General features: G+C 69.6%; 55 protein-coding genes, 1 tRNA gene and 1 pseudogene (2 of these 57 only partly in view). 26 read left to right on the top strand and 31 right to left on the bottom strand.

Features of this window, described 5'->3' with window-relative positions:
* Together LY12_RS16710 and LY12_RS16705 are read right to left on the bottom strand one after the other, a co-directional pair.
* Positions 1 to 919, bottom strand: partial view of a hypothetical protein gene (locus tag LY12_RS16710; RefSeq protein ID WP_253857792.1) — the 5' portion only. Its footprint begins 98 nt before the window's first position; only the first 919 of its 1,017 coding nucleotides appear in the window; the start codon lies at positions 917 to 919; its stop codon lies beyond the left edge, outside the window.
* 31 nt (positions 920 to 950) lie between these two features.
* Positions 951 to 3,101, bottom strand: a complete 2,151-nt coding sequence (locus LY12_RS16705; RefSeq protein WP_253857790.1) for a coiled-coil domain-containing protein — start codon at positions 3,099 to 3,101, stop codon at positions 951 to 953.
* A 278-nt stretch (positions 3,102 to 3,379) separates the two neighbouring features.
* Between LY12_RS16705 and LY12_RS16700 the strand changes: the two genes are divergently transcribed.
* The 5 genes from LY12_RS16700 to LY12_RS16680 all read left to right on the top strand — a co-directional run bounded on the left by LY12_RS16700 (position 3,380) and on the right by LY12_RS16680 (position 6,255).
* The gene (locus LY12_RS16700; protein WP_253857788.1) at positions 3,380 to 3,715 is read left to right on the top strand and encodes a hypothetical protein; all 336 of its coding nucleotides are present in this window, start codon (positions 3,380 to 3,382) and stop codon (positions 3,713 to 3,715) included.
* Between the two features lie 82 nt (positions 3,716 to 3,797).
* Entirely contained in the window at positions 3,798 to 4,589 is a 792-nt protein-coding gene (locus LY12_RS16695) for a hypothetical protein (RefSeq protein ID WP_253857786.1), read from the top strand.
* 24 nt (positions 4,590 to 4,613) lie between these two features.
* Positions 4,614 to 5,069, top strand: a complete 456-nt coding sequence (locus LY12_RS16690) for a hypothetical protein (RefSeq protein WP_253857784.1) — start codon at positions 4,614 to 4,616, stop codon at positions 5,067 to 5,069.
* A gap of 13 nt (positions 5,070 to 5,082) precedes the next feature.
* Complete coding sequence (locus LY12_RS16685; protein ID WP_253857782.1) at positions 5,083 to 5,583, top strand: DUF3558 domain-containing protein; 501 nt, start codon at positions 5,083 to 5,085, stop codon at positions 5,581 to 5,583.
* Positions 5,584 to 5,586: 3 nt separating this feature from the next.
* Complete coding sequence (locus tag LY12_RS16680) at positions 5,587 to 6,255, top strand: hypothetical protein (RefSeq protein ID WP_253857781.1); 669 nt, start codon at positions 5,587 to 5,589, stop codon at positions 6,253 to 6,255.
* Positions 6,256 to 6,269: 14 nt separating this feature from the next.
* On the opposite strand, the gene LY12_RS16675 is transcribed toward LY12_RS16680, so the two are convergent.
* Positions 6,270 to 6,992 carry a DUF427 domain-containing protein gene (locus LY12_RS16675; protein ID WP_253857780.1) on the bottom strand — a complete coding sequence of 241 codons (723 nt, stop codon included), beginning with the start codon at positions 6,990 to 6,992 and terminating at the stop codon, positions 6,270 to 6,272.
* Between the two features lie 168 nt (positions 6,993 to 7,160).
* On the opposite strand from LY12_RS16675, the gene LY12_RS16670 reads away from it, so the two are divergent.
* Positions 7,161 to 7,814, top strand: coding sequence for a response regulator (locus LY12_RS16670; protein WP_253857779.1), 654 nt, complete (start codon positions 7,161 to 7,163; stop codon positions 7,812 to 7,814).
* Between the two features lie 155 nt (positions 7,815 to 7,969).
* Here the strand turns inward: LY12_RS16670 and LY12_RS16665 are convergent, their stop codons facing one another.
* From LY12_RS16665 to LY12_RS16645, 5 genes are all read right to left on the bottom strand, one after another.
* Complete coding sequence (locus LY12_RS16665; protein ID WP_253858872.1) at positions 7,970 to 8,428, bottom strand: DUF222 domain-containing protein; 459 nt, start codon at positions 8,426 to 8,428, stop codon at positions 7,970 to 7,972.
* Between the two features lie 235 nt (positions 8,429 to 8,663).
* The gene (locus tag LY12_RS16660; protein WP_253857777.1) at positions 8,664 to 9,797 is read right to left on the bottom strand and encodes a GAF domain-containing sensor histidine kinase; all 1,134 of its coding nucleotides are present in this window, start codon (positions 9,795 to 9,797) and stop codon (positions 8,664 to 8,666) included.
* Positions 9,798 to 9,820: 23 nt separating this feature from the next.
* Entirely contained in the window at positions 9,821 to 13,252 is a 3,432-nt protein-coding gene (gene cydD / locus LY12_RS16655) for a thiol reductant ABC exporter subunit CydD (RefSeq protein WP_253857775.1), read from the bottom strand.
* Positions 13,249 to 14,271, bottom strand: coding sequence for a cytochrome d ubiquinol oxidase subunit II (cydB, locus tag LY12_RS16650; protein WP_253857773.1), 1,023 nt, complete (start codon positions 14,269 to 14,271; stop codon positions 13,249 to 13,251). The genes cydD and cydB overlap by 4 nt, the downstream gene beginning before the upstream one ends.
* Positions 14,272 to 14,587: 316 nt before the next feature.
* Positions 14,588 to 16,156 carry a cytochrome ubiquinol oxidase subunit I gene (locus LY12_RS16645; RefSeq protein WP_253858871.1) on the bottom strand — a complete coding sequence of 523 codons (1,569 nt, stop codon included), beginning with the start codon at positions 16,154 to 16,156 and terminating at the stop codon, positions 14,588 to 14,590.
* A 271-nt stretch (positions 16,157 to 16,427) separates the two neighbouring features.
* Between LY12_RS16645 and LY12_RS16640 the strand changes: the two genes are divergently transcribed.
* Positions 16,428 to 17,030, top strand: a complete 603-nt coding sequence (locus LY12_RS16640) for a TMEM165/GDT1 family protein (protein WP_253857772.1) — start codon at positions 16,428 to 16,430, stop codon at positions 17,028 to 17,030.
* Between the two features lie 75 nt (positions 17,031 to 17,105).
* Here LY12_RS16640 and LY12_RS16635 read toward each other — a convergent pair whose 3' ends face one another.
* A complete protein-coding gene (locus LY12_RS16635; protein ID WP_308292150.1) occupies positions 17,106 to 17,966 on the bottom strand; it encodes a hypothetical protein in 861 nt (286 codons plus the stop codon).
* Between the two features lie 163 nt (positions 17,967 to 18,129).
* On the opposite strand from LY12_RS16635, the gene LY12_RS16630 reads away from it, so the two are divergent.
* Positions 18,130 to 18,987: a DUF2470 domain-containing protein gene (locus LY12_RS16630; RefSeq protein WP_253857770.1), complete on the top strand. Its 858-nt coding sequence runs from the start codon at positions 18,130 to 18,132 to the stop codon at positions 18,985 to 18,987.
* A 91-nt stretch (positions 18,988 to 19,078) separates the two neighbouring features.
* On the opposite strand, the gene LY12_RS16625 is transcribed toward LY12_RS16630, so the two are convergent.
* Positions 19,079 to 20,788: a BCCT family transporter gene (locus tag LY12_RS16625; protein ID WP_372493544.1), complete on the bottom strand. Its 1,710-nt coding sequence runs from the start codon at positions 20,786 to 20,788 to the stop codon at positions 19,079 to 19,081.
* A 191-nt stretch (positions 20,789 to 20,979) separates the two neighbouring features.
* Here LY12_RS16625 and LY12_RS16620 point away from each other — a divergent pair, with 191 nt between their 5' ends.
* The 5 genes from LY12_RS16620 (at position 20,980) to LY12_RS16600 (ending at position 27,011) form a co-directional block, all read left to right on the top strand.
* Positions 20,980 to 21,789, top strand: coding sequence for a CPBP family intramembrane glutamic endopeptidase (locus LY12_RS16620; protein WP_372493543.1), 810 nt, complete (start codon positions 20,980 to 20,982; stop codon positions 21,787 to 21,789).
* A gap of 308 nt (positions 21,790 to 22,097) precedes the next feature.
* Positions 22,098 to 22,304, top strand: a complete 207-nt coding sequence (locus LY12_RS16615) for a hypothetical protein (protein ID WP_253858868.1) — start codon at positions 22,098 to 22,100, stop codon at positions 22,302 to 22,304.
* 35 nt (positions 22,305 to 22,339) lie between these two features.
* Positions 22,340 to 23,599 carry an arginine deiminase gene (locus tag LY12_RS16610; protein ID WP_253858867.1) on the top strand — a complete coding sequence of 420 codons (1,260 nt, stop codon included), beginning with the start codon at positions 22,340 to 22,342 and terminating at the stop codon, positions 23,597 to 23,599.
* A 502-nt stretch (positions 23,600 to 24,101) separates the two neighbouring features.
* Entirely contained in the window at positions 24,102 to 24,665 is a 564-nt protein-coding gene (locus tag LY12_RS16605) for a ferritin (RefSeq protein ID WP_253857766.1), read from the top strand.
* 411 nt (positions 24,666 to 25,076) lie between these two features.
* Positions 25,077 to 27,011, top strand: coding sequence for a BCCT family transporter (locus LY12_RS16600; protein ID WP_253857765.1), 1,935 nt, complete (start codon positions 25,077 to 25,079; stop codon positions 27,009 to 27,011).
* Between the two features lie 66 nt (positions 27,012 to 27,077).
* Here the strand turns inward: LY12_RS16600 and LY12_RS16595 are convergent, their stop codons facing one another.
* The 4 genes from LY12_RS16595 to LY12_RS16580 all read right to left on the bottom strand — a co-directional run bounded on the left by LY12_RS16595 (position 27,078) and on the right by LY12_RS16580 (position 29,846).
* Entirely contained in the window at positions 27,078 to 27,953 is an 876-nt protein-coding gene (locus LY12_RS16595; RefSeq protein ID WP_253857764.1) for a hypothetical protein, read from the bottom strand.
* The gene (locus LY12_RS16590; protein WP_253857763.1) at positions 27,937 to 28,461 is read right to left on the bottom strand and encodes a SigE family RNA polymerase sigma factor; all 525 of its coding nucleotides are present in this window, start codon (positions 28,459 to 28,461) and stop codon (positions 27,937 to 27,939) included. Before LY12_RS16590 ends, LY12_RS16595 begins: the two co-directional genes overlap by 17 nt.
* Positions 28,462 to 28,606: 145 nt before the next feature.
* Positions 28,607 to 28,966, bottom strand: a complete 360-nt coding sequence (locus LY12_RS16585; protein WP_253857762.1) for a DUF952 domain-containing protein — start codon at positions 28,964 to 28,966, stop codon at positions 28,607 to 28,609.
* Positions 28,967 to 28,979: 13 nt separating this feature from the next.
* Positions 28,980 to 29,846, bottom strand: coding sequence for a DUF5926 family protein (locus LY12_RS16580; RefSeq protein WP_253857761.1), 867 nt, complete (start codon positions 29,844 to 29,846; stop codon positions 28,980 to 28,982).
* Positions 29,847 to 29,919: 73 nt separating this feature from the next.
* Between LY12_RS16580 and LY12_RS16575 the strand changes: the two genes are divergently transcribed.
* Both LY12_RS16575 and LY12_RS16570 read left to right on the top strand, forming a co-directional pair.
* Positions 29,920 to 31,089, top strand: coding sequence for a cytochrome P450 (locus LY12_RS16575; RefSeq protein ID WP_253857760.1), 1,170 nt, complete (start codon positions 29,920 to 29,922; stop codon positions 31,087 to 31,089).
* 76 nt (positions 31,090 to 31,165) lie between these two features.
* Entirely contained in the window at positions 31,166 to 31,459 is a 294-nt protein-coding gene (locus LY12_RS16570) for a Scr1 family TA system antitoxin-like transcriptional regulator (protein WP_253857753.1), read from the top strand.
* A 20-nt stretch (positions 31,460 to 31,479) separates the two neighbouring features.
* Here LY12_RS16570 and LY12_RS16565 read toward each other — a convergent pair whose 3' ends face one another.
* From LY12_RS16565 to LY12_RS16520, 10 genes and pseudogenes are all read right to left on the bottom strand, one after another.
* Positions 31,480 to 32,412, bottom strand: coding sequence for a DUF4328 domain-containing protein (locus LY12_RS16565; protein ID WP_253857751.1), 933 nt, complete (start codon positions 32,410 to 32,412; stop codon positions 31,480 to 31,482).
* Positions 32,413 to 32,417: 5 nt separating this feature from the next.
* The gene (locus tag LY12_RS16560; RefSeq protein ID WP_253858866.1) at positions 32,418 to 32,768 is read right to left on the bottom strand and encodes a rhodanese-like domain-containing protein; all 351 of its coding nucleotides are present in this window, start codon (positions 32,766 to 32,768) and stop codon (positions 32,418 to 32,420) included.
* 131 nt (positions 32,769 to 32,899) lie between these two features.
* Positions 32,900 to 34,681, bottom strand: a complete 1,782-nt coding sequence (locus tag LY12_RS16555; RefSeq protein WP_253857749.1) for a sodium/solute symporter — start codon at positions 34,679 to 34,681, stop codon at positions 32,900 to 32,902.
* A gap of 37 nt (positions 34,682 to 34,718) precedes the next feature.
* On the bottom strand, positions 34,719 to 35,297 hold the full coding sequence (locus tag LY12_RS26135) for a hypothetical protein (RefSeq protein ID WP_253857747.1): 579 nt from the start codon (positions 35,295 to 35,297) through the stop codon (positions 34,719 to 34,721).
* Between the two features lie 6 nt (positions 35,298 to 35,303).
* Positions 35,304 to 36,155, bottom strand: a complete 852-nt coding sequence (locus tag LY12_RS16545; RefSeq protein ID WP_253858865.1) for a LytR/AlgR family response regulator transcription factor — start codon at positions 36,153 to 36,155, stop codon at positions 35,304 to 35,306.
* Positions 36,156 to 36,207: 52 nt separating this feature from the next.
* Positions 36,208 to 37,050 (bottom strand): S49 family peptidase, encoded by an 843-nt coding sequence (locus LY12_RS16540; protein WP_253857745.1) that lies wholly within the window; start codon positions 37,048 to 37,050, stop codon positions 36,208 to 36,210.
* Positions 37,051 to 37,910: 860 nt separating this feature from the next.
* Positions 37,911 to 39,119, bottom strand: a pseudogene (locus LY12_RS16535) (sensor histidine kinase); the annotation flags it as partial.
* 93 nt (positions 39,120 to 39,212) lie between these two features.
* Complete coding sequence (locus LY12_RS16530) at positions 39,213 to 40,106, bottom strand: Fpg/Nei family DNA glycosylase (protein WP_253857743.1); 894 nt, start codon at positions 40,104 to 40,106, stop codon at positions 39,213 to 39,215.
* A 5-nt stretch (positions 40,107 to 40,111) separates the two neighbouring features.
* Positions 40,112 to 40,552 (bottom strand): DUF983 domain-containing protein, encoded by a 441-nt coding sequence (locus LY12_RS16525; RefSeq protein ID WP_253857742.1) that lies wholly within the window; start codon positions 40,550 to 40,552, stop codon positions 40,112 to 40,114.
* Between the two features lie 126 nt (positions 40,553 to 40,678).
* Positions 40,679 to 42,505, bottom strand: coding sequence for a sigma-70 family RNA polymerase sigma factor (locus LY12_RS16520; RefSeq protein WP_253857740.1), 1,827 nt, complete (start codon positions 42,503 to 42,505; stop codon positions 40,679 to 40,681).
* 254 nt (positions 42,506 to 42,759) lie between these two features.
* On the opposite strand from LY12_RS16520, the gene LY12_RS16515 reads away from it, so the two are divergent.
* Positions 42,760 to 42,835, top strand: a tRNA-Gly gene (locus tag LY12_RS16515).
* A 266-nt stretch (positions 42,836 to 43,101) separates the two neighbouring features.
* Here LY12_RS16515 and LY12_RS16510 read toward each other — a convergent pair.
* The gene (locus LY12_RS16510) at positions 43,102 to 43,656 is read right to left on the bottom strand and encodes an HD domain-containing protein (protein WP_253857738.1); all 555 of its coding nucleotides are present in this window, start codon (positions 43,654 to 43,656) and stop codon (positions 43,102 to 43,104) included.
* 119 nt (positions 43,657 to 43,775) lie between these two features.
* On the opposite strand from LY12_RS16510, the gene LY12_RS16505 reads away from it, so the two are divergent.
* Together LY12_RS16505 and LY12_RS16500 are read left to right on the top strand one after the other, a co-directional pair.
* The gene (locus LY12_RS16505; RefSeq protein ID WP_253857736.1) at positions 43,776 to 44,027 is read left to right on the top strand and encodes a type II toxin-antitoxin system Phd/YefM family antitoxin; all 252 of its coding nucleotides are present in this window, start codon (positions 43,776 to 43,778) and stop codon (positions 44,025 to 44,027) included.
* Positions 44,024 to 44,284: a Txe/YoeB family addiction module toxin gene (locus LY12_RS16500; protein WP_253857734.1), complete on the top strand. Its 261-nt coding sequence runs from the start codon at positions 44,024 to 44,026 to the stop codon at positions 44,282 to 44,284. Before LY12_RS16505 ends, LY12_RS16500 begins: the two co-directional genes overlap by 4 nt.
* A 135-nt stretch (positions 44,285 to 44,419) precedes the next feature.
* Here the strand turns inward: LY12_RS16500 and LY12_RS16495 are convergent, their stop codons facing one another.
* Positions 44,420 to 44,995: a dihydrofolate reductase family protein gene (locus LY12_RS16495; protein WP_253857732.1), complete on the bottom strand. Its 576-nt coding sequence runs from the start codon at positions 44,993 to 44,995 to the stop codon at positions 44,420 to 44,422.
* A 223-nt stretch (positions 44,996 to 45,218) separates the two neighbouring features.
* On the opposite strand from LY12_RS16495, the gene LY12_RS16490 reads away from it, so the two are divergent.
* The 3 genes from LY12_RS16490 to LY12_RS16480 all read left to right on the top strand — a co-directional run bounded on the left by LY12_RS16490 (position 45,219) and on the right by LY12_RS16480 (position 47,766).
* Positions 45,219 to 45,791 (top strand): hypothetical protein, encoded by a 573-nt coding sequence (locus LY12_RS16490; protein WP_253857730.1) that lies wholly within the window; start codon positions 45,219 to 45,221, stop codon positions 45,789 to 45,791.
* A 243-nt stretch (positions 45,792 to 46,034) separates the two neighbouring features.
* Entirely contained in the window at positions 46,035 to 46,583 is a 549-nt protein-coding gene (locus LY12_RS16485) for an AAA family ATPase (RefSeq protein WP_253857728.1), read from the top strand.
* Positions 46,584 to 46,965: 382 nt separating this feature from the next.
* Positions 46,966 to 47,766, top strand: coding sequence for a hypothetical protein (locus tag LY12_RS16480; protein WP_253857726.1), 801 nt, complete (start codon positions 46,966 to 46,968; stop codon positions 47,764 to 47,766).
* A 110-nt stretch (positions 47,767 to 47,876) separates the two neighbouring features.
* Here LY12_RS16480 and LY12_RS16475 read toward each other — a convergent pair whose 3' ends face one another.
* A complete protein-coding gene (locus LY12_RS16475) occupies positions 47,877 to 48,350 on the bottom strand; it encodes a MarR family winged helix-turn-helix transcriptional regulator (RefSeq protein WP_253857725.1) in 474 nt (157 codons plus the stop codon).
* Positions 48,351 to 48,506: 156 nt separating this feature from the next.
* Between LY12_RS16475 and LY12_RS16470 the strand changes: the two genes are divergently transcribed.
* Genes LY12_RS16470 through LY12_RS16460 form a run of 3 tightly spaced genes read left to right on the top strand, consistent with a single transcriptional unit; the run spans position 48,507 to position 51,828 of the window.
* On the top strand, positions 48,507 to 49,490 hold the full coding sequence (locus LY12_RS16470) for an SDR family NAD(P)-dependent oxidoreductase (RefSeq protein WP_253857724.1): 984 nt from the start codon (positions 48,507 to 48,509) through the stop codon (positions 49,488 to 49,490).
* Positions 49,491 to 49,492: 2 nt separating this feature from the next.
* A complete protein-coding gene (locus tag LY12_RS16465; protein ID WP_253857723.1) occupies positions 49,493 to 50,374 on the top strand; it encodes an NAD-dependent epimerase/dehydratase family protein in 882 nt (293 codons plus the stop codon).
* Entirely contained in the window at positions 50,374 to 51,828 is a 1,455-nt protein-coding gene (locus LY12_RS16460; RefSeq protein WP_253858864.1) for an SDR family oxidoreductase, read from the top strand. The genes LY12_RS16465 and LY12_RS16460 overlap by 1 nt, the downstream gene beginning before the upstream one ends.
* Positions 51,829 to 51,880: 52 nt before the next feature.
* Here LY12_RS16460 and LY12_RS16455 read toward each other — a convergent pair whose 3' ends face one another.
* Genes LY12_RS16455 through LY12_RS16445 form a run of 3 tightly spaced genes read right to left on the bottom strand, consistent with a single transcriptional unit; the run spans position 51,881 to position 53,829 of the window.
* Complete coding sequence (locus LY12_RS16455; protein WP_253857722.1) at positions 51,881 to 52,339, bottom strand: GreA/GreB family elongation factor; 459 nt, start codon at positions 52,337 to 52,339, stop codon at positions 51,881 to 51,883.
* A complete protein-coding gene (locus LY12_RS16450; protein WP_253857718.1) occupies positions 52,336 to 52,548 on the bottom strand; it encodes a hypothetical protein in 213 nt (70 codons plus the stop codon). The genes LY12_RS16455 and LY12_RS16450 overlap by 4 nt, the downstream gene beginning before the upstream one ends.
* 21 nt (positions 52,549 to 52,569) lie before the next feature.
* On the bottom strand, positions 52,570 to 53,829 hold the full coding sequence (locus LY12_RS16445; protein ID WP_253857716.1) for an NAD(P)/FAD-dependent oxidoreductase: 1,260 nt from the start codon (positions 53,827 to 53,829) through the stop codon (positions 52,570 to 52,572).
* A 167-nt stretch (positions 53,830 to 53,996) separates the two neighbouring features.
* On the opposite strand from LY12_RS16445, the gene LY12_RS16440 reads away from it, so the two are divergent.
* A complete protein-coding gene (locus LY12_RS16440; protein ID WP_253858863.1) occupies positions 53,997 to 55,535 on the top strand; it encodes a PucR family transcriptional regulator in 1,539 nt (512 codons plus the stop codon).
* An 89-nt stretch (positions 55,536 to 55,624) separates the two neighbouring features.
* Here LY12_RS16440 and LY12_RS16435 read toward each other — a convergent pair whose 3' ends face one another.
* A complete protein-coding gene (locus LY12_RS16435) occupies positions 55,625 to 56,242 on the bottom strand; it encodes an NUDIX hydrolase (protein ID WP_253857714.1) in 618 nt (205 codons plus the stop codon).
* Between LY12_RS16435 and LY12_RS16430 the strand changes: the two genes are divergently transcribed.
* Positions 56,151 to 56,268, top strand: partial view of a GntR family transcriptional regulator gene (locus LY12_RS16430; RefSeq protein ID WP_253857712.1) — the start only. 662 nt of this gene lie beyond the right edge of the window; 118 of the gene's 780 nt are visible here — the first part of the coding sequence; it begins with the start codon at positions 56,151 to 56,153; its stop codon lies off the right edge, out of view. The two genes, LY12_RS16435 and LY12_RS16430, sit on opposite strands and share 92 nt — an antisense overlap.

Raw genomic sequence — 56,268 nt, 5'->3', positions numbered from 1 at the left:
CGAGGCCGGCGAGATACTCGGCGAACTCGGCGGAGGTTCCCGCGTCGCGGTGAAGGGTCCGCAGCCGGCGCAGCGCCACCGCGGCACGCGCGTAGTTCGTGGCCGGGCTGCGGGCGTCCCTGCCGTCGATGAGCGAGTCGATGTGCCTGCGGTAGAGCTCGATGACGCCGGCGCGAGCCGCAGCCGGCGCGGTCCCGTTGGTCGGGCACGACTCGGCGTGCGGACCCGACTCGGCGGGCGGCGCGAGCAGGTTCCGGGTGAGCGTCCAGGCGTCCTCGTCGCGGCCCGCGGCGAGGAGTTCACCGATCCGTGAAGGGTCGCTGCCGCGGGCTCGGGCGGCGTGCGCGAGCGCTTCGGAGTGCCGGCCCGCGGCCCGCAGCACGCGCACGATCTTCAGGCTGACCTCCGTGTTCGGGAGCCGCCTCTGCCATGCGGCCACCAGCCCGTCGACCTCCCCGGTCAGTGCGGCGAGCTCCTGCGCGAGCCGCTCCGCAACCGGATCAGACTCCTCCACTGTGGACTCCGCGAGGCGGGCATCCACAGTGGATCGGATCCGTGCCAGGCCGTGTTCACCGAGCGGGCCCGCGAAGTCGTGCAGGGATACGACACGTGCCGGCTCGCCGAACGACAAGCCCATGATCCAGTCGGCGAGGTCCGTCGCCTCGGGCGGATGCGCAGCACACGCGCGGGCGTACAGCGCGAGCGCACGGTCGAGCATGGCTCCGGGCACGCGCGCCTCGGGAGCGGTTGCCCCGTCCGGGCAGGACTCGTCCGGGGTGGGTTCCACCGGCGCCGTCCCGTCGGAGGTGGGCTCGCCCGATGCGGTGATCCGGTCGACGGCCAGGCGCGCGAGCCGGGCGACGTCCACCCTGGTGCCCGCGTCCAGCATCCGTTCGAGGGTATCGAGTACCGCGGTCACCTGCGCAGGTTCACCGGGTCGACGCACCTGATCATGGTGTCACGACCGCCGGGTCGGTGGTAGCTCTCGGTGCCGGCACGCCGGCGTCGCCGACGGGACGCACCTCGGCATCGGCCTCACCGGCCCTGCCGAGTGGTGTCCCCGGCGCGGCCGACGCGAGCGCTGCGGCGTCGGCCAGCAGGTACAACGTGCCGCCGGCACGACTGGTCGCCGAGGCGAAGGCGCGGGTGCGCGCGTGCCAGTCGTCGGAGACGAGATCGACGAGCACGGCATCGAACTCCTCGCCGTGCAACGTCCGGGCCGTGCCGATGGCCAGGTCATACCGCCGTCCCGCGGCCTCGAGCCAGTGCGCCGCGGCGGTCCGATGTGGAGCGATGACCGCCGATCCGCGGGGCAGCGAGGCGATGACGCCCGCGTGCCGCACCGGTTCACCCGCCGTGTCGAGAACGACGACGTGCCCGCGGCGCAGCGTCGTCTCGGCCGGATCGGCGCCCTCGGTGGTGGCAGCGTCGGCAGCGCGGCGGTCGAGCGACACCCGGCGTGAGGCGGTCAGCACATAGCAGCCGCCGTGCATGCGGGCGTCCTCGGCCGTGCGGATTCCGCAGTGGGTGAACACGGTCGCGCCGCACCAACGGCGCACGGCGGCCTCGTCCCGTAGTTCCGGTCCCAGCCACGGTTGCGGCGAGTCGGGGTCGCCCGCGACGACGGCGGTGTGCCGCGCCAGGCCCACGGCGGCGAGGACCTCGGACAACGGTCTACTGCCGGCGTCGTCGACCAGTACGACGTCGAATCGGGTGTTCGCGTCACCGTGCGGCAGCGTGTCGCACCGGTGCACCGGGCCGTCGGTCGCCACGCAGGCACCCTCGCCGAGCCACCAGAGCCGCTCCTCGAGCTGACCGCGCCGGGCCGCCTGTTCCGCGGAGGCACGCGCCAGGTCGTCGTACTCGGTCTGCCGATCCGGCAGGCCGCGTCGAACGCATTCGGCGTGGAAGCGCATGTCCTGCTCCGACGGTTTCGTGGACCGGAGCTGTGCGATCTTCGCGTGCAGCTTCTGGACGCGGGTGTAGGCCTCCGACTCGTCACGCGCGGCTTCGTCGAGCCGGTGGTGCGCATCCGAGAGCGCGGTGTCGAGGGCCGACGCCCGCTCCGCCGTGATCGCTTCGTCGCCGCACGCGGCGATGCGCTGGCGCAGCGAATCACGTTCCCGTTCCGTGCGGTACAGCGCCTTGCGGTCGCGGTTCTTGCCTCGGTACGGGCGCCGTTCGACCCGCAGATGCAGCCGGGCCAGTTCCGCGTCGACGTCGGCCAGCCTGGCCGTGAGCGCCCGCAGCTCGGTCAGTTTGCGCCTGCCGTCGGAGGCGCCCGCCCAGTCGGTGCGAGCTCGGCGCAGTTCCTGCCTGGCCTGCGCAAGATCCGCCGCCGCGACGTCGTAGTCCCGTTGCGCTGCGGTGAGCTGCTGTTCGAGTTCGTCGGCGCGGAGCTGGTCGTCGATGCGGCGCCGCACCGCGTCGTAGGCGCCCCGGTCGAATCCGCGCAGCAACTCGCGCAGCTCCGGCAGCCGCGATTCGGCCGCGGAGAGGTCGGCGAGCTGCTGCTGCACGGTCAGCCGCGCCTGGTCGGGGACGCACGTGAGGACCTGTTCGGTGCGGGTCAGCAGGAGGACACGGAAACCGTCGCGGGCGAGTTCGTCGGCCGCCTCGTTCAGCAGGGTCGTCTTGCCGCTGCCCGGCCCGCCCCGGATGAGCCGGACGCCGGGCAGGAAACACGCCCGCTTGGGGTCGCCGTGCGCGCGGTCGGGCCTGCCGGTGGCGAGCCGGTCCGCGAGCGGCGCGAACCCGAGCTCGCGCAGGATGCTCGCGCGGTGATCGGTGACGGCGATCCGCGCCCACACACGATCGCATTCGGCGGGCAACGGGCCGGGATCGTCGAGCCGCAGGACGCCACGTCGCAGCCGCACCCCGACCGGGACGGCCGCACCGTCCCGCGGCCCGGCCGCTCCGGCGAGACGCACGTCGAGCAGCCTGCCGGGACGCGTACCGCGCAGGTCCACGACAAGGCCGTCTCCGGAGTCGCGCACCGGGCCCAGGTCGTGCCACTCGTCCTCTGCGGCCTGTTCCGTTCCCCCGCTGTGGGCGGTCTCCGTGCCTACCGCCTCGGCAGCCTCGTGCCGCCAGTTCCCCATCTCGTCCCCCTTCGCGCCTCTCGGTATCCAACCGTCTTCGAGGCTCAACAGGAGGGAATGTCCTTCGAGGGTGTGAGAGCGCCGTGTCGAACGTCCCCGATCGTGGGAGGGACCGCTAGGCGCACTCCACGCATGATCTCACCGTATCCAGACCGGTCACGCACCCTTTGGGTCGATGCACCGCAGAACCACCCCGCACATCCGAACAGATACGGTTGCACAACGTTACTGCAACCTTTAGGGTTCTGCTGATTTAAAACTACCGGGGAGGGGGAATTATGCCCGGCGATGGATACGACGTAGATCCGCTGCAGCTTCGCGACTACGCCGACTACGTCAGCAAGCTTTCCATGTCTGTAACCACGATCCAGTACTCAGCCATGTACGAGGGCATGAATCCAGAAGGTTTCACGGGGCTCCTGACCCCGATCGGCACTGCTTGCGAACAAGTTCGTGAACGGATCCTGACATCAGTCTTTTCGATGCTTCAGGCCAAATTGAACGAAACCGGCGAAGGCGTACGCGTGGCAGCAAAAAAGTACGGCCTCGCAGAAGCCGAGACTCAGGAGCAGGTCGAACGCGCAGAGGACACTGGGGGCCATCGTGTCGTATAGTGACACAACCCCGATCGAGGGCTTTAATCCAACGGTAGCGAAGACACCCCTCACCGACAAGCTCGACCGGCACAATTTCGGCATGGACGAGCTCGACTGGTTCTGGCGAAACTTTATTGGCGAGGACGGTGAGGGTTTGTACTCAGCTCTCGTTGAGCCAATAACGGGAGACTTCAACAGGATTGCCGAGAACGGCGAAGCATGGCAACACTGCGCAACCCAATTCCAAAGTCTCTCGCGGAACCTGACGGACAACACGGCGAGCCTGGTTGCAAACCACTGGACCAGCGGCGAGGCGTCAGAATCGTATCATCAATTCGTTGAAATAACATGGGTGGGCGCACTTTGGATCGCCGAAGAACTTTGCATCTTTATTGGAAAAGGGTTCGAAAAGGTATCTGAATGGTCCGTGAAGCTCGCGCAGAAGGCAATCGAAATAATCGAGACGATCGTGGAGGCGATCCTTAAGCTTGCAAAGAAGGTCGTCCCTGTTTTGGGCCAAGTGGCCGGCGCTGTCGAATGGATCGCTAGCGGTTTCGAAGACTTCCCTTACATATCGGACGTAGCCAGAATAAAGGACCTGATTGAACAGGTTTACAATATCCACAACAAGATTGAACAGATGGCCAACACTATTCGCTCCTATCTCAACGCATGTCAAGGGATGATGGACGCTGCGCGTGCGATACCAGAGATAAATTCCAGTCAGGACATGATTGAGATTACAAGGACGTTGAGCAGTGGCCAGCAAGACATGAAGGAGCAGAAGGAGGCGTACCAAAAACAAAAGAAGCAGCTGAATAACCAGATAAACAGCCTCGATCGCACCTTAAATCCGGAAGACTACAAGGACGAAAGTTCCCAAGGAAATTAGGCAGAGCAGATGCGGTCCTTCTCCATGTCAGATTGGTATACTCCAGAGGCGCGTGACGCCGAGCGCGAGTGCGATCGTGTTATCGAGGACGCCGCGGAAACCATCAGAGAGACAGATGAGCTGCTGGAAGAATTCCGAGAAGATATGGTGGTAACGCAGGAGGAAATTGATAGTTTCAGGGCGCTGGTTGAAGGGCGCTGCCGCACACCTGAGTGGGATGCGGTAATTTCTCGTATCAATCACGGCGAGTTGAACTGGAAACAACTTTTAGAAGGAAAGTATTCTGCAGACTCGGAAGTTGTTGCCGCATTTGCATCTCTGCGTTCCATTGAACCACTGCCTGCGACCTCTGAGCACGAAGCGGACGATTACCGAGCACCCGACCCCACGGGAGATCGCAATGGTCGCGGAACTCACGAAAATAACGCACCGACCGATGACGAATACTTCGATGAGATGGACATCTTCGGAAGAAGATAGATTGGCGTGGAAAGTGCGAACTCACCTGGTAAAAAGCAGCGTGACATCAACCTGTGCAGCTGCACTTATGCTCCTCGTGGCTGGCTGCGGAGCAAGCGAGGGGGGCGCTGAGACAGCTTCGACGTCAAAACGCCTGCCGAACGGTGATGCGTGCTCATTGCTCCCTAAAAAGGAGGCCAACCGCATACTTGAGACTAACAATACTGAGACGACTCCCGCCGACTACCAGTGCGATTTCAGTTCGCAAACAGGATTCGACAGTTTTAACGTCATCCGCGGTCAGGATATGAGCAAGATGGAAACTGGAGAATCCGTAAATATTTCAGGAGTCGAAGGTGGGCGACTCGAGGCCACGGATTCTGGTTGTGGCGTGAGCGTGAAATTGGACTCGGATGACCCTAAACAGCAGTTCGCGGTCGTCAGTATTGTAAATCCGGGCGGAGACCTTCAAAAGGATGCCTGCGCCGTCGCAGACGAGGCCGCAAAATCAATCATCAACAATCTTCCGGAGTGAGCGATGCCCGATTGGTTCTGGTTTGTAGTGTCACCATTGGTGCTTATCGGATATCTATACTACACGTGGAAGCAGAAGCGGCAAACCAAGGACACATACCGGACGGCAGCGAACCGGCTCGGGTGGAAATATACTGAGTCTGATGAGGGCCTTGCAAACTACCACTCTGGCCCTCCTTTCGAATGGGGCCGATGGAAGAAAGCGGAGCACGTTTTCCGGGGGAAATACAGGGGGCGCTCCGTTATTGTCTTTGAGTTCAGCTCACGATTGGAAGAGTTTGACAAGGCCGGAGACGAACGATCGAAGCGCGATCATTACCAAATTGTCTCCATTAAACTGAACAGCCCGAAGTCGTCATTTGATGTGGAAACGCGCGGTTTTGCCAGCAAGGTCGCACGACACAGCGGTCTCGCCAACGCGGGTACTGGTGACACCGCGTTCGACAATCGATTCACCGTCGAATCCGAAGACAACGAGTACGTATCATCGGTGTTGACAGAAGAAGTGCGGCAATGGCTCCTGCGCGACAAACGGGCAGACGACAACCCCATCCGCGTGCTCGGCGACGAAATCGTTACGTGGCGCTTCGGCATGCTCGACCTGCAGGACGTTGAGGACCGAGTCGAGTTCCTCTGTGACCTGCTCGAAAGAACACCGCGCCTCGCCACATAGCTGACGAGCCGCGGTCACGACCACGGCGTCTGCGGACGTTGCTGGAGCAGGCCGTCCACGCGGACGTCGACCCGTTCGTCGGCGAAACAGATCAGCCCCGCGATGCGCTGACTCTCGGCCAGCGGGTTGCGGTACGACCAGGCGATGTCGGTGTGGTCGCCGACGGACCAGTACTCGGCCGCACCCTTGTACGGGCAGTGCGTGACGGTGTCGGTGCGTGCCAGCCGGTCGAGGCGCACGTGCGGTTTCGGCAGGTAGTACCGCACCGGCAGGCCGGTTTCGAACAGCAACCACGGCGAGTCCGATTCGGCGACCGGTTCGCCGTCGATGTCGATGCGCACGTGCCGCGAACTCGGCAGGATGTCGATCCGCGTGTGCGGATCTCTGGCGTGGGTGTAGACCTCCTCGTCCTCCTCGAACCAGTGGTCCATCGCGGGCCAGTCGAGGCGGACGTAACCTCCGAGCGTGCCCCCGGGGTATTCGACGGCGGCGTCGACGGCGTCGCGGCCACCCGCGTGCACGGTCGACAGCTTTCCGTCACCGAGGTGCGAGGCGCGGGTCCGTCCACTCGGGACGAGAACGTCATCGCGGACGTCCTCCCGCGGCAGGTAGTAGGTCGGGTAGTACGGGTTCTCCCACACGAGCAGCGGACGGGTCGTGTCCGCGACCACGACACCCGCGAACACAACCCTCACCCGCTTCGCGGACTGCTCCGTACGCGGCGCATCGGCGACCATGCCGATGACGGTACGCGCATCGGCGAAGGGTTTCAGCGCCGAGAACCCGCAACGGCACCCGACCCGCATCGGCCCCGTGTTCGTCGGGTGGAGGTGCGCCGGGTGCAGGTTCGCGGGGGCAGCGGCCGGTGCCGTACGAAACCGTCGGTGAGGACGTAACCTCGAATCATGGCCATCCAGGTTCTCCTCGTCGACGATCACGAGGTCGTCCGGCGCGGATTGCGTGACCTGCTCGGCGACGAACCGGACATCACGGTCGTAGCGGAAGCCAGCACCGCCGACGAGGCGTTGGCCGTCGCGCTGCACGTCGAACCGGACGTGGCCGTCGTGGACATGCGGCTCGGCGGTTCGGAGAGCGACGGGGTGGAGCTGTGCCGGCGGCTACGAGCGCTGAGCAGCCCGCCGTACTGTCTCGTGCTCACCGCCTTCGAGCACGAGGAAGCCATGGTCGGCGCCATCCGGGCGGGGGCGTCGGGGTACCTGCTGAAGCAGGTCCGCGGGCAGGACGTCGTCCATGCGGTGCGTGAGGTGGGTGCGGGGCGTTCGCTGCTCGACCCGGTCACCACCGCCCGGCTGCTCGACACGATGCGCGGCGACGGCGAGCCCGATCGCCTGGCCGGGCTGTCCGAACGCGAGCGCAGCGTCCTCGACCTCATCGGCCAGGGCCTGTCGAACCGCGAGATCGCACAGCACTTGTTCCTCGCCGAGAAGACCGTGAAGAACTACGTGACGTCGCTGCTCGGCAAGCTCGGCATGCAACGCCGCACCCAGGCCGCCGCATGGGTCGCCCGGCACACCGCGGGCCCCGACCGCACCCACTGACCCGCGTGCCCTGCGCCCGCCGAGCCATGCCCTCCGCCCGCGAGTAACACGCACTCGCCACTTCCGCCGGCAGCTGCGCGTCGAGCAAGGGCGGCACGTGCCCGCCCGGCGTGAGTTCGACCCGGTGCTCCGCCCGCGCTCGCCGCTCGTTCGGCCTACCCGTCGGGGTCGACCTTCTCCAGCAACCGGCGCGCCCGTTGGGCCAGGTTCCCCGGCTGCCACTCCGTCTCCGCCGCATCCAGCCCTTCCGCCACCAAAGCATCGACGTTCCGGGCGGCCTCGTCGTCGAGCGGATCGACCACGGTCAACACCTGCCGAGCGCCATGCGCGTCGATCTCGCCGGCGCGCATCGCTGCGAGCAACCGCGGCGTCCGCCTCGCCAACGACTTGCCGTCGTCGATGCGGCGTTCGACCTCACGGGCCGAGACCCGCAGCACCGGCCTCAACTCCTCAGCCACACCACGGTCATCACCCATGGCCGCCGAGATATCGGCCAGCAGCGTCAGCTCTTCGGCATCGAGCTGTGCCCGCTGGGCACGCAGGTCCCGCAGCTGCTCGACCTTGCCTCCAACACCGCCGTCGACCACGCCGCCATCTCCAATACCGTCCCCCATGTCATCCACAACGCTCACAATATCGAACCCATGGTCGAATGGCCATTGCGCGATAGAGTGGACCAACGTCGGCGATACCCGACGAAACCCCGGCCGGCGAAGCACCTCGGGGCAGGCCGACCGGCGTCGCCGGGTTCGTCACCAGGCACGTCGCCGGACGGTCTCGACCTGCACATCGGCCCGGCAACGCACGGCATGATCGCGGCGGGCGAACGGCTGCGGGTGCGACGACTCCCTACAGGGGGATTTCCAGTGCGACCATCGTGCCCATGCTGGGTGAGGAGTTCACGTCGAACCGGCCACCCGCGGCGCCGGCACGTTCGGCGAGGTGACGCAGCCCGCGGCGGGCGACGTCGGCCGGGACGCCGCATCCGTTGTCGCGCACCCTCAACCGGACCTCGCGGTCGTCCCGTTCGAGCGTCACGCGCACCTCGCTCGCGCCGGAGTGGCGCACCACATTGGACAGTGCCTCGCGCAGAGCGGCGCGGATGTGGTCTCCGCGTTCGCCGGGGATGCCTGCCAGCTCGCCCGACAGTTCGAGGGTCGGCGGGTAGCCGAGCAGTTCACCGGCGATGCGCACCTCGGAGCGTGCCGACTCGGCGAGATCACTGGCGTCGGGCGTCTCGGGTACGGGTTCGGACGATCGCAGTTCACGCACGGTGCCGCGGATCTCCTCGATCGTCTGGTCGAGCTGCTCGATGGCCTCGCCGAGCCGGTCGCGTTCGGTACGGGCGAACCGCCGGTGCAGCCTGCGATGGACGCGGTCGAGCTGCATGCCCGCCGCGTACAGCCGCTGGACGACGACGTCGTGCAGTTCGCGGGCGATGCGTTCGCGCTCCTGATACAGGGTCAGCCGGTGACGCGCGTCGGCACCGTCGGCCAGCGCGAGGACGACGCCAGCCTGCCCCGCGAACGCCGTGAGCAGTTCGCCGGTGCCGGTGTCGAACGGCACGCGGTGCGGCGACCGGTATGCGGTGAGCACGCCGAGCTGTTTGCCTCCGGTGCCGAACGGGGCAGCGGCGAACGGCCCGTATCCGGCGAGTACGACGGGCACGAACTGGGACGTGCGCGGGTCGCTGGTGACGTCGTCGGCGAACACCGGCTCGGCGCCGCCCGCGACCCGTCCCGCTGCCGACTCGGCGGGCAGCACGAGCCCGACGAGCCCCGTGGTGTCGGCACCGTAGGCGGCTTCGACGGTGACGCTGCCGTCCTCGTCACGGACCATGAGCAGGCCGAGGTCGGCGTCGGCGATCTGCACGGCGTGCCGGACGACCATGGGCAGCACGGCGTCGGGGTCGTCCCCGGACAACACGGTCGTCGTGATCTCGGTGGCGGCGGACAGCGCCCGCGCGGCGACGTTCGGTTCCATCAGACTTCCGACGGTACGACTGTTCACCTCGCGACTGCCCGCTGACGTGTCGCGGCTCGCGTGCGCACCCTCCCCTCGGCGACGTCGAGCACCAGGTCGGCGCCTGCGACCTCGCCGGGCCGGTGGGTGACGTGCACGACCGTCTTCCCTGCGAGCGCGCCGTGCAGGTCGTCGAGGACGCGGTCGGCTGTCGGCGCGTCGAGGTGGGCGGTGGGTTCGTCGAGCAGGACGAGGTCGGCGCCGGGTGCGGCGAGCAGCGCCCTCGCGAGGGCCAGCCGTTGCGCCTGCCCGCCGGACAGACCGGCGCCCGCGGAGTCGAGCACGGTGTGCGGGTCGAGATCCACGTGCGCGGCGCGGAGGGCATCGGTGAGCTCGGCGTCGGTGGCGTGCGGATCGGCGAGACGCAGGTTCTCGGCGACGGTCGTGGAGACCAGCTGCGGATCCTGCGGCGCCCACGCGACCCGCGCGGGCACGTCGGCCTCGCCGCGCACCGGGCGCAGGAATCCCAGCAGCGCGGCGAGCAACGTCGACTTGCCCGCACCGGACTCACCGATGACCGCGACGTGGGAGCCCGGCGGGATGTCGAGGTCCACGTCGTGCAGCACCGGGCGCGCGCTCGACGGCCAGGCGATGTCGGCGCCGCTCAGCTGTACCCGTCCCGGGTGGCGCTCCGGCTCACGGTCGGTGAGCTCGGCCTCGGTGTCGTCGCTGTCGGTGTCGTCGCTGTCGGTGCCGGGGTCTTGGTGGGCGTCGTTCTCGGCTGCGGCCAGGCGGGTGCGGGCATCGCGGAAGGTGTCCCAGTGCTGGGCGACGGGTGGCAGCAGCGCGATGACCTCGGCGAGCGCCAACGGCACGAGCGCGACCACGGGGGCGGCGACGGGGGCGAGCGTCCCGGCCTCGACGGCACGGGCGGCCAGCCACGTTCCCGCGACGGCGGCGCCGCCGGTGGCGGCGACGATCACGGCGTCGGCGGCGCCGTCGCCCCAGGCCTGCCTGCGTGCCGCGGCGGCGAGCCGCTGGTCGAGGCGCGCGAGTGCGCTGCGCCTGTGGCGGTGGGCGCCGACGGCGACCAGTTCGGCCGCGGTGGCCAGCAGCGCGAGCACCCGCTCGTCGAGCTTGCGGCGACCGGCCGCGAGTGTGGCCGTGGCACGGCGTTCCACGACGAGAGCAGCCCACGGGGCGGCGACCGCGGCGACGACGACCGCGAACGTGAGCGCCAGTCCCGCGACGGGCAGCACGAGGCTCACCGCGGTGCAGGCGGCGATCAGGACGGCGCCGACGACGAGCGGCGGGGTGAGCACACGTGGCAGCAGGTCGCGGACGGTGTCGGTGTCGCCGACGAGCCGGCGGTGGTCCGCGCCGTGGCGCAGCGCATCGGCCGGTCCCCTGGCGACGAGCCCGCGCCACAGGCGGACGCGCAGGGTCGCGGCGATGCGGAACGCGGCGTCGTGGGTGACGAGGCGTTCGGCGTAGTTCAGCACGGCCCTGGCCAGGCCGAAGGTGCGCACGCCGACCACGGCGACGCTGAGCATGAGGATCGGCGGCTGCTGCGACGCGCGGGCGATGAGCCAGCCCGACGTGGCCGTCAGTGCGACCCCGGCGATCAACGATCCCGCGCCGAGCGCGACGCCGCCCAGGAAGCGCCGGTCGACGAGCCTGCGCAGCGCGACGCGGCGGGCCGAGTCCACAGCAGGCGCGGACGTGCGAGGGGCATCGGGTTCGGCATCGGCGGCGTCGGCGTCGGGCGGGCCGGTCGCGGCGTCGGTGCCGTGGGTGTTGTCGGTGCTCGGAGTGCTGTGAGTGGCGCTCAGCGCGGCGCGGTCGTGGGCGGCGACGACGACGGTGCAGCCCTCGCGTGCCGCCTCGTCGATGAGTTCGTGGACGCGGCGAGCGTTGTCGGCGTCCAGGTGCGCGGTGGGTTCGTCGAGCAGCAGCAGCCATGCGCCTGCGCGCACGCGTGCCAGTGCCCTGGCGACGGCGAGGCGTTGTCGCTGGCCGACCGAGAGTGTGGCGACGGACCGGTCGGCGAGGCCGTCGAGTCCGACTCGGCCCAGCAGATCGTGGGTGGCGGCGGCGTCGAGTGCGGGCGCGGCGAGGGCGATCTCGGCGGCTGCGGTGCCCCCGGTGAACGACGGCGTCTGGGGAACCCAGCCGATGCACTCGCGCCAGGCGTCGGGGTCGAGGTCGGCGAGGGCCGTACCGGCGACCTGGACGTCGCCTGCGTCGGGGCGGACGAAGCCCAGCAGAACTGCGAGGGTGGTGCTCTTGCCCGCGCCGCTGGGCGTGCGCAGCCACACGGTCCGCCCTGGTCGCGCGGTGAACGTCTCGCCGTCCGGGGCGTCGCCGCCGCGACGGTGTACACGCAGGTCACGGACGTGGATGTCGCCGCGGCGCGGGCGCAGCGTGCCGTCGGACGGTGCGGGTTCGGCGAGCACGTCGGTGACGCGGCGGACGGCCTCGACGCCGTCGGTGCTGGCGTGGAACGCGGTGCCGACGGCCCGGAGCGGCGCGAAGCACTCCGGTGCGAGCAGTAGCACCCCGAGTCCGATGGCGAGCGGCATGTCGCCGTGGACCAGGCGCACGCCGATGACGACGGCGACGAGGGCGACCGACAGGGTCGCGGCGAGTTCGAGGGCGAACGCCGAGCTGAACGCGACGCGCAGCGTGCCGAGGGTGGCACGGCGGTGCCGGTCGGAGACGCGGCGGACGGTGGCGGCCTGCGCGTCGGCCCGGCGGAACGCGGCGAGCACCGGCAGGGCGCGCACGAGTTCTAGCACGTGGGCCGACAGCCGGGCGACGGAGTCGCTCGCCGCCGCGACGCGGTCGCGCGTGTAGGAGCCGATGAGTGCGCCGAACAGCGGCAGCAGCGGCAGGGTTACGGCAATGAGCAGGGCCGACGGCCAGTCGGCGACGAGCACGGCAGCGCCCGCGGCGAGGGGCACGACCGCGGCGGTGACGAGCGCGGGCAGGTAGCGGGTGAAGTAGGCGTCGAGCGCGTCGAGGCCGGTGGTGGTGAGTGCGGTGAGTTCGCCGTGCCCGCGGCGGGCGATCCATTCGGGGCCGAGGCGCAGCGCGTGGTCGAGGACGTGGGTGCGGAGTTCTTCCTTGGCGCCCGCTGCGGCCCTGGCTGCGACGACGCGGATCGCCCATGCCAGCAGGGCCCGCCCTGCGACGGTGGCCAGGAGCAGGCCGAGCCGAGGTGCGAGGTCGCCGGTGTGTCCGGCCACGACGTCGGCGAGCGCGGAGGCGAGCAGGAACGCCTGCGCGACGAGGCATGCGGCGTTGAGAAACGCGAGCACACCGGTTGCGGCCAACGCTCGGCGCGCTGCCACCGACAGTGCGGGGAGCGCGCCGAGCGGGCCGTGTCCCACCCGCGACCGGCCCGGCGTGTCCGGTGTGGACGGTTCGGCGCCGGTGCCGGTAGCGGAAAGGGTGTCGCGGGCGGGACGGCTCATGAGGACACCTGCTGCGCGCTGGGAGGGGCGGGGATGTGGGAGGTCTTGATGCGTTTACGGAAGACCCAGTAGGTCCAGCCCTGGTACACGAGCACCGCCGGGGTTCCGAACGCCGCGACCCACGTCATGACCGTCAGGGTGTAGTCGCCGGAGGCGGCGTTGTGGACGGTCAGCGAGTTTGCGGCGTCCAGTGTGGAGGGAAGGACGTCGGGGAACAGGGCGCCGAACAGGGTGACGACCGTGCCGGCGATCGCGACGCCGAGCGCGGTGAACGCCTGTCCCTCGCGTCCGGCGGCGATGCGCCACCAGGCGACGAGCGCGGCGGCGACGGTGACGGCGAACGGCACGTACGTCCAGCCGGACCCGTGGCGTACGTGCACGAGGAGTGCGAACGCGGCGACGGGCAGGATCGCGACGGGCAGGACGGCGGTGGCAAGGCGGCGTGCGCGGCGCCGGATGTCGCCGTCGGTCTTGAGCGCGATGAACACGGCTCCGTGCAGCAGTGAGAAGCCGGTGACGGCGAGCGCGCCGAGTAGCGTGTCCCAGCGGAACGCTGCGAAGGCCGAGCCGACCCGGTTGCCGTCGGCGTCGAGCGGCAGGCCGAGCACGGTGGAGGCGATGACGAAGCCGATGCCGATCGGCGGCACGGTGGAGCCGATGACGATGACGGTGTCCCAGGCCCGGCGCCAGCGGTCGGAGTCGACCTTGCCGCGGTACTCGAAGGCGACGCCGCGGCCGATGAGTGCGAGCAGCACGAACAGCAGTGGCAGGTAGGCGGCGGAGAACAGGCCCGCGTACCAGGCGGGGAACGCGGCGAACGTCGCGCCGCCCGCGACGATGATCCAGACCTCGTTGCCGTCCCAGACGGGCCCGATGGTGTTGATCATGACGCGGCGTTCGGTGTCGTCCCGCCCGAGGACGGGCAGGAGCATTCCGACACCGAAGTCGAAACCTTCGAGGAACAGGTAGCCGAGCCACAGGAACGCGATGACGAGGAACCAGACGACTTCGAGTTCCATCAGACCACCAGCCCCGGGCCGGGCCGCACCCGCGCTACCACGCGGCTACGACATGTTTCAGGTGAAACCTGTTTTCCCCAGCCGGCTGTGCACAACGATCGGAGTTGTCCACAACTTGCTGGACACGCCTTGGGGAAACCCCTCGCGGCGGTAGGCTGGAGTCGGGGTCGTCCCCCGGAGAGGGTGGGGGTGTACCCACCGGAAATCACGATCACGACGTCTCCTCCGACGGAACGGTCTCCTCGAGCAGCGCGGTGTTCGATCGGCACGTGCACCGCGCGAACGGCTGTCAACGGCTGCGAACGGCTGCGAACGGCTAGTAGGCGAACGACAACGGCTCGTCGTCGGTGTCGTCGGGCGCGTCCTGTCCGCCCCGGCCACGGCCCGAACCGCCGCCCGAGCCGCCCTCGTCCCCGTCGCCACCCGCCCCGAGACGGGAGGCGACCCGCGCCGGCATCACGCTCTCGACACCGCCGCGGACGTACTTCGCGATCAGGAAGATCTCGACCACGGCGAGCGCGGCGTACACGAGCGTCAGCGACACCAGCGACAGCCACACCTCTCCCTGACTCACCCGCGAGACGGCGGCCGCGGTGTACATCCACACTCCGTCGACGCCGCTCGGGTCCGGGTTCGGCACCACCACGAACGGCTGCCTTCCCATCTCCGTGAAGATCCACCCCGCGCTGTTGGCGATGTACGGCAGCGCCACGCTGCCGAGCGCCACCCGCGGGAACCAGCGGCCGTCGGGGATCCGCCCACCGCGCGTCAGCCACAGCGCCCCCACGCCGACCAGCATCGACAGCGCACCGAAACCGATCATGATCCGGAAACCCCAGTACGTCACCGGCAGGTTCGGCACGTAGTCGACCGGCTTGCCCGCCAACTCGCCGAGGGCCGGATCGTCGGGATAGTGCGACCCGTACTCGTCCTGGTACTCCCCTATCAGCTGCTGCACGCCCTTGACCTCGGACGACAGATCACCGTTGGCCAGGTACGACAGCACCGCAGGCACGTTCAGCGTCTTCACGCTCTCGCAGTCGGCGTCCGCCACGTCCCCGACCGCGATGATCGAGAAGCTCGCCGGCTGCTCCGTGTGGCACAGCGCCTCCGCCGCCGCCATCTTCATCGGCTGCTGCTCGAACATCAGCTTGCCCTGGAAGTCACCCGTCACGACCAGCACCACGAACGCGACCACGCCCGTCCACGCGCCGAGCTTCACCGACGAACGCCACACCGCACGGTGCTCGTCGTCCTCACGGCGCCGGCGCCACAACCGCCACGACCCGATGCCCACCAGGAACGCCGCCGCCACCGCGAAACACCCCGCGACCGTGTGCGGGATCGCAGCCAGCGCCGTGTTGTTCGTCAGCACCGCCCAGATCGAGTTCATCGTGGGCTTCCCGTCGACGAACTCGACCCCCACCGGGTGCTGCATCCACGAGTTCGCCGCCAGGATGAAGTACGCCGACGCCACCGTGGCCAGGGAAAACGCCCACACGCACGCCAGGTGGACCCGTTTGGGCAGCCGATCCCAGCCGAAGATCCACAGGCCGAGGAACACCGACTCCACGAAGAACGCGACGAGCCCCTCCATCGCGAGCGGAGCACCGAACACGTCTCCGACGAACCGGGAGTACTCACTCCAGTTCATACCGAACTGGAACTCCTGCACGATCCCGGTCACCACGCCCATCGCGAAGTTGACCAGCAGCAGCTTGCCCCAGAACTTGGTCATCCTCAGGTAGCGCTCGTCGCCCGTGCGCACCCACGCCGTCTGCATACCCGCGACCAGCACAGCCAGGCCGATCGTCAACGGCACCATCAGGAAGTGGTAGACGGTCGTGATCCCGAACTGCCACCGCGCCAGCTCCAGAACTTCCACGATCACGACTCTGCTCCGCGCCCGCACGCACCCGACAGGTACGGCGGTCCCGACTACGACAGGACGTAAGTCCCGTCCACACCGGCCGTACCACCTGGCGCGCGGGGCGTTCCCACTCCGCAGCCAACAATTTCGGCACGGCGAAAAAAATTGTGAGACGCGGGTTCGCGCAATTTCGGCGGGTGCCAAAAATGCCGATTCGCGTGATCGATCCACTTGATTTTCGGCAATTCCCCTTTATCGTTGAAGTGACCAAGGGGTGAAACTACTGATGTCCACTGCGCTGCCGGCCTTCTTCACGGCGTTTGCGCTGGTCTTCGTGGCCGAATTGCCGGACAAGACCACCGTCGCCACGCTGGTGCTGACCACGCGTTACCGCGCGAGCTCGGTATGGACCGGCGTTACCGCCGCATTCGCCGTTCAAACGCTCGTCGCCGTCGTATTCGGCAGCGTATTGACGTTACTTCCCGGACAGCTCGTTTCCGTCGCCGCCGGCGTGATGTTCGGCATCGGCGCGGCGATCCTGCTGCGCTCGGGATTCCGCACGGCAGGCGACACCGGCGAGGACGCCATGCGCGCCGGACCGGCGCGCGTCCCGTTCCTCCGTGCCGCCGCCGCGTCCTTCGGCGTCCTGTTCGCCGCCGAATGGGGTGACGCCTCCCAGCTCGCCACGGCCGGTCTCGCCGCCCGCTACGCCCAGCCGGTCGCCGTCGGCCTCGGCGCCTTCGCCGCCGTCGCGTGCGTCACCGCGCTCGCCATCATGGTCGGCACCAAGCTCCGCCACCGCATCCGCCCACACCTGCTGCAGCGCGCGGCAGGTGTGGCGTTCGCGGGCCTCGCCGCCTACGCGTTCGGCTCCGCACTACTGGCCTGAACCCGACCGGTCGATCCCACCGGCGGCGACACGGCCCTCACAGCCCGCCTCCCGGCGGACGCGCGGGCGCCGCGCTCACTCCGCGTCGAGCAGTCCCAGTTCCACCAGGTCACCCACGGGGCGATCGAACTCGGCACACGCATACGAGGCGAACATCGCGCGCACCGCGGTCGCCGCCTCGTCGGACAGCCCGCGGGCCTCCTCCGCCAGCGCGGCACCGTCGGTGCTGGCCAGCGCGCCGCGCACGTCACCGCCCGACAGGCATCGCGCCGACGCCACGAGCAGGTTCAGGAAACCGTGGTGTTCGATGCCGTCCTCCGCGGTGTGGCGCACCGCGCGATGCAGGCTGTTCGTCGCCTTGAACGTCGCACCCGTGGAACTCGCGACCACCGACAGGAAGTCGGCCACCTCGTCGAGACCGGGGAAGTTCTCCGGCGACTGGCCACCACACCGGATCTTGGGCCTGCTGCCGTGCTCGATGACCTTCTGCACGCCGTCGAGCCAGCCGACGCCACGCCGCGGCTCCACCACGCGCACGACGTCCTCCGGCACGAACTCGGAGACCCGCTCCAGCCAGGTCTCGTCGACGTCCGACGGCGCGGGCATCTCGACCATCTTCAGCGCCAGCAGCTCGCTCCGGGATTCGACGATCGAGATCGCCTTCGGCACCCCGCCGAGACCCGTGTCGATGATCAGCGACAGCGGCAGCGGCTCGGCCGGCTTGATCTTGATGAGTTCCGTGATCAACTCGGGCAGTCGCGACGCCTGGCACAGGAAGACGCCCAGCACGCCCGACCTGTCACCGCCGCGAGAGGCGAAGTGCCCCTTCAGCGCCTCCGACATCGCCGCGTCGCTGGGTGGAAAGAGCGCCGAGTCGTCGACGAGTCGAGCGAACAGCGGAGGGACTCCGCGAGGGCCGGGGGGCGTGAGTTCCACAGCGCTTGACACCCCTCACACGCTAATAGCGCCCGCTTTCGGGACGAGTATCGGGATGACGACAGACCGGCCACCGGCATCGCCGCGCCCGCCTCACCAGGACCTCTCGGGTATTCCCCTGACCAAGAAGATAGGTTAGCCTCGCCTTAGTTGGAGGTGACCGGTGACCCGTACCCGTCCGCACACGCCCCGGACCCCGTTTCCCGCGGAACGCGCCAAGAGCATCGCCACCCGCGGCGGCCCCGCCGCGCTGATGCCCGCCGTCCACCGCGATCCCGTGTCCGGGCCGCACACCGAGCCCGTACTGCACCACGTGCACGCGGGCGGCCGCGCCAGCATCCTGCTGCCCGACGACGACCCGCTGGTGCTCGCCGTGAGCGGTCCGACGGACACCGACGGCCACCCCGGCGTCGCGCCACCGGGCGAACTCGCCATCACACTCGAGATCACCGACGAGGCCCCCGTCGCACTGCGCAGCCCCGTACGAGGCCTGCTGTGGCTCACCGGCTGGCTCCGCGGACTCGACACCCGCGCCGCCCGCACCAGGGCCACCACGATCGCCGAGCAGCGCGCCGAACCGACCCTGCTCGACCTCGGCCACGGGCTGACGATGCTCGACCTCGTACCCGCCTCGTTCGTACTCGCCGACTCCGAGGGCACCCACTCGCTGACCGCACAGACGTTCGCCTCGGCCAGCCCCGACCCGTTCTGCCGGCACGAGTCCACATGGCTCCGGCACCTCGAGCACGCCCACCCCGAAGTCGTCACCGCACTGGCCCGGCACGTACCGGACGAACTGCGCGGCGGGCGTATCCGCCCGCTCGGTATCGACCGTTACGGCCTGCGCCTGCGCGTCGAACACCCCGGCGGCCTCGGCGCGTGGGACCCGTTCGCCGCCGCGGCCGACACCACCGTCGACCACGACGTACGCCTCGCCTTCGACGAACCCGTCGACTGCCAGCAGCGACTCGGCCTCGCGCTGCGCAAGCTCGTCGGCTGTCCCTTCCATCCGCAGACCTGAGCCCGCCCAGCAGAACCCGGACCACACGAGAACGGCGCCCCCGGGAGCAGTGCTCCCGGGGGCGCCGTCCGTCTCGCGCTGTCGGCAGGCGTTATGCCTTCACCTTGCCGTCGTCCCCGGTCTCCGGGTCGTCGACGACACCGGCATCCACGAGGCTGCTCGTCACGTGATCGGCGAGCTCGTCGCGTTGCATGCGCCGCTGAGCACGTAGCGCCGCTCTGCGTTCCGCGGAGAACTCGCGCCAGATCGACACACACATACCGATCATCACGACACTGAACGGCAATGCGATCAGGATCGCGACCAGCTGCAACGTGGACAGACTGTCCTCACCCGGCAACAGCAGCGCGATGGCCACCGCACCTTCGGCGACACCCCAGAACACGCGACTCCACGTCGGCGGGTTCGGGTCGCCGCCCGAGGCCAGCATGTCGACCACGAGCGAACCGGAGTCGGACGAGGTCACGAAGAACAGCACGATCAGGATGATCGCGCCGACGATGACCACGGTCCCGCCGGGCATGCCGTCGATCAGGCCGAACAGCGACGTGTTCGTGTCGACCGTCGCGGCGCCTTCCTCATCGACACCGATCAGGCCGCCCTGGCCGAACAGCTCACGGTAGAGCGCCGTGCCGCCGAAGACGCAGAACCAGATGATCGCGACGAGGGTCGGCACGAGCAGCACACCGGCGACGAACTGACGCACGGTGCGGCCACGCGAGATCCGCGCGATGAACACACCCACGAAGGGCGCCCACGAGATCCACCAGGCCCAGTAGTACGTCGTCCACCAGCCCTGCCACTCGGTGCCGTTCTCGCCCGAGTAGGCAGTGGTGTTGACGCTCATCTGCAGGATGTTCTGCAGGTAGTCACCGAACGTCTGGACGATGTCACGGAAGATGAACAGGGTCGGACCAGCGATCAGTACGAAGATCAACAGCGCGGCCGCGAGGCCGAGGTTGATGTTCGAGATGTACTTGATGCCCTTCTTCAGACCCGTGACCACGGACACCACCGCGGCCGTCGTGATCGCACCGATGAGGATCACGTAGGTCAGGTTGTTCGGCTCTTCGATGACGTCGATGAAGCTCAGCCCGGCCGCGACCTGCATGACACCGAGACCCAGCGACGTCGCGACACCGAACAGCGTGCCGCAGATGGCCGCGACGTCGATGACGTCACCGATCCAGCCGTTGACCTTCTTGCCCAGCACACCCTCGAGGGCGTACCGGATCGACACCGGACGCTTCTTGCGGTGGATGGCGTACGCGATGGCCACACCGACCACGACATAGATCGCCCACGGGTGCAGACCCCAGTGCAGCACCGCCTGCAGGATCGAGTCGTGGGCACCGGCAACGGTGCCTTCCTCGATCCCGGTGGCGCGGTTCGGGATACCGGCGAAGTGGTTGAGTGGCTCCGCCACCCCCCAGAACACCAGGCCGATACCCATACCCGCCGCGAACAGCATCGCGAACCATGAACCGAGGCCGAACTCGGGGCCCTCGTCGTCGGGCCCGAGCTTGATGTCACCGAAGTGGCTGACACCGATCCAGATCGCGAAGGCCACGAACACGGACACGAGCAGCAGGTAGTACCAGCTGAACGTGCCGATCACGGCGTCCTGGATGTTTCCGACGATCTCCGCAACCGTGTCGGGGAAGATCACCGAGATCAGGACGAAGGCCAGCACGATGATCACGGAGGGCCAGAAGACCCTCGGCGCAATCCCCTTGTGACCAGAGGTTTGACCCTTCGGCGATGCGGATGGCGCGGCCTCAGCTTCTGACGTTTCCGCCACGAGGCTCTCCTCCTTCATCGTTTCTTTCAACCGCTGCACCCTAGTAGGCCGTTCGGGCGATTTATCGATAACCGGCCGCATTGTTAGCGGGATCGTGATGATTCGCGATTCCCCCGGTCGGTGCCGGACCGGTGACGGGGCGTTAACGTGCTCCGGTGTCACCGGGCCAACGCGATCGCCTGAATCACTGGATGCGCAGGTGGTTTACACCTGGCAGCGCACCTGTTCCGCCGCCGATTCCCACCGGCGACGACGCTCGACGACGGCGGATGCTGACCGTCGAAGTCGTCATTGTGTTTACGATCACACTTGGTTTGTCGGGTGCGCGATCCCTGCTCTCCCTTGTCGACTCACTGCTACGACCCGAGACGCTGAGTGATCAACAGGTCGCGATCAACACGTCGCAGGCCACCAACGAGATAATCGACCTCCTGCTACAACTACTCAGCGCCACTCAGCTCGTCGCCTGGGGCGCACTGGGCGTGTACCTGCTGTGGCGCGGTGGCGCCAAGCTCGCCGAGGTCGGCCTTCCGCGCCGACCACAGGCTGCCGACCTGCGGTGGAGTGTCGCCCTCACCGCACTGATCGGCATTCCCGGACTGTTGTTCTACCTCGCCACGTGGCAGTTCGGCCTCAACCTGGCCGTACAGCCGTCGACGCTGGGCGAGACGTGGTGGCGGCCGATCACGCTGACCCTGTCCGCGTTCGGCAACGGCTTCGCCGAGGAAGTACTCGTCGTCGGGTACCTGATCACCCGATTGAGACAGCTCGGCATGGGCGAGAATACGAGCTTGATCATCTCCGCAGTCCTGCGCGGTTCGTACCACCTCTACCAGGGCTTCGGCGGGTTCCTCGGCAACGTCGCCATGGGACTGATCTTCGGCCGCGTGTGGCAGCGCACGAACCGGCTGTGGCCACTGGTCGCCGCCCACACGCTGCTCGACGTCGTCGCGTTCGTGGGTTATGCGCTCGTGCGCGACCACGTCTCGTGGCTGCCGTAGCCACGACGGCGTCGTCACCTCCTCGCGCTCGCGGCCGTGATCATCGATATGACCGTGACCAGGAGGTTTGCACGCAGCATCGAACGTGTGTTCTACTTGCGATCGACGGCGCACGGTAGGTGCCGACCTCACCACCGGCCGGACTGCAGGGGCCCGGCCGGCAGGCGGAAAGCGCCGGCGTCGCACGTAAGGAAGGTATGTCGCGGGTACGACACTTCGTCGACTCCGCGGCACGTGATCGCCGGGCGGCGATCGAGCGGGGAAGCGCCGGTCAGTAGCTGGAAAGGACTGTGTCGGAGGGGATGGAGATGGCCTGCAAGATCACGCACCGGGCCTTGCGCGACCAGCAGATCAGGTTCGCGAACCGGGAGGCCGCGGAGCGGTACGCCGAGATCATGGGCGGCGGTGTCGAGAACTGGGTGTTCACGACCGTGCCGTCGGTCGTCGCCGAGTACGGCTGGGGACCGTACCCGGAGCGCGCTCCCCGAAAACGGGAGCTGACACCCACCGGGTGACTACGCTCTCGCGCGTGACGAACACAGCCAACACGATCACCGGCCCGGGCAAGGACAACACGACCACGATCACCCCGGGTGTCGACAGCGAGGTCGGCCCGCTGCGGTCGGTCCTGCTGCACCGGCCCGGCGGCGAGCTCACGAGGCTCACCCCGCGCAACAACGACCAGTTGCTCTTCGACTCGATCCCGTGGGTCGAACGCGCACAACAAGAACACGACGCCTTCGCCGAGGTGCTCGCCTCGCGCGGAGTGGAGGTGCTGCTGCTCGCCGACGTCCTCGGCGAGTCACTGGCCGACCCACGCGCGCATGCCGCCGGGGTGCACGCCGCGGTGGACGAGCGCCGACTCGGCGGCGAACTGGCGGATGCGCTGCGTTCCCACCTGTCCGGCCTCGGGGCCGGCACGCTGCGCGAGACGTTGATGCGCGGGATGACGTTCGAGGAGCTGCCTGCCTCCGAAGGCGCGTCCCTCGTGCGGAAGATGCACCACGCACACGACTTCGTCGTCGACCCGCTGCCGAATCTGCTGTTCACGCGCGATTCCTCCGCGTGGATCGCCGACCGCGTGGCGATCTCGTCGCTGGCGATGCCCGCCCGGAGCAGGGAGACGGCGTTGCTGGACCTGGCATACGCGTACCACCCCCGGTTCCGCGGCGCGGCGCGTGCGTACGGGGCGCATTCCGCCCCGGTCGAAGGCGGCGACGTGCTGTTGCTGGCGCCGGGCGTGCTGGCCGTGGGTGTCGGTGAACGGACCACGGCCGCGGGTGCCGAATCGCTCGCCAGGTCAGTGTTCGCCGACGGCATCGCCCACACGGTGCTGGCCGTCCCGATCGCGCAGAACCGCGCCACGATGCACCTGGACACCGTGTGCACGATGGTCGGCCCCGACGCGGTCGTCATGTACCCGCTCGCGCGCGACTCGCTCGTCGCCTACACGATGCGGCCCGGCGAGGACGTCACCGCCGACGGCGCCCGGGACCTGCGCGTCGACGGACCGAAACCGTTCCTGGACGCCGCGGCCGCCGCGATGGGCATCGATCGCCTGCGTGTGATCGACACAGGCCTCGACCCCGTCACCGCCGAGCGGGAACAGTGGGACGACGGCAACAACACGCTCGCGCTCGCGCCGGGCGTGGTGGTGGGCTACGAGCGCAACACCCAGACGAACGCACGCCTGGAGGAGGCGGGCATCGAGGTGCTGGCCATCGCCGGGTCCGAACTGGGTTCCGGACGTGGCGGGCCGCGCTGCATGTCCTGTCCCATCGCACGGGGCCCGCTCCCCAGCGGATCCTGAGCGTCTGCGTGCTCAACGTCCGGCTGTCCTCAGTGCCTGAGCCGACGGCACCTGCGCCCTCAGTACCTGGTCCCTGAGCGTGCACCTGTGCCCTCAGCACCTGAGCCCTGGCCTGCGCCCTGGGCCTGCGACCTGGGGACTCGTCCGGCCTGAGTATCCGTCCGCCCTGAGCATCCGCGTCGACTGTCCCGCTCCGGTGGCCGCCAGTACGTGGTCACCAGAGCGGGTGATGTCGCAACGGTGACGCCGGAGGTGTGCGCGTGCCCCGACCCCGGTTCGGTGATCTCTCAGCAGGGTTACGACTGCAGATCGTGATTCATTCCCCGAATGAGGGACAATCAACCGACTGAGACATAATTGAGCCTCACCTAAGTAACCATCTCAACTTAGGTGAGGCTCAATTTATTTAGCGCATCCTTGGCTAAGGAATTGTAGGCAAATGCGCTCCGGATCACCAGCCCCCGGGTGGAAAAATGTGGAACCCGAGGCGTACATTGAATGTATGCCCACCACGACGAAGAAGCAGAACTCCCAGCAGCCGCGTTCCAAGTTCTACGAATTGCTGCAGGGCCAGGTTCACAACGAGTTCCACGCCTCGCAGCAGTACACCGCGCTGGCCGTGTGGTTCGACAACGAGGACCTGCCCGAGCTCGCGAAGTTCTTCTACGCGCAGGCCGTCGAGGAGCGCAACCACGCCATGGCGCTCGTGCAGTACATGATGGACACCGACCACCACGTGACCATCCCCAGCACGGGCGAGGTGCGCAACGAGTTCACGAGCGCCAAGGAGCTGGCCGAGCTGGCCCTGGAGCAGGAGAAGGAGGTCACCAGCGACATCAAGACGCTGACGAAGGCCGCCCGCTCCGAGGACGACTTCCTCGGCGAGCAGTTCATGCAGTGGTTCCTGCAGGAGCAGGTCGAGGAGGTCGCGACGATGAGCACGCTCGTGAACGTGTTCGAGCGCGCCAACGGCAACCTGTTCGAGGTCGAACGGTTCGTGCACAAGCACCTGCAGAGCGACGACGCCGACGACGACATGCCGGAGGTCGCGGGCGGCAAGCTCTGACGCTTCCCGTCGGGGCACAGCAGCGTTCGAGAACCGGAAGGGGCGGCGCCCCCTCGCATCGATTCGGATCACGGATCGGCGCGAGGGGACGCCGCCCTTTTCGCATTCTTCGCACATTTCACAAGGGAAGGCTCACCTCACAGCAGGCGCACTACGGGAAACCCGTTCCGGATTCGTCGGTCCTCCAACCGCCGCGATCGCCACAACGTTCGCGTCCGCGCGATCTTCGTCCCCCGGGAGCCCTCACCGGAGCGGCAACCTTCCTCGTTCGCGGGCCCGTCTCGACCGAACCGGGAAGCAATGTCGCCCGCCTTCCGACTTGCCTCGCCTCGGTTCTCCCGTCACCGTAGATTTCGGACAAGGAGCATCTGCGCTTGGCTGACGACACAGCCGACGGAAGGCAGGGGCACCATGAGCGAATCACACGGCGGTAACAACGGACCTTCCGGCGAAGAGCCTGCCCCACCGAGCCCGGCAGCAGAGGGCAGTATCGCCCAGACTGACACCACTGACGAACATATCGAGCATCAGCTGGTCCACCACGGCGTTCGACTGGGGCGAGGGGGGATCGCACCGTCGGTCTTCTGGCCCAGCCTGATCGTCGTCGCGGCCATTGCGCTCTTCTCCGTATTCTCGCCCGAAACGGCTGGCGACCTCTGGAACTCGGTCCAGGGCGGGATCGTCAGCGGGTTCGGCTGGTTCTACACGCTGGCTATCGCCGGGTTCGTACTCTTCGCGATCTTCCTCGGAGTGAGTCGCTTCGGCGACATCACTCTCGGCAAGGACGGGGAGGAGCCCGAGTTCGGCCTGATCTCCTGGTTCACCATGCTGTTCGCCGCCGGCATGGGCATCGGACTGGTGTTCTTCGGGGTCGGCGAGCCGCTGACGCTATACTCCGACCCGAAGCCCGGCGTCGACGGCAACTCCGCCGACCTCGCCTCACAAGCCATGGCACAGACTTTCCTGCACTGGGGTTTCCACCCCTGGGCGGTCTACGTCATCGTCGGCCTCTCCCTCGCCTACGCGATTCACCGCAAGGGTCGCCCGGTGTCCATCCGCTGGGCACTGGAACCGTTGCTCGGCGACAAGGTCAAGGGCTGGCCCGGCGACGTGATCGACGTGCTGGCCATCGTCGGAACGCTGTTCGGCGTGGCCACGTCGCTCGGACTCGGCGTGACCCAGGTCGCCACCGGCCTGAGCGAGATCGGTGTGGTCGATCAGGCCGACAACCTCCTGCTCGTCATCCTCATCGTGACCATCACGCTGATCGCGATCGTCTCTGTGGTCAGCGGGCTGGGCCGTGGCATCCGCTGGTTGTCGAACTTCAACCTGTCGCTGGCCGGGGTGTTCCTGATCGCCGTCCTGTTGCTGGGGCCGACGCTGTTCCTCGCAAGGGACTTCGTGCAGTCGCTGGGGGCCTACTTCGCCAACGTGCTGCCGATGACGTTCGACGCGTTCGCCTACACCGGAGAGGAGGGCATCGACTGGGCAGGTAGCTGGACGATCTTCTACTGGGGCTGGTGGATCGCCTGGGCACCGTTCGTGGGCGTGTTCATCGCGCGCATCTCACGAGGTCGCACGGTCCGTGAGTTCGTCGCCGGTGCGCTACTCGTCCCCACTCTCGTCGGATTCCTGTGGTTCACGGTCATGGGCGGCACCGCCATCAACCGGCAACAGCAGCAAGGTGACCTCGTGCCGGCAGACGGAGTGGTCGCCGAGGAGGCACTGTTCGACACGCTGCGGGGCCTGCCGTTCGGGATGATCCTGTCGGTTATCGCGATCATCCTGGTGGTCATCTTCTTCGTCACGTCCTCCGACTCCGGTTCGCTCGTGGTCGACATGCTCGCCTCCGGCGGGCACCCCAACCCGCCCACCTGGAGCCGAGTGCTGTGGGCGTCGCTGGAGGGGCTCGTCGCGATCGGCCTGCTACTCGCCGGCGGTGATGAAGGGTTGTCCGCGTTGCAGGCCGGGGCCGTGTCCACCGGGCTGCCGTTCGCCGTCGTGCTGGTGGCGATGGCGGTCGCGTTGTACAAGGCGCTCAATGCCGAGCACCGTGCAATCGTCAGAGCCGAACGGCGCATATACCACCGCGAACTCGCCGGGGAACTGTCGCAGGACTTCGACCAGCACTTCGGCGAACAGGTCGACGACCGCATCGACTACGCACTGTCGACCACGACCGGGATCTGGAACCGGGCGGACAAACGCACCCCGATCAGCACGTTGTCCCGCGCTCGTCGGCGTGGTCGGCGCCAGCGGTCGCCGGGGGGCGGAGCCGGTCCCCCGCAAGGCGGCGGTCCGTCCGGAGGTGGGGCCGGTCCGCCCGGCGGCGCGTCGCCGGACTAGTTCCACCGCCTGCGGACTGTCCGCGCCCGGCGGCGGCCCGCCCTGCCCTCCGCGGGGTGGCCGCTCTCAGCAGCTGACGTCGGGGTCCGGAACGGTCAGCCGTAGCGTGACGACCTCGTCGGCCTCGATGCCGAACACGTACCGGGAGTCCGCTTCGGGATTGTTCCGCACCCGCTGGCCGTCGCCGGTGCGTTCCAGGTCCGGATAGGCGCGGTTCAGCTCCGCCAGCGAGGCTCCGATGGCGATGCCCTCCGGTGTCTCGGCGGCGCCGGACTGGAACCGCACGATGCCGTGCCCGCCACGGATCGCGACCCGCGATATCGACCGGTCGGCCACCTCGTACGACCGGCATTCGCCCTGGTCGGGCGGGCCTGCACCCGGGTCCAGCGCGCCGGTGGACACCGCCTCGTCGTAGGTCATCAACAGGTGCAGCGGCTCTTTCCCCGACTGTCCCAACGTCGGCGGTGGCTCAGGTTCGCCCGCGTCGGTGCTCGTCCGCGACGGCGGGTCCGCGGGCGGCACACCGGGGCGCATCGACGTCGGCGTCGCCGGCGCGCTGACGGGGGAACTCGGCCGGCTGACCGGGGCCGTGGTCGTGGCGTGCGGTGCCGGTATCCGGTTACTGCGGTGGCCTTCGTGGTCCGACGACGGGACGTCGCTCGAGTGCACGATGCCGCCGGAACCGTCGGCGACCGCGACGTCGCCGGGATCCGGCTCACCACCTGCCCCAGCCAGTGCCAGCCCTCCGGCCACGGCACCGATCATCACGAACACGCCCGCGCCTGCACCGGCCGTGGCACGCCTGCGCCTGCGGCGGCCGGCTCCTGCGACGATCGCACCGGGATCAGGCGCCCGGCCCGTACCGAGTTGCGGGCTGCCGAACAGCCGCTGCAGCCCTTCGCGGACCTCCGGGTCGTCGCGGTCGTCACCCGTGTCCGTCATACACCGCCGCCCTCCCCGCTGCCTCCGGATCGTCCTCACCGAGCCGTCCGCGCAGCGTGGCGAGCGCCTTGCTGGCCTGGCTCTTGACCGTTCCGGCCGAGACGCCCAGCGAACGGGCGATCTCCGCTTCGGACAGTCCCTCGTAATAACGCAGCACGATGACCGCGCGTTGCCTCGGCGGCAGATCTTTCAGCGCCTGCCACAGCGGTTCGTGTTCGAGCGGGTCGGCCGGCGCTGCGCCAGTCTCGGGCAGCTCGGCGACCAGGTTCTCCCGCCTGAGCTTGCGCCAACGGCTGATGTGGGCGTTTGCCATCGACCGGCGGACGTAGGCGACGGGATCGGCGGTTTTGCGCCGCACGTGCGACCAGCGCGAGCCGACCTTCTCGAGAACCGTCTGCACCAGGTCGGCTGCGTCGTGCGGATTGCCGGTCAACGCGTGCCCGTAGCGCATCAGCCCGGTCAGGTTGGCCTCGACGAAGTCGCCGAAATCCGTGAGGTCGTTCGCCACGAACGTCCTCCCTCGCTACGACCTGCCCGCCACGTCCGGATCCGCCGTTCCGAACCCACCACGTCTGATCCCCGCCGCTGATCCCACCGCGTCCGAAACCACCCGCGTCCGCCGTGGCGGCCTGTTGCTGCCGCGGCGGCCTGCGTCAGCTTGGATATTCGTGCAGCGCCTTCGGCAGCCGGAACGTCCCGTCCTGCTCGGGCGGGAACGCGCACGTCCGCGTGACGGCCGCGGCCGGTATCGGACCGTAGACGTGCGGGAACCACGGTGCGCCCGGTTCGGGCGGATCGGCGGGTTCCCAGCGCAACGGGACGTCGAGGCTGGCCGGGTCGATCACGAGGAGCACCAGGTCGCTGCGGCCCGCGAACACGCGCTCGGCCGGGAACTGCACGGTGCCGAAATCGCTGCAGTGCACGAACCCGACGTCGTCGAGCGAGGCGGGCCGGTACTCGCCGTCGGCCGGGACCGCGGCCCAGTCGGCCTCGGGACAGATGTGGAGGATCATCAGCGCACCGGCCTCAGCGCAGCGTGAACTGGCGGCCGATGAGACCGTCGCGTGCGCGGCGTTCAGCGGCGTCCAGCGGTGTGTCGTCGAGCGAGGCGAACGCTTCCTGCAGCCGGGTTCCCAGCGCCTTGGCGGGTTCGATCCACTCGCGGGAATGTGCCTCCGGGTCGAGGTCCCACACCGGAACCAGCAGCCCGTGCGCCCGGAACGAACCGGCGAACTTCGTTTCCTCGCCGAGGGTCAGCGTGCCCGCTGCCGACAGTCGCGCAAGCGCTTGCATCAGGCGGTTCTCCTCGGCGGGCCACACCCACCGCAGGTGTGCCTTCTCCCCGGCCAGCACCCAGTAGGCGCCCGATTCGAGACGTTCGGTCGGCATGATCGCCTCGTTGGCGCGCTGCAGCGACATCGCGACCTCGCCGGTCGGTTCCTCGCCCTCGGGCAACCACCAGGAGAAGTCCTCGTGCACCTGGACGTCGAGGTCGGCGGACGGGTCGAGCAGATCCTGCAACCGCTCACCGGGCTGTGACGGGCTGCGGGTGTCGGCGACCGAGAGCACCTGGCCCGGCTGCGCGGTCAGCGCCCAGCTCAGCGCCCTGCCCAGGTCACGGCTGATGTCGCCGGAACGGGTCTGCACCTGCAGTCCGACGTACACCTCGCCGTCGCCGCGCACGAACGCCGCCGCGGCCATCGGCAGCACCGACGCGATCGTCACCGTGCGGTCGCTGTGTTCTCCGGCGAGCGGCAGCGTCGCCGTCGCGGACGGCACGAACTCGCGCATCGCGATGAGCTCCGGCTCCGCCGCCAGGCCTTCGAACGGCCGCCCGACGAATACGTCGCGGACCTTCTCCTTGCGCTCCTTCTTCCGCGCCGCTTTGCCCACTGCGCTCGCCTCCCGGTCGTGATTCGCCTGGCGGAAAACGCTACTCGACCGGCGATTCGGTTACGGTCGGCGGGTGTTCGATCCCGCCGACCCTGCCTTCCTCGCCGATCCGTATCCCGAATTCGCCCGGCTGCGCGGTTCCGGCGGCGTTCACCACCACGAGGGCCTCGGGCTCGCGGTGGCCGTCTCCCACGAAGCCGCCTCCGCGGTGCTGCGCAGCCGGTCGCTGGGCCGCATCTGGACGGATGCCACGCCGTTGGAGCAGTTCGCCTCCTTCAACATGCTCCACCGGAACTCGCTGCTGGAGAACGAACCGCCTGCGCACACCCGGTTGCGCAGGCTCGTGCAGTCGGCGTTCGCGCGCGGTCACGTGGAGCGGCTGCGGCCGACGGTGCAGGCGCTCGCCACGCGGATGGTCGACACGCTGGCGGCCGCGATCCGGGCGGACGGCGAGGCGGACCTGCTGGAACATCTGGCGCAACCGTTGCCGGTCGCGGTGATCGCCGAGCTGCTGGGCGTCCCCGAGGAGGCGGGACCGCAGCTGGTCGAGTGGAGCAACGCGATCGTCAAGATGTACGAGTACGGCCTGCCCCGCGACAAGCGGGCCGAGGCCGAACGTGCGGCGGAGGCGTTCGCCGGCCACCTGCGCGGTCTCGTCGACGAACGGGCGGCCGCGCCGGGTGAGGACCTGTTGAGTCACCTCGCGGCCAGTGAGCTGACGGGCGACGAGGCGGTCGCGACCGCTGTGCTGCTGCTGATGGCCGGGCACGAGGCCACCGTCAACGTCATCGGCAACGGGGTGCGCGCACTGCTCACCGACCGCGACCAGTGGGACCTGCTGGTCGCCGACCCCGGGCTGGCCCCCACTGCGACGGAGGAGCTGATCCGGTTCGACTCGCCGCTGCAGTTGTTCGAGCGCACGGCGACCGCCGACGTCGAGATCGCGGGCTTCACCGTCACCGAAGGCGGGAAGATCGCCGCGCTGCTCGGGGCGGCGGCGCGGGATCCCGAGGTGTTCGACGAACCCGACCGGCTCGACATCAGGCGGGAGAAGAACCCGCACCTGGGCTTCGGCGGCGGCATCCACTACTGCCTCGGCGCCCCGCTCGCGCGGATCGAGATCGCCGCGGCCCTGGAGGCCCTCGTGGCCCGGTTGCCCGACCTGCGACTCGCCCGCGAGCCGCAGCGCAGGGCCGAGTTCGTCATCCGCGGACTGCGCGACTTCCCCGTCACGACCGCGTGAGGACCGCCCCCAAGGGCACTTTGGTTGCATTCAGCGCAACCAAAGTGCCCCTGGGGGCGGCAGCAGCGCCGGGGCCGTGCCCCGCACGGTCAGCGAGATCGACCGCTTGATCACCGTGCAGGGACTGCCGTCGCTGCGGTTCGGCATCATCCCGTTTGACAGCCCGCTTCCAGCGGCCGTCGCGCACAACTTCGTCATGAAAGACGACACCGTTACGGTCGGACTGATCAACACCGAGTTGTCCACCCAGGACGCCGAAGGTGTGGCGCTGTACCGCCGCTACTTCGACACGCTGTGGGGTGTGGCTGCCGAAGGCGACGCCGCACGCGCGATCCTCACCCGGGTCGCGTCCGGCCTCCCGTCCGAGTGACAGCGGCTCTCCCGGAGCCGTCAGCGAGTGGAGGTCTCCGGTCGGGGACGTCGGTCCGGGTCGGGTGCGCCGGCGATCTTGACGACCTGCCGCAGCGCGAGCACGTCGGCGTCGACCGGGGACAGCAGTCGGGTGATCCGGTTGACGAGCACCACGGTGACGATCGCCAGCCCCGCAGCGCAGGCGTCGGTCAGCGCGCTGAGCACCACGCCGTCGGCGTCGGCCTGCACCCCGTCACGCAGCCGCCACACGACGGTCACGACGGCGAGCGCGACGTTGGCGCACCAGGTCGCCCACCACGCCAGCACCAACCGCGACGGCCGCGGCCGCTCGTCGGCGGGCCTGCGCAGCGCGGCGTGTTCCAGCTCGGCGACGATCGGCCCGGCGAGCAGCAGGTTCGCGCCCGGCACGAGTACGCCGACGAGCACCTGCCACGCAGGCCTGGGCACGTCCTGTCCCGCATCGGCGGCGGCCACCGACCGTGCGACGAACAGCCACCACAGCGCCGCCCCCACGGCCAGCAACGCCATGATCGGCGTCATCAGCGCGAACGCCAGCACGAACGCATCCGACGCGCCCACGACCTCCGGGGTCAGCGCCGATGCGCGGCTCTGCAGCAGGAGGATGTACCGCCAGCCCTCGGCGACGGCCGCGAGCCCGGCCAGCACGGCGAGTGCGATCAGCAGGGTGACCGCGTTCCTGCTGGTCGACCGCAGGCGCTGCCGGGGCTGCATACCGCCGGACGCGGTTCCGGGCACGGCGGTCGACGAGCGCCACACGAGGTTGGGGAAACCCCAGCGCGGCGGGGACGGATACCGCGGCGGGCCGGTGTACGGCCTGCGCCGCCCGCGCGGGCGCGGGCGGCTCGCGCCCGGTGGGACGGTCGCGACCCACCGCACGTTCGGCCCCGGCTGCCTGCCCTGCTGCCGGTTCGGGTACCTGCCCGGGTGCATCGCGGCTACAGCACCTCGGGTTCCGCCGCGTCGTGATCGGTTTCCAGGGCGCGGCCCTCTGTCTGCCAGGACTTCATGCCGCCCGCCACGTTGACCGCGTCGACCAGACCTGCCGCGTTGAGCCACGCCGTCGCCTGCGCCGACCGGCCACCGGTGCGGCAGATGACGTACACCGGACGGTCGTCGGGCAGTTCGGCCAGCTTGTCGCTGCTGGCCGGCAGGTCACCGAGCGGGATGTGCACGGCGCCGGGCGCGTGACCCGCGGCCCATTCGTCGGCTTCACGGACGTCGAGCAGCATCGCACCCTCGGCGGGCAGTTCGGACACACGTGTCGTCGGGATCTCGGCTGGGTTCACCACGCGCCCATCGTCGCACGAACCGCGTCACTCCCGCGTAGGAGCGAGGCCCACCCACGCGGAGCGGTACCCGCCCCCAGGGGCACTGTGGTTGCGTCGAACGCGACCAGGGTGCCCCTGGGGGCTCCCGGCTACTTGCGATGGCGGCCCTGGGTGGTGCGGGTGTGTTCCTCGGCGCGGCCGAACCGTTGCACGGCGCGGTCCCGCATGAAGCCCAGCGGGTCGGGCGCGTGGAGCCGCAGCATGACGGCGCCGACGTCCTCGGGGACGCGACTCGACGTGGCGGTGCTGACGAGCACGGTCAGGCCGAACGCCACCGGCACGGTGACCAGCGCCGGCTGTTGGACCAGCCACGGCGCCCACCCACCGGTGTGGGCGGACACCGCGTTGAGCACCACGGCCAGCAGCACGAGCCCGCCGCCGGTGCACATGCCGACCATCGCGCCGAGCCACGTGAGCCGCCGCCACCAGATGCCGAGCACGAGCAGTGGCGCGAACGTCGACGCTCCGAGGGCGAACGACATGCCCACGCTCAACGCCAGGTCGTCGATCGGCAGCGTCACCGCCAGCACCAGGGCCACACCCGCGACCCCGACACTCGCCACGCGGTAGTCACGCACCTTGCCCGCCAGCAGGTCGGTGGCGATCACCCCGGACATGCTGGACACGAGGCCGGACGCGGTCGAAAGGAACGCGGCGAACGCGCCGGCCGCCAGCAGCGCCGCGAGGATCTGCCCCGCCACGCCCGACAGCATCGCCGTCGGCAGTGCGATCACCGCCGCGTCGGTGTCGCCGGTGATCAGCAGCTCCGGCACGAACATCCGCGACAGCAGCCCCAGCATCACGGGGAACAGGTAGAACAGCCCGAGCAGCAGCAGCACCTGCACGGTGGTGCGCCGGGCGGCCTTGCCGTCGGGATTGGTGTAGAAGCGGGACAGCACGTGCGGCAGGCCCATCGTGCCGAGCAGCAGTGCCAGCAACAACGAGTACGTCGACAGCAGCCCGGTGAGGTCGGTGCTCGGCAGGAGCCAGTCGAGGTTGGCCGATTTCGCCTGATCGACGGTCGGCACGGCGGAGCCCTCGGGGAACGTCAGCTCAGAGCCCGCGTCGACGGTGTGCGGCGAACCGGCTTGCCACGTGGTCCAGCCCGCCCCGCCGGAGCCGTTGTCGACGTGCACCCTGGTCGGGGCGTCGACACTCAGGGTCACGTCGGTGTCGACCGTGACCGCGGTGCGTGCGGCGAAGTTCGGCGGCGCGGGTTCGTCGAGGCTGCCGGCCGACCCCGGGGCGCCCGCACCCCCGGAGACGAACACCGCGCACAGGACGAACGTCGGCGCGGCGATCGCGAAGAGCTTGAACCAGTACTGGAACGCCTGCAGCAGCGTGATGGCACGCATGCCGCCGCCCATGACGTTGTAGGTGATCACCACCGTGACCAGCACCGATCCTGCCCACGCCGGTGCGGGCATGATCATCGTCATCGCCAGTCCCGCACCCTGCAGCTGCGGCAGCAGATACAGCACGCCGATGAACACCACGAACCACGTCGACGCGGTGCGCAGCGCGGGAGAGGACAGCCGCGCCTCCATGAAGTCCGGCAGCGTGTACGCGCCCGACCTGCGCAGCGGGCCCGCGACCAGCAACATCAGCGCGAGGAACCCGGCCGTGAACCCGATGGGGAACCACAGCGCGTCGGCGCCCTCCTTCAGCACCAGCCCCGCGACACCGAGGAACGAGGCCGCCGAGATGTATTCGCCCGCGATGGCCGCGGCGTTGCGCCGGGACCGCACGGTGCGGCGGGCGACGAGGAAGTCGTGGGTGCTGCGCGCGAACCGCGAGGTGCGGTGACCGAGGTAGAACGTCACCGTCACGACCAGCGCCACGCTGACCAGGGCCCACGGGTTCACCTGCACGCACGCCTTCCTCGCGGAGTCTCCCGGCGGCTCGGCGTCAGTTCTCGATCATGTTGACGAAGTCCCGCTCGCGCCGCTCGGCCAGCCGGTTGTACCACAGTCCGACACCGAACATGAGCGGGAACGGCGCCACGGCGAGCAGCAGCCACGGCAGCGGGATGCCGGCGAGGCGCAGCTCGGTGACGGCGGGCACGGCGTAGAACACGGCCGGGATGGCGCACAGCACCGCGAGTACCAGCAGGCCGAGCAGCACCGCGGTCCGCAGCTGCACCTTGACGAGGTCCTTGATGAGCAGTTCGCCCCAGCTGGTCTGCTCCTCGAGCTCGACCCGCGCGCGCAGGCTCGTCGAAGACCGGCTCGGCTCGGCGAGCACGACACGCTGCCTGCGGATCCGCGGCTGCCGAGGCTCGGAGGCACGTGGTTCGGACGAACGCGGCTCCGACGAGCGGGAGGCCGCATGCGACGTCGGCGCGGCCGACGGCGACGACCGGGTCTGCCGCGGCTGCGCGACCGGTTCCGGTGCGAACGGTTTCGCGGGCTTGCCGAGTGTCGGATCCGGTTCGCGGATGCCGCCCGGTCGTCCCGCGGGCTCCGGCGGGTCCGTCGCGTCCCCCACCGCGCGTCACCCCGCTCGCGAGGAGCCGACCAGTTTGTCCTTGAGCGCCCTCGTGTGCCGCCGGGACACGGGCAGCACCTTCTCCTCGTCGCCCAGCACGACCTGGTAGCCGCCCTGGGCCATGCGCAGTTCCGTGATCAGTGGCAGCGCCACGAGGTACGACCGGTGGATACGCACGAACCCGGCACCGCCCCAGCGTTCCTCGAGCTGGGCCAGCGGGATGCGCACCAGGTGACTGCCCTCGGTGGTGTACAGCCGCGCGTAGTCGCCCTGCGCCTCGACCCACCGCACCGACGAGCGGGGGATCAGCTTGGTCGTGCCGCCGAGTTCGACGGGGATGACCTCCTCGTCTCCCCCGGTCGCGTCGTCGGCGACCGGTTCGCCGCCCGCGTCGCCGCCGGGCGTGCGGACGGGCTGCGAGTCGAGTTTGTCGAGCACGCGGCCGATGGCCTTGTCGATGCGTTCCTGTCTGGCCGGTTTCAGCACGTAGTCGACCGCGCCGAGGTCGAACGCGTCGACGGCCTCGCTCGCGTAACCGGTGACGAACACCAGTACCGGCGCCGGGTTCAGCGACGCGAACACCCGCGACATCTCCATCCCGGACAACCCGGGCATGTTGATGTCGGCGAACACCGCGTCGACGGGCGGCAGGCCGGCGGCTTTGCGCCGGTTGATGTCCTCGTCCTCGGATCCCAGCAGCCGCAGCGCCTCGGACGCGTCGACGGCAGGTATCACCCGGCCGACCACCTCGTTCGACTCGAGACAGTGCCGGAGCTGGTCAAGGCCGGGTAGCTCATCGTCAACCGCCAGGACGAGGAGCTTTCGGTTGTCATCACGAGCACTCACAGTGAGCGTAATCCTGCCGTGAGTACAGCTCGACTGTCTACACCGCTCCGGGCGAAACTCGGTGTCATAGGCCGAAACGTGACCATGTGGCGCGGTGTTCGAGCGCCGACAGCACCGCCGCGGCGGGTGCGCCCAGCCCCAGCCGTGCGGCCAGCGACTTCTTCGGCTCGGCCACCACGATCTCGGCCTTCGGGTAGCGCTCGTGCACCACGTCACGCAGGTTGCCGACCCGATCGACGAGGCCGAGGTCGGCGGCCCGCTGGCCGAGCCACACGTCGCCGGTGAACAGGTCCTTCTCCCCGGAGAGCTTGTCACCGCGGCGCTCGCGGACCCACTCGGTGAACAGGCCGTGCAGGTCGTCGTGCACGCCCTTGAGCCACTCGACGTCCTCGTCCTTCTCCGGACTGAACGGGTCGAGCCTCGCCTTGTTCTGTCCCGCGGTGTGCAGGCGGCGTTCGATGCCGAGGCGGTCGATGAGCCCGGTGAACCCGAACCCGCCGCTGATCACACCGATCGAACCGACCTGCGACGTACGGTGCGCGACGATCTCGTCCGCGGCGCAGGCGAGCCAGTAGCCGCCCGACGCGGCGACGTCCTCGCAGAACGCGATCACGGGCACGTTCTTCTCGTCGGCCAGCTGCCGGATGCGCTCGGCGATCAGCCCCGACTGCGTGGGCGCACCGCCCGGCGAGTTGATCTGCAGCGCGACGGCCTTGAGGTTCTCGTGCCCGAAAGCCCTGGTCAGCGCCGATTCGACGGTCGAGAGGTTCAGCACTCCCCTGCCGACCGGTGACGCGTGCTGCGTGATGATGCCGTGCAACTTCACGACCGCTACGACATCGGAGTCCCTGCGCTCGATCCGGTCCCCTACGACGGGGATCCGGCTCGCCAATCCGCTCTTCGCCATGCCCCCACCGTAGCCACGAGCGGCCCACCGGGGGTCCGAGGAAACCCGGACGGGTCGGACCCCCGCCGGTATCAGCCGGACCGCGGCCGCGACGGTGGTCCGGAATCGTCGCCGGACTGCCGCGGCCGGCCGCCGTTCTTTCCGCCGCGTGCCGCCTCCTGTGCGGCGCGGGCAGCCCGTTTCGCTTCCGAGGCCTGCCGTGCGACCGGCCTGCGCGAGGGCTGTGAGGACGTCTGCCCCGATCCCTGCGTGCCGGGAGGCGCCTCAGCCGGAGGTGCGGCCGGCGGGGGCTGCTGTGCCGGCGGGGGTTGCTGCGTGGACGGACGCTGCTGTGGCGCCGGTGGTGCCGGTGGCGGGCCTGCGGGCGTCATCCCGGGGTGGGTCGAACCGCGCCGTCCCTGCACCGCACCGGACTGCCCCGGCGCGCCCGGCTGCCCCTGCATACCCGGTAGTTCCCACCCACCGGACTGCCCGGGTGCCGCACCCGCCGGCGGACCTGTTCGTGCCGGTCCGCGCTGGGCCGGTGCCTGCGGCGCAGCGACCCCGGGCGGGCCCGCACCCGCGGGCTCCGCACCCTGCGCCTCCACCCGCGGGGACTGCACATCCGGGGACTCGGTGCGTGTGGATCCCGTACGTCTGGAGTCCGGATTCATGGCCCCGGCGCTCGCGACACCGGAACTCGCGGCACCAGGGCTCGCGGTACCGGCGGCCGGGAGACCCGCGTTCGGCGCTCCGACGGCCGGGGTTTCCGCTCCGGAACCGCTTGTGCTCGAAGCCGCCGCGTTCTGCCCGTCCATGCCGGACCGGCCGGCCTCCTCGGGCGCGGCCATGATCGCCTCGTCGTCGGAGCTGCCCTCGGTGGCGAATTTCAGCATGTCCGGCCGCACTCCGCGGACGAACTTCGGCACCCGCATCGTCACCTTCATGCCCGCACCGGGCGCCGTCTCGACGACCAGCGAGTAGCGGTTGCCGAACACCTGGCTCATCCGGCGGTTGATGCCGGTCAACCCGATGTGCGCGCTGGAACGCGAGTCGCGCATGCCGTCGAGCTGCTTCGGGTCCATGCCGACGCCGTCGTCCTCGACGCTGATCTCGGCCTCGGCGCCGTAGTCCTGCGCGGTCACGGTCACGGTGCCGCCGCCCGGTTTGTTCGCGATGCCGTGTTTGACGGCGTTCTCCACCAGCGGCTGGATCAGCAGGAACGGCACGACGACGGACTGCACCTCGGGTGCGATCTTCAGCCGCACGCCGAGCCTGCCGCCGTACCGCGCGCTCTCGATGGTCAGGTAGCGGTCGATGTTGCGCAGCTCGTCCGACAGCGTGGTGAACGTGCCCTCGGTGCGGAAGCAGTAGCGCGTGAAGTCGGCGAAGTCCTGCAGCAACTCCCGAGCCTCTTCGGGGTCGGTGCGGATGAGTGAGGAGATCGTGTTCAGCGCGTTGTAGACGAAGTGCGGCGAGATCTGCGCCCGCAACGCCTTGATCTCGGCCTGGTGCAGCTGATGTTTGGTGTCTTCCAGCCGCGCCGCTTCCAGCTGGGTGCCGACGAACCGTGCGACGGCGTCGGCCATCTGCACGATGCGTTTGCCCTTGGTCTTGCCGACGACGATCAGCACCGCATCCGTCTCGCCCTCCACGATGAGCGGCACGAGCACGGCGGTGCGCATCTTGCAGGTGCCGCGGTGGTTGCACGGCATCTTGTCGTGCGAGACGACCTCGCGACGATGCTTGCGGATGCAGGTGCCGATGGTGTCGACCAGGTCGACGTAGTGGTCGTTGGCCTCACCGTCCCAGGCCAGCAGCGTGCCCTCGCCGTCGGTGACACCCACGGCGATACCCTTGAGCAGCTTCAGCAACCGGCTGGTCAGCTTCTCCGCCGCGGCCTGGTCGAGGCCTTCGCGGAGTTCGAGCGGCGCCTTCGCCATGACGTACACGGCCTCGAGCACGGCGTCGTCGATCGCACTGGTCGGTTTTCGCCGCTTGAGCAGCACGACGGCGAGGGTGACCAGGAGCAGCGCAATGATCGCCCCCAGGACGATCGGCACGGTCAGCTGCTCGGACACGGCGTCAATGCTGGAGGGTCACCGCCCCGGTGGCAAGGCCCGCAAGAGTACTTCGCGTATCCGATTCGACACGCCGCGTCATGGGCCACGTGGGCGACCCGCTCACTTGACGAGCCGTGACAACCGCCGATCGGCGAGTGGTTTTCCCCCGGTCTGGCACGTCGCGCAGTACTGGAAGGCCTTGTCGGCGAAGGACACCTCACGCACCGTGTCGCCGCACACCGGACACGGCAGGCCGGCACGCCCGTGTACCCGCAGTCCCGACCGCTTCTCACCTTTCAACCGCGCCGCGTCCTGGCCGACGGAACGCGCTGCGGCGGCGGTGAGCACGCTGTGCAGAGCGTCGAACAGCGCGTCGAGGTCGTCGGACGTGAACCTGGCGGGTGTGGCGTACGGCGACAGCCGCGCGGTGTGCAGGATCTCGTCGGAGTAGGCGTTGCCGATGCCCGCGATCGTCTTCTGGTCGGTGAGCACCGTCTTGATGCGGCGCGTCTCGCCGGTGAGCAGGGCTTCGAGCCGGTCGCGGTCGAGGTCCAGCGCATCGGGACCCAGTGCGGCGATACTCGGCACCTCGGCGGGGTCGGCGACGATCCACGCTGCGAGGCCCTTCTTGGTGCCCGCCTCGGTGAGGTCGAACCCCACGTGCCGCGGCGCGGTGTTCGGCTCGTCGCCGGACTCGTCGGCGGACAGGTGCATGCGCAGGGCCAGCGGGTTCTTCCCGCCCGGCCGCGGCGGCTTCGCAGGCAGGTCGTCCGACCACCGCAGCCAGCCCGCGCGGGCGAGGTGGACGATCAGGTGGAGGTCGCCGCACTCGACGTCGAGGTGTTTGCCGTGGCGCCCGGCGCCGGTGACCTCGCGTCCGCGCAGATCCGTGTAGGCGGGCGTGACGGTCTTGAGCACGCTCAGCGACACCACGTCGATCCGGGTCACCGCGCGGCCGACCGCGTGCTCGCGCAGATGGTGCGCGAGCGCTTCGACCTCCGGCAACTCGGGCATGGCGGCTACTCCACGGGATGCAGCGGACCCTCGAAGTCCGGAAGGTCGTACTGGGAGATCGACTTGGCGACCCGTTTCACCTCGCCGCCGATGTTGAACACGCCGCTGACCGTGCCGACCCAGCGTTCGGACGGGTGATCACCGGCCGCGTCGCCGTCGGTCTCGGCCACGACCGTCCACGGCCTGCGCAGCACCCACCGGAGCGGGAAGAACAACGCGACCAGCAACAGTCCGTACGGCACGAAATCCGGGATGACCAGGCGGTCCGGCATGGACAGCAACAGCGCACCCGCCAATGCCAGCGCCACACCCGCCATCATGATGCCCGGCGTGTAGTTGGCGGCCGCGTCGTGCTCGAAGTCGTCGGCCGTCGCGGGCTGACGCCATTCCATGTGCGCCCGGATGACCCATTCCCGGCCGTCGTTTCCCCGAACCAGCCGGTTCATCACGTTCCTCCGCAGCCCGCCGGTATGCCCATCGGTAACAGTTCCGGTGGGCCCACGTGCCGGAGCATGCTCATGTCAGGGCCTCCCCGCACCGGTGTCTGTCGGTAACAGACGTTACCGGGAGTGTCACTGTCCGCGGAAGTGGGCGGCGGCCGGTTTCCGGCCTTGGTGGTCCGGTTCGGACCTCGGGAGGCGGTGGTCGAAGCCACGTGCCCGGTCGTCGCCGTCACGGTCGGCACGGCTGCGGTCCCCACCGTGGTCGGTGTTGCCGCTGTCGGTGTTGCCGTGGTCGGCACGTGGTGCGGGATCAGCGGCGCTGCGGGCCCCGGGCCGTTCGGTCGGCCGGCCGAACCCGACGCCACGATCCCGCCGCGACTCCCGGACCTTCTCGGCCCACGCCTGCGCCAACCGCTTCGCCACCGGCGCCCCGCCGTCGAACACACTCTTCCGCCGGTCCTTGGCAGCGCGGTTCCGGTCGGCGCTGTTCCGGTCGGCGCTGTTCCGATCGGTACCCGCCTTCACGCCCAGGCCGGAACGCGCGGTGCCACCCCTGTCCCGGTCGGCGTTGTTCGCACCGGCGTCGGCGCGGGCCGCGTCCGCGGGCGCACCGTTCCCGCCGGATGCACCGTCGTCCGCCTGAGTACCGTGCCGCGGCTGCGGTTCGCGCTCGTGGTCACCGCGGGCCCCGGATCGCGCCGAACGGCGAGCCTGCGCCGAGTCCCCGGGGTCGGACGCGGCTGCCGGCACGCTGTAGTCGGTGTCGCCCATGGGCGCGTGCTCGTCCACGGCTGCGCCGCCGGATCGACCGTTCCCCACGGCGGGACCGTCCCCGTCCGCGCCGTCACGTTCCGCACGGTCACCTTCCGCGCCGTCACGGTCGGCACCGTCACGGTCGGCCATGCGGTCGACCTCGGGTACGGCGGGTGCGGGCTCGACGAGCTGCAGGCCACCGCGTGGTCCGCCGTGCAGGCCGACCACCTGGCGTTCGTCTCCTTCGGGAAGTCCGGCGACACCGGCCACGCCCGCTGCGCCGACGGCGACGGTCGACGCGACCGCGAGCCCCACCTTCACGTGCCCGCTCAGCGCGGCGAGACCGCCCGCGGCGCCGGATGCGGCGCCGGCCGTCGATCCGGCTCCGGCGGAACCGGCCACCGACGACACCGCACCCGAGACGGCTCCGGCGCCGCCCCAGTTCGCGACGATCCCCGCCGCGGGCACGAGCAGCACCAGCACACCGGCGTGGGAGCGCAGTGAGGAACACACGTCACGCAGCTCGTCGTGGGTCGCGCGGCACGACGAGCACGCAGCCAGGTGTGTCTTGACCTTGCGTGCCTCGGCCCCGGTGACGCTGCCTGCGGTGTACCCGCCGAGCTTCTCGACGATCGTGCGGCAGCCGTTGTCGCTGCGTCCGGTCGCGAGGTGGGCCTGCAGGTACGCGGCGCGCAACCCGATCCGCGCGCGACGGGCGAGCGCGGCGGTCGCGTTGGGGCTGAGGCCGAACTCGGGCGCGACGTTCGCGGGCTGGACCCCTTCGACCTCGGTCTGCCACAGCACCGTGCGCCACCGCTCGGGCAGGCTCGAGAACGCGCGAGTGATCAGCGAAGCCTCGGCGGTGGAGCTCTGCGTGTCGGCACCCGCGCCGACGCGGGTCGTCAGCTCGTCGTCACTGACCGGGACGTCGCGGCGGGCGCCCTGCCACTCCCACGTGACGCGGCGCGCGACGGTCAGCAGGTAGGCGCGAACGTTGTCCTTCGGCCCGTTGCCTCGGCGGACCGCCTGTAACACGCGGAAGAACGTCTCGGCGGTGATGTCCTCGGCCTCGGACCCGTCCCGCGCGATGCCGCGGGCGAGTCGCCGGACGGAGGCCACGTGGAGTTCGAACAGCTCCCCGAACGCGTCGTCCTCACCTTGCCGTAGCCGCTCGAGCAGCATCGCCTCGTCGGTCGCGGACATCGTGCGGTCCATTCAGCCAGCCACCCCCTAAGGCCTGCCCGCCCCTCGCCACGCGCAGACACCAGTTGAACGTTGAACACAATACGGAGAGTGGAGCCGTTACGTCACCCCTCTGCCAACCCCCTGACGCCAACGTGTAAAGTTCTGGGGCGTAACGGGGAAGGCACGCCGGAACCGGATACACGGACAAGTTGTCCACAAGTGGACATGTCACATGTGGACAGTTCACACATATGCGGACAAAGTTCATACAGGCGGACGTAGCGCAGCTGGTAGCGCATCACCTTGCCAAGGTGAGGGTCGCGGGTTCGAGTCCCGTCGTCCGCTCCACAGAAGAGGCCCCGTGCAGTGCACGGGGCCTCTTCCATTGTTCCCCCTTCGATCCCCCTCGCCCCGGTCCCTCCCCCTCTGTTCCCCCTCGAACCGGGCCGCGAAGTCAGCACAGCGAGCGGCACCGCCTGTGGCGTCGGGATCGTGCCGAGCGTTGCGCTGTGACCATGCGTCCACGATGCCGCGACGGCAGGGGCGCGGGCTTCAGGGAAACCCCGTGATCCTGGCGAGTGAAACTACTCAGGTTTCGCGGGCGGCCCGCGGACTCACGGCTCGCGCCACGCGAGCGGCGACAGGGTGAGAGCGGCGTCGGCGACTCGCCGGGCGGTCGTCGTGGTCAGGCTCCGCAGTGCACTGTCGATCCACTCGCCGGTACCGGCGACACCGACGTCGCGGTACTCGACCGCCTGGAGCAGCATCTCGAGCTTGTCGGCGTCGCGGGCGCAGCGCGCTTCGGGACTTGCCGCGTTCTCGTACTCGTCGACGGCGTCGCGCACGCTGTCGCGGGCCGCGTCCGGCAGGGCGGAGGTCTGATCGGCGGTGATCCGCCGCGGGTCCGGCTTGTCGACGTACGGCTTCGCCGAGTGGGGCAGGTCGCCGGTGCGGGTCTCCTGGGTGTCGTGCCACAGCGCCAGGTAGGCGGCACGCTCCGGGTTCGCACCGTCCTCGGCGGCGAGCAGGCCCGCGAGCTGGGCGACGCGCATCGTGTGCTCGGCGACGGACTCCGGGTCACGCACTCCCGTCTGCCACCAGCCGGCCCTGCGGATGCGTTTGAGAACGCCGAGTTCGTACCCGAACACCGCGATCCGATCACCGGTCATGGTCCGCCGAACCTCCCCTGCCGTCGTCTGCGCCGAGACTAGCGAAAGACGGCCACCTCCGCGGTTGACCACCAGATCGGTAGGCGTACAATTTTACGTACAAACACGGGAGGTTGCCGATGCGAACGATGAGCTACTCCGAGTCCCGGGCGAAGTACGCCGAGACCCTCGACTCCGTGGTCGACGACCGCGAGGAGGTCGTCATCACGCGCGCAGGCCACGAACCTGTCGTGATGGTCTCGCTCGACGACTACGAGTCTCTCAAGGAGACCGCTTACCTGCTCCGAAGCCCGGAGAATGCCCGCAGGCTGGTGACGTCGATCGAGCGACTCGAGTCCGGCGGCGGCGAGCCGCACGACCTCGTCGAATGAAGTTCGTATGGGACGAGTCCGCGTGGGCGGACTACCTGTGGTGGCAGACCGAGGACCGCAAGGTCCTCAAAAGAATCAACACACTCGTCCAGGACATCGCGCGCAATGGCAACGAGGGCATCGGCAAACCGGAAGCCTTGAAACACGGCTTCCAGGGGTACTGGTCACGACGCATCACCGACGAACACCGCCTCGTGTACAAGATCGTCGGCGACGAGATCCGCATCGCCGCCTGTCGCTACCACTACGGCACATGACCGCCCAAGCCTGAAGCGCACAACAGGTGGTCGTCAGCGGGTGATCGGCTCGCGCAGCACCACGACGTGCCGCCGGAAGCCCGCGGCACGCACCCGGACCTGCTGCCGTTCCTCGGGCGAGCCGCCTGACCCACGTCACGCTCCGGTCTGCGGTCGTTTCGGACGGTAGACGCGGCCGAAGCTGCGGGGGCTGTCGTCGTAGATCTCGACGAGTTCCCAATCGAGCCTGCGGCCGCCGGCGACATCGAAGATCCGCACACCGTCACCGAGGAACACCGGCGCCACGAAGACCTGCAGCTCGTCGATCAGATCGTGCTCCAGTGCCTGCCTGGCGATGTCGGCGCTGATGATCTGGATGTCGTCCTCGCCCGCGATCTCCTGCGCCCGGCGGATGGCTTCGACGACGTCGCAGTTCATGGCGGTGACGTTCGGGTCGGCGGCGAGTTCCTCCGGCCGGCGCGTCAGAACGAACTCGGTGCCGGACCACGCGCCGCCGTAGGGCTCGGATGTGAGCTCGTCGCGCTGGCCGCGCTGGGCCTGCGCGGCGTCGTACCCGGCGCGGCCGGAGATGATGACCGCGACCTCGCCCGCCATGCGTTCGACAGTGCCGTCGGCCAGCGGTTCCGCCGCGGCCATCCAGCTCATGTCGTGCCCGGGCCCGGCGATGAACCCGTCGATCGACGACGTGAATCCCCAGGCGACCTTGCCCATGTCAGCTCCCAAGTTCGACAGCGCCCACAGTTGACGGCGCCCACAGTTGACGGCGCCCACAGTTCGGCAGGGGCAGCGAACCTAGCAGCCCGCACCGACACTCCGAGTGCGCTCGCCCGCCGCGAACCGGCGGAGAACCGAACCACCGGATAACCACGGCTTGACCACGAACGGACCTCACAATGCTCCCGCCGCCTCCCGTGACCTACGAGGAAGGATTCCCTTGAACGCTCACGCGCGCTACACGCGATACGTCAACGCACGGCTCATCAAGGAACGGCTGCAGGCCGTGGGCGTGGCGATCGTCGGCGTGGCCATGATCGTCCTCGGGATCGTCGCGCTGAACGACGACGACGTCACGTGCGGCGGGCAGGTCATGGAGCAGGGCGAGGTCTGCGAGGAGACCCGCGGCGGCACGACCACGGACGAACGCGGCTACGAGGCCCAGTCGGAGGAGAACACCCTCACCGGCTGGCTGCTCACCGGTGGCGGAGCCGCCATGGTCGGCGGCGGCGGATTCTGGGCCGTGGCGGCGTTCACCAGGAAGAAGCGCATCACTATGGACGAGGCGGCCGCCGGTCTCAACCCGGCGACCGTGGTGGCGGCTCGCCGATCCGGCGGGGCGCCCGCCGAACCCTGGCAGCCCGGGCACGGCCGGCCGTCGTCATCGATCCCGGCGCCGCAGGCCGCACCACCGCATCCGCCGCCACATTCGCAGCAGCCGTATCCGCCCCACGCCCAGCAGCCGCCGAACGGAACGCACCAACGAGACGGGCCGCAGTACCCACTCCGCTGACATGAGGTCACGACCTCGACGATCTCCAGCCGATCGCCGATCACCCCCCCGGCAACGGAGTCACCGGAACGCTGCACCCCGGAACGCTGCACCCCGAAACGCTGCACCGCCGTGACACTGCCGCCGTGACGCACTGCTTCCGGGTGCCGGCGCCGTCGCGGCTGCCTGTACCGTGCGGGTCTCGTGAATGCCGGTGCCGCGGAACGTTCGACGACCAGGGAACGTTGACGGCACGTGCTGCGGATGGCTATCGAACCGAGGGCCCTGGTGGTCATTGCCGGACTGCCGGGTTCGGGAAAGAGCACGTTGTTGCGCAGCATCGATTCGGACACTCCGCTCGTCGTGCTCGATTCGGACACGACGCGCGACCGGTTCACGGAAATGCTGCCCGCAGGCACGCCGTACGCCTGCTACCGGCCGGCGGTGCACCTGGTGCACCGGCTGCTCGTCAGCGCAGTCGTCCTTCGACGACGGGGCACGGTCGTGGTGCACGATCCGGCTACCGGTGTGCCGACGCGCGCCTGGTTGGTGACACTGGGCGTACTGAGCGGCCGGCCGCGGCATTTCGTGTGGGTCGACTGCCGGCCGGATGACGCAGCGGCGGGACAGCGCGCCAGGGGCCGTGTGGTGCGCAAGGGCTCGTTCGCGCGGCACCTGCGGCGACTGCCGAGGGTGCAGGCCGCCCTGCGCGCCGGCCCTCGCGGCTGGCACACCACGACGATCGTCGACCGCCGTACCGCGGCCACGGGACTGCAGTTGACGTGTCCCGCCGTCGCGCCGAACTCGGACTGACCGCGAACCCGGTCGCGCCGCGCAGGCCATCGGCAGCCGGGTGCCCGCGGGCGCCTGACCACGAACTCGGGCTGCCGACGTCGCTCTGCTCATTTCGGCCCGCGGCGGAACCGGACGAGGATACGATCAACGCGTCGGTGGTGGCGTGCCGGCGCAACGACGGCCGGACGAGCAATGCCGTCACCCGCAGCCGACGAGATCACGGGCCCGACCAGATCGCAGCGTTCGCCCGGGACGGCGCTCGCCCCGCGACCCGTTCCGCAGCTCGGCGCTCGCACGTTCACACCTGGCTCCGGAAGCCGACGCCGGACGCCGACGCCGGACGCGCTTCCGGACTCCCACCACAGGCCGCCGCACCCGGCCACGGCCGAGAGGAGCAACGATGCCCGAACTGGGGGACCTCGCGATCAACCTCGCCGCGAGCGTGATCGCGGGCACGGCCGTCTTCGTGTGGCAACTGCTCCGGCAACGTCGTCGCAGGCAACGGCGACGCCGGTTCTTCGGCCTCGACACCCGCGGGAACTGCGTCGTCTACATGCCGAGGCACGCATCGTCGGTGTCCGCACTGAGCGTGCACCAGCGGGACACGGCCGCCGTGGTCGAGATCGCCGCGGCGGCACGGGAATGCGGCGCGGAGATCGAGCTGATCCTGCAGTCACCGGATCAGCGGGTCCCGCAGCGCCAGCTCGGGGACGACGCCGAGTTCACCATCGGCGGACCCGAGGCAAACCCGCGGATGGCCGCACACCTGGAAACGTTCCTGCCCGGACTCACCATGGGCTCGTACCTCGATTCGGCGGAACTGACCATCCGCGTCGGCGGCGAGTCCTTCGACAAGACCCCGGGAACGGCGGAACACGTGGCGGTCGCCAAGATCGTCACCGACGACGGCGCGCCGGTGTTCGCGCTGTGCGGCCAGACCGCGATCAGCAACCATGCCGCGGCGCGGTATCTGTGCCGCGAACACCACACGCTGACCCGCACGTACGGGACGAACGGCCGGTTCTGCCTCGTCCTCCGAGTCGTCAACCCGTGGGCGTACGGCGAACGCAAGGTCGAGCTGGTCGCCGACGTCACCGAGGACGCCTTCACCGCACCGCCCCGACCGGGCGAGGTCCGCGGCACAGGCCCGGAACAGCACACCGTCGTCGCCGACCGGGACGGCGCCGAATCGTCACCGTGAGCGCACGACTCCGGCCATCCCTTCGGCCGGAATCCGGCTTCGATGCAGTGACCCGCTGAGTCCGTCGTGGACAGTCGCGAGTGGACGTACGCACGGACCGCGCTGCGATGTCAGTCCCCGCGGTCCTCCTCGCCGGTGTCCGATGCGGCATAGGACCGCATCACGGCACCGGCCTGCTGCAGAAACCGCAGAACCGTGGCCGCCTCGGCATCGTCGAGTGCGCCGATGACGGCGGTCAGCTCGTCCAGCATCGGTGCGAGCTGATCGCGCACCTCGGCCCGGCCGTGAACGGTCGGCGTCAGGACGACCCTCCTGCGGTCGGCGGGGTGGGACTCGCGGACGACGTGCCCGGCCTCGATGAGCCTGCTCACCAGCGCAGCCGCCGAGGCGGACCGCATTCCCAGCCGATCGCCGAGCTCGACGGTGCCGAGGGGTTCGTCCGTGGCGGCCACGTGATCCATGGCCTGCACGTCGGTCACCCGCACTCCGAGCCGCCGCGCCAGCGCGGCCTGCATCTCGCGACCGGCTTGCAGGACCCGCCGCAGCTCGAGACCGACCGCTCGCCCGGTCCGTTCGTCCACCACGGCAGCCATGGTAGCTAGAAAATCTACCTGCATGTAGGGTCGGGTGCGGTATAGCTAGATTTTCTAGCGGCCAACCTAGGCCGAGGCCTGCGGTTCGTTGCGGCGGTTTCGCTGCGGCGACGCATCGCAGGCCCCACACTTCGGGAGTGGTGTCCCATGTCCGGCGCTGACCGGTTGAGCCGTCTTGCGGACGTACTCGCCGACCGCACCGTGCTGCCCGGCTACAGCAGGCTCGGCTACCGGCTCCGGCGACGGCACCGGCCCGCCGATCCGCGGCCGGACGCGCTGGTGGGCCGCACCGCGGTGGTGACCGGGGCGAGCGCCGGGCTCGGCCGGGCCACCGCGCTCGGACTCGCCCGGCTCGGCGCGACGGTGCTGCTGCTCGTGCGGGACGAATCCCGTGGCGAGCGCGCCCGCGAGGCCGTCCTGCAGGCATCACCGCGCGCCGACGTTCGTATCGCACGGTGCGACGTGGCCGACCTCGACGATGTGGACCGGTGCGCCGAACAGGTGCGTCGCGATCACCCGGTGATCGACGTACTGGTGCACAACGCAGGGGTGTTGCCGGAGGAACGCACGGAGACGCCGCAGTCTCACGAGAGCACGCTGGCCACGCACGTGCTGGGGCCGCTGCGACTGACCGATCGGCTGCGAACCGCCCTCGCCCGGTCCACGGATGCGCGGGTGCTGCTCGTCTCCTCCGGAGGCATGTACACCCAGTCGGTCCACGCCGACGATCCGGAGTACCGGCATGGCCGTTACCGCGGCGCCGTGGCCTACTCCCGCACCAAACGCCTCCAGGTCGCGTTCACACCGCTGCTGTCCCGGCGCTACGCCGCCGAGGGAATCGGCGTGCATTCGCTGCACCCCGGGTGGGTCGACACCCCCGGCGTCACCGGTTCGCTGCCCGGCTTCCGTCGCGTCATGGCGCCGCTGCTGCGCAGCCCGGCCGAAGGCGCCGACACCGCGGTGTGGCTGGCGGCCACACACCCCGCGCCGCGGTCCGGTCTGTTCTGGCACGACCGCAGGCCGCGACCGGACCACTATCTGCCGGGCCGGGGTGACGATCCCCGGGTCGTCCGGCGCGCCTGGCGTTACTGCCTCGACGCCGCAGGCATCGGCCCTGACAGGGAGGACTGACCATGCCGGGAAACGAGCCGCCCGCCCCGTCCGGGTCGCCGCGATCCGCACCGACCGCCGTCCTCGCGGGCTGCGGCGACCTCGGCACTCGCGTGGCGGTGCGTCTCGCCGGCGAGGGTTACCGGGTGCTGGGCTTGCGTCGCCGCCCGGAGCGGCTACCGGCCGCCGTCGAGGGCCAGGCCGTCGACCTGCGAACGGAACAGCCCCGCCTGCCCAGGGAAATGGGCGTGGTCGTGGTGGCACTGACCGCCGACGACCGCACCGCCGAGGCCTATCGAGACACCTACGTCAACGGTGTGGCGAACGTGCTCGCGGCGATCGACCGGGACGTGCCCGGCCGCCCGCGGGTGCTGCTGGTGTCGTCGACCGCGGTCTACGGGGCGGGAGACGGGAGCCTGGTCGACGAGCGCACCCCCGTCGAGCCGGACACGGCCACCGGCCTGCAACTGCGCGCAGCCGAACGGCGCCTGCACGAGTGGCGGCCGGATGCGATCGTGCTGCGGCTGGCCGGGCTCTACGGGCCGGGCCCCGGGCGCCTCGTCGCTTCGGTACGCGACGGCACCGCGACCGTGGACTCCCGGCCCGTGTACACCAACCGCATCCACCGCGACGACGCCGCCGACGCGATCGTGCACCTGACCGACCGCGTGGACCGGCCCGATCCGCTGTACGTCGGGGTGGACCACGAACCCGCCGAACGGGGCGCCGTACTGCGCTTCGTCGCCGGGGAGCTGGGCGTCGCGCCGCCCCCGACCGGCGATGAGCCCTCCGCGCGGGGGACCGGCAAACGCTGCGACTGCAGCCGGCTTCGCGCGAGCGGCTACACGTTCACCTATCCGACCTATCGCGAGGGCTATCGCGCCGCCTGTGAAGGGAGCCGATGATGCGCTGTGTGGTGCTCGGTGCGACGGGCTACATCGGCGGCAGGCTCGTGCCCGAGCTGCTCGCGGCGGGCCACGAGGTGCGCGTGGTGGCCCGCAGTCCCGAGAAGCTCGCCGAAGTGCCGTGGCGGGGCGAGGTCGAGGTCGTGCGCGGCGACGTCACCGAACCGTCCGACATGGCCGCCGCGTTGGCCGGCAGCCAGGTGGCCTACTACCTCGTGCACGCGCTGCACCGGTCCGACTTCGTGCAGGTCGACCGGGACGCCGCCGAGAACGTGGCGGCGGCGGCACGCGGGGCGGGCCTTTCCAGGCTGATCTACCTCGGCGGCATCACACCCGCCGAGGACGAGCCGTTGTCCGAGCACCTGGCTTCGCGGGACGAGGTCGGGCAGATCCTGCTCGACTCGGGCGTACCCACCGTGGTGCTGCAGGCGGCGGTGATCATCGGATCCGGCTCGGCCAGTTTCGAGATGCTGCGGTATCTCACCGAGCGGCTGCCGGTGATGGTCACCCCGCGATGGGTCCACAACCGTGTCCAGCCGATCGCCGTGCGGGACGTCCTGCACTACCTCACCCGTGCGGCCGAGCTGCCCGCCGACGTCCACCGCCGGTTCGACATCGGCGGGCCCGACGTGCTGACCTACCTCGAGATGATGCGCGGCTACGCGGTCGTCTCGGGACTGCCGCGGCGCGTCGTGCTGCCCGTTCCGGTGCTGACGCCGTGGTTGTCCGCCCAGTGGGTCAATCTCGTGACCCCGGTCCCGCGCAGCATCGGCATCCCGCTGATCGAATCGCTCGTCCACGAAGTCGTTCGCCGCGAACACGACATCGACGCCCACATCGCCCCGCCGGCCGAGGGCCTGTTGCACTACGAACAAGCACTCGAACTCGCGCTGACCCGCATCCGCGACCGCGAGGTTCCCACCCGGTGGTCCGACGCGACGTGGCCGACCGCGCCGTCCGACCCGTTACCCACCGACCCCGGCTGGTCCGGCGGGACCATGTACCGGGACGTTCGCGAACGCCGCACCGACGCCACACCCGAACAGCTGTGGGACGTCATCGAAGCCATCGGCGGCGAACACGGCTGGTACTCCTTCCCGCTGGCGTGGTCGGTCCGCGGCTGGGCCGACCGGATCGCCGGTGGCGTCGGCCTGCGACGCGGTCGACGCGACCCGCACGAGCTGCACGTCGGCGAAGCACTCGACTGGTGGCGCGTCGAAGCCGTCGAACGGCCACGGTTGCTCCGGCTCCGCGCCGAGATGCAGCTGCCGGGCCGCGCGTGGCTCGAACTCGCCGTAGAGCCGGACGGCGACGGCGCGCGTTACCGGCAACGCGCCCTGTTCGAACCCCACGGGCTCGCGGGCCAGTTGTACTGGCGCGCCGTATCGCCCTTCCACGACATCGTGTTCGGCGGCATGGCCCGCAACATCACCGGCGCCGCGAGCGCGACCTGACCCGCCGCGAGGCCGTTCGATACCCGCGGGGGCGCCGGCGTGCACCGCCACGTCAGCGCGCGTTCTCGTACGGCACCGCGCGGAGCAGCCGCACCACGACGGTCTGTCCACTGGGGACGGTGTAGGTGCGCTCGTCGCCCTGCACGGCTCCGGTCAGCGCCCGGCCCAGCGGCGAGTCCGGCGAGTAGACGGCCAGCCCGTCGGATTCGGAACCGTCGCGCACGCCGAGCAGGAACGTCTCGGTGTCGGGGTCGTCGTCGAAACACACGGTCAGCACCATGCCGGGTTCGGCGACGCCGTCGTCCGGCGGCGGCCTGCCCACGACGGCGTTGTGCAGCAACGCTTCGATCTCCCGGATACGGGTCTGGACGCGCCGGTCGCGCAGCGCACGCTCACCGCCGTCGAGCGCCTCGGCGGCATCGTCGTCACGCCGGTTGCGCAGGTCGTCGAGTTCGCCGCGGAGCCGGTCGAAGGCTTCGGCGGTGAGCCAGGTCTGTCCGGTGTCGGTCATCGGGTGTCCTCGCAGGGTGGGCCGTCCGGCCGGATCATGCCGCGGGGCAGGGCGACCCCCAGGTCCTCGGCGAATCCGATGGCGATGCGTTCGAGTACGTCGCGTTGCGTACGCAACAGCTCGTTCTCGACGCGCAGCCACTCCAGTTCGCCGCGTTCGTCGTCGGTCGGGTGCGGCCGGTGGGCGCGCAGCCCCTCGTTGTCGGTCATGGCTGCCACTTTCGACGGGGTTCAGCGCAGCGGATCGAACTCGTGGAGCGCGTCCGGCCGTTTACCGGTGACGATCTGCTCGGCGAGCAACCGTCCGGTCACGGGGCCCTGGGTCAGGCCCCACATGCCGTGACCGCCCGCCGCATACACGTTGGGGGCGTTCGTCGCGCCGATCAGCGGCTTGCCGTCGTGGGTGACCGGGCGGGCACCGACCCATTCGTCGCGGCGCTCCTCCCAGCGGACCCCCTTCAGCAGCGGGCGGGCGGATTCGACGACGGCATCGATCCGCGCGGGGTCGAGCGCATCGTCGGCGCGGCGGAACTCCATGGTGCCCGCGACCCGCAGCGCGCCCTGGTACGGCGTGCAGGCCACGCGGATCCCCGGCAGGTAGACCGGACCGGTCACCGGCTCGTCGGTGGGCACGGTGAACGAATAGCCGCGACCGGCACGGACCGGAACCCGGATCCCGAAACGACGGCCGAGGCGGGTGAACCACGCGCCGCCCGCCAGTACGGCGACGTGCGCCGACACGGATCCGGACGACGACCGCAGCGTCACCGCGTGGTCATGGGGCCGCACGTCGACCACGTCGAAGCCGTTGCGGATGACACCGCCCCGGCCGCGCACGGCGTCCGCGAGCGATCCGGCGAGTTGCCCGGGGTCGACGTAGCGCTGCCCGTCGATGCGCAGCCCTTCGCCGAGCCGGTCGGCGGCCTGCGGCAGCCAATCCCCCAGCTCACCTGCGCTCAGCCGCTGGTACGAGACCTGCTGGCCCGCATCGCCGAGGCGGTCGAACTCGCCGGTCAGCACGGCTGCCTGGTCGTGGTTCTCGAACGCGGCCGTGATCGGAGCCTGCACCGCGTGGGTCTCCACACCGCCTGCGGCGAGCGTGTCGTAGGCCTTCAAGCTCTCGACGTTGAGCGGCAGGTTCGCGCGGGCCACGCGGTCCCAGCCGCTCGTGGTGCAGCGTGCGGCGAAGCGCAGCAGGAACCGCCACAGTGCCGGATCGATCCTGGCCGGCACGTGCAGCGGGGCCTTGCGGTCGAACAACGAGCGCAGGCCGTAGCGCAGCACGCCGGGGTCGTTGAGCGGCAGCGCGAGCCCGGGCGAGAGCCAGCCCGCGTTGCCCCAGGACGACCCCGCGGCCACGCCCGAACGGTCGACGACGGTCACCTCGACCCCGTGTTCCTGCAGGAACCAGGCGGTCGACAACCCGACGACGCCCGCCCCGACGACAACCGCCGTCCGGGGGTGATCGGAGCTGCCTGCGACGTTGAGCATGCGTACCTTCCCGTGTCCGGTCCGATGCCCGTAAGCATGGCTGAGCCCGGACACCACGGGGTTGTACGAATTCCACAGTCGCAAGCGTGCTGATTGTGGCGATCGGCCAGCGTACGATCGGCTCATCCGGGCGCTGTCCCGGCGGATTCGCGCAGGGCGGGTCGTGGATGGTCAGGCTGGATCGCCTCATCAACGTGCTGGGCGGCTACGACGTGCGGGCCGCGGGCCACAACCGGAACAGGGACGCCGAGCTGCACAGCGTGGCGATGCACGATCCGGCGGGCGACGGTCCCGTCCTGGGCGACGCGCTGCTCGCGGTCGGTGTACCCGACGCCGCCAGGGCACTCGAACTGGGGCTCGCCGCGCAGGCCAGGGCCGTGCTGATCAGGCAAGACGGCGAACTCGACGACGACGTCGCGGCAGCCGCGCGCGCCGCCGGAACCTGCCTGCTGCTGGTACCCTCGGAAGTGTCGTGGAGCCAGGTGGCGGGCGTCGTGTACGGCCTGGTGCTGGAAGGACGGGAAACGGAGTCGGGCCGCGGGCCGAGCGACCTGTTCACCCTCGCCGACAGCATCGCGGCAGGTGTCGGCGCTCCGGTGACGATCGAGGATCAGCTCTCCCGCGTCATGGCTTACTCGAGCGTCCAGCACGACACCGACCCGGCCCGGCTCGACACCATCCTCGGCAGGCGGGTGCCCGAACGGGTGCGGACCCTCTTCGACGAGCGCGGCGTGTTCACGCATCTGGCGATGTCCGACGAACCGCTTCACGTCACCGGCGCCCCGGAACACGGCCTGCAGGACCGGACCGTGGTCGCGGTGCGTGCGGGCCGCGAGCTCCTGGGGTCGCTGTGGGTCACGTGCGACGGCCCGCTCGATCCGATCCGCACGCGCGTGCTCGCCGACGGCGCCCACACGGTGGCGCTGCATCTGCTGCGCTCCCGGGTGAGCGCCGACCTGGAACGGCAGGTCGAGTCGGAACTGGTGATCGAGCTGCTGGAGGGCACGCCGGATGCGGCCGCCGTCATCGGCAAACTCGGCCTTCCGCCCCGGCGGCACCGCGTCATCGCGCTGCAGGCGCACACGGCGGCCGAGCGCAACGCCGCGATCCTGCTGGCGTTCGAACGGGCCACCACCGGTTTCGGCTGGTCACGCCCCGGCAGGACGACGTTGTTCGGCAACACCGTATACACGGTGCTTCCCTGCGACGACGATCCCGCGCCCGCGCTCAACTGGTTGCACGAGCTCGCGCAGGGCCTGCCCCGCCACGCCAGTCTGGCCGCGGGTGTCGGCGGCCCCGCCGAACCCGGCGAGCTCCCGGCGAGCAGGCAGGAGGCCGACGAAAGCCTCGCCCTGCACGCGGCGCGGGCCGACGGTGAGCCCGTCTGCTACGACGAGGCGTGGGACGAGATCCTGCTCCAGCGCCTCCGAACCGCGGCCACGGCGGGACGAATGCCCTCGCGCGGTCCGCTCGCGCACCTCGCCCGGCACGACGATGCGCACGGGACCCGGTTGCTGTTCACGCTCCAGGCGTGGCTCGAAGCGCAGGGCGACCTGAACGCCGCGGCAGGCCACCTCGACGTCCACCCCAACACCGTCCGAAACCGCCTGCGCAAGATGTCCGAACTCGCCGACCTGCGCCTCGACGAACCACGCAAACGCCTCGCGATGCTGATCACCCTCGCCGTCGGCGACCACGACCGATAAGCCCCGCGTGTCCTGCACTCAGCACCGCGTGTTCTGCATTCAGGAGACCGTGTTGTGCTTTCAGGGGCGCGTGTTGCGACTCGCGGTCACTACGTCGTCGCTACGAGCTGCACCCCGTCGTGCGCGCGCGTGTGCGGCTGCGTGTCGAACGCGTCGTGGACACGGACGGCGAAGGCCGGGCTCATGGAGCGGGTGACCTCGTCCCGGTTCATCCATCGGACTTCGCGCGCCTCGTCGGTCTGCGCGACGAGGTCGCCGCCGGGGCTGCACCGGAACACGAGCGCGACGATGCCGCGACTGAGGTTCTTGTAGACGCCGGTCAGCCGTTCCACCTCGACCGTCATGCCGGTTTCCTCGGCGACCTCGCGACGCACGCCGTCCTCGAACGCCTCACCCAGCTCGAGCACGCCGCCGGGCATCTCCCAGCGCCCGTTGTCGCGGCGACGGATCACGAGGACGCGGTCGTCGGAATCGACGACGATGCCGGCGACGCTGACCGAGTGCTTCGGCATCTCACCCATCGCATGTCCTGCCTTGTCGTCGGCGCAGCTATTCATGGTTCGTCCGACCGTGTGCCAGACTAGAACACACCTAGACGCCTGCAGGAGAGCCGCCATGGTGCAACTTGGCGACATCGACCGATCCGATCCGCGACCGCCATACCAGCAGATCGCGGGCATGCTGCGTTCGGCGATCGAGTCCGGCACTCTCGAACCCGGGGCCAGACTGCCGT

It is taken from the genome of Prauserella alba (assembly GCF_024171735.1).
In the GTDB taxonomy this organism is placed as follows: domain Bacteria; phylum Actinomycetota; class Actinomycetes; order Mycobacteriales; family Pseudonocardiaceae; genus Prauserella; species Prauserella alba.
This window is presented reverse-complemented; position numbering and strand designations above follow the sequence as displayed.

What these genes read in the sequence shown, in the direction of transcription:
- LY12_RS16705 (WP_253857790.1), bottom strand. Translation starts at nt 3,101, where the DNA reads ATGGGGAACTGGCGGCACGAGGCTGCCGAGGCGGTAGGCACGGAGACC.
- LY12_RS16700 (WP_253857788.1), top strand. Translation starts at nt 3,380, where the DNA reads ATGCCCGGCGATGGATACGACGTAGATCCGCTGCAGCTTCGCGACTAC.
- LY12_RS16695 (WP_253857786.1), top strand. Translation starts at nt 3,798, where the DNA reads ATGGACGAGCTCGACTGGTTCTGGCGAAACTTTATTGGCGAGGACGGT.
- LY12_RS16690 (WP_253857784.1), top strand. Translation starts at nt 4,614, where the DNA reads ATGTCAGATTGGTATACTCCAGAGGCGCGTGACGCCGAGCGCGAGTGC.
- LY12_RS16680 (WP_253857781.1), top strand. Translation starts at nt 5,587, where the DNA reads ATGCCCGATTGGTTCTGGTTTGTAGTGTCACCATTGGTGCTTATCGGA.
- LY12_RS16675 (WP_253857780.1), bottom strand. Translation starts at nt 6,992, where the DNA reads ATGGTCGCCGATGCGCCGCGTACGGAGCAGTCCGCGAAGCGGGTGAGG.
- LY12_RS16670 (WP_253857779.1), top strand. Translation starts at nt 7,161, where the DNA reads ATGGCCATCCAGGTTCTCCTCGTCGACGATCACGAGGTCGTCCGGCGC.
- LY12_RS16665 (WP_253858872.1), bottom strand. Translation starts at nt 8,428, where the DNA reads ATGGGGGACGGTATTGGAGATGGCGGCGTGGTCGACGGCGGTGTTGGA.
- LY12_RS16660 (WP_253857777.1), bottom strand. Translation starts at nt 9,797, where the DNA reads ATGGAACCGAACGTCGCCGCGCGGGCGCTGTCCGCCGCCACCGAGATC.
- cydD (WP_253857775.1), bottom strand. Translation starts at nt 13,252, where the DNA reads ATGAGCCGTCCCGCCCGCGACACCCTTTCCGCTACCGGCACCGGCGCC.
- cydB (WP_253857773.1), bottom strand. Translation starts at nt 14,271, where the DNA reads ATGGAACTCGAAGTCGTCTGGTTCCTCGTCATCGCGTTCCTGTGGCTC.
- LY12_RS16640 (WP_253857772.1), top strand. Translation starts at nt 16,428, where the DNA reads ATGTCCACTGCGCTGCCGGCCTTCTTCACGGCGTTTGCGCTGGTCTTC.
- LY12_RS16620 (WP_372493543.1), top strand. Translation starts at nt 20,980, where the DNA reads ATGCGCAGGTGGTTTACACCTGGCAGCGCACCTGTTCCGCCGCCGATT.
- LY12_RS16615 (WP_253858868.1), top strand. Translation starts at nt 22,098, where the DNA reads ATGGCCTGCAAGATCACGCACCGGGCCTTGCGCGACCAGCAGATCAGG.
- LY12_RS16605 (WP_253857766.1), top strand. Translation starts at nt 24,102, where the DNA reads ATGCCCACCACGACGAAGAAGCAGAACTCCCAGCAGCCGCGTTCCAAG.
- LY12_RS16600 (WP_253857765.1), top strand. Translation starts at nt 25,077, where the DNA reads ATGAGCGAATCACACGGCGGTAACAACGGACCTTCCGGCGAAGAGCCT.
- LY12_RS16595 (WP_253857764.1), bottom strand. Translation starts at nt 27,953, where the DNA reads ATGACGGACACGGGTGACGACCGCGACGACCCGGAGGTCCGCGAAGGG.
- LY12_RS16585 (WP_253857762.1), bottom strand. Translation starts at nt 28,966, where the DNA reads ATGATCCTCCACATCTGTCCCGAGGCCGACTGGGCCGCGGTCCCGGCC.
- LY12_RS16565 (WP_253857751.1), bottom strand. Translation starts at nt 32,412, where the DNA reads ATGCACCCGGGCAGGTACCCGAACCGGCAGCAGGGCAGGCAGCCGGGG.
- LY12_RS16540 (WP_253857745.1), bottom strand. Translation starts at nt 37,050, where the DNA reads ATGGCGAAGAGCGGATTGGCGAGCCGGATCCCCGTCGTAGGGGACCGG.
- LY12_RS16530 (WP_253857743.1), bottom strand. Translation starts at nt 40,106, where the DNA reads ATGCCCGAGTTGCCGGAGGTCGAAGCGCTCGCGCACCATCTGCGCGAG.
- LY12_RS16525 (WP_253857742.1), bottom strand. Translation starts at nt 40,552, where the DNA reads ATGAACCGGCTGGTTCGGGGAAACGACGGCCGGGAATGGGTCATCCGG.
- LY12_RS16520 (WP_253857740.1), bottom strand. Translation starts at nt 42,505, where the DNA reads ATGTCCGCGACCGACGAGGCGATGCTGCTCGAGCGGCTACGGCAAGGT.
- LY12_RS16510 (WP_253857738.1), bottom strand. Translation starts at nt 43,656, where the DNA reads ATGACCGGTGATCGGATCGCGGTGTTCGGGTACGAACTCGGCGTTCTC.
- LY12_RS16505 (WP_253857736.1), top strand. Translation starts at nt 43,776, where the DNA reads ATGCGAACGATGAGCTACTCCGAGTCCCGGGCGAAGTACGCCGAGACC.
- LY12_RS16500 (WP_253857734.1), top strand. Translation starts at nt 44,024, where the DNA reads ATGAAGTTCGTATGGGACGAGTCCGCGTGGGCGGACTACCTGTGGTGG.
- LY12_RS16495 (WP_253857732.1), bottom strand. Translation starts at nt 44,995, where the DNA reads ATGGGCAAGGTCGCCTGGGGATTCACGTCGTCGATCGACGGGTTCATC.
- LY12_RS16485 (WP_253857728.1), top strand. Translation starts at nt 46,035, where the DNA reads ATGGCTATCGAACCGAGGGCCCTGGTGGTCATTGCCGGACTGCCGGGT.
- LY12_RS16480 (WP_253857726.1), top strand. Translation starts at nt 46,966, where the DNA reads ATGCCCGAACTGGGGGACCTCGCGATCAACCTCGCCGCGAGCGTGATC.
- LY12_RS16470 (WP_253857724.1), top strand. Translation starts at nt 48,507, where the DNA reads ATGTCCGGCGCTGACCGGTTGAGCCGTCTTGCGGACGTACTCGCCGAC.
- LY12_RS16465 (WP_253857723.1), top strand. Translation starts at nt 49,493, where the DNA reads ATGCCGGGAAACGAGCCGCCCGCCCCGTCCGGGTCGCCGCGATCCGCA.
- LY12_RS16460 (WP_253858864.1), top strand. Translation starts at nt 50,374, where the DNA reads ATGCGCTGTGTGGTGCTCGGTGCGACGGGCTACATCGGCGGCAGGCTC.
- LY12_RS16455 (WP_253857722.1), bottom strand. Translation starts at nt 52,339, where the DNA reads ATGACCGACACCGGACAGACCTGGCTCACCGCCGAAGCCTTCGACCGG.
- LY12_RS16450 (WP_253857718.1), bottom strand. Translation starts at nt 52,548, where the DNA reads ATGACCGACAACGAGGGGCTGCGCGCCCACCGGCCGCACCCGACCGAC.
- LY12_RS16445 (WP_253857716.1), bottom strand. Translation starts at nt 53,829, where the DNA reads ATGCTCAACGTCGCAGGCAGCTCCGATCACCCCCGGACGGCGGTTGTC.
- LY12_RS16440 (WP_253858863.1), top strand. Translation starts at nt 53,997, where the DNA reads ATGGTCAGGCTGGATCGCCTCATCAACGTGCTGGGCGGCTACGACGTG.